The organism is Micromonospora sp. DSM 43699 (genome assembly GCF_055517075.1).
Map to the genome: position 1 here is coordinate 1 of NZ_JBTMMT010000037.1, position 57,671 is coordinate 57,671.

General features: G+C 72.9%; 40 protein-coding genes and 1 pseudogene. 30 read left to right on the forward strand and 11 right to left on the reverse strand.

Annotated elements, in window-relative coordinates:
• The first annotated feature begins 49 nt into the window (after positions 1 to 49).
• The 4 genes from mnmA (at position 50) to AC0AIB_RS18575 (ending at position 3,820) form a co-directional block, all read left to right on the forward strand.
• On the forward strand, positions 50 to 1,123 hold the full coding sequence (gene mnmA / locus AC0AIB_RS18560) for a tRNA 2-thiouridine(34) synthase MnmA (protein WP_328339343.1): 1,074 nt from the start codon (positions 50 to 52) through the stop codon (positions 1,121 to 1,123).
• Positions 1,124 to 1,201: 78 nt separating this feature from the next.
• Positions 1,202 to 2,209: a methionine synthase gene (locus AC0AIB_RS18565; protein ID WP_465097138.1), complete on the forward strand. Its 1,008-nt coding sequence runs from the start codon at positions 1,202 to 1,204 to the stop codon at positions 2,207 to 2,209.
• Between the two features lie 35 nt (positions 2,210 to 2,244).
• Entirely contained in the window at positions 2,245 to 2,613 is a 369-nt protein-coding gene (locus tag AC0AIB_RS18570; RefSeq protein ID WP_328339341.1) for a VOC family protein, read from the forward strand.
• 205 nt (positions 2,614 to 2,818) lie between these two features.
• Positions 2,819 to 3,820: an ADP-ribosylglycohydrolase family protein gene (locus AC0AIB_RS18575; RefSeq protein ID WP_465097139.1), complete on the forward strand. Its 1,002-nt coding sequence runs from the start codon at positions 2,819 to 2,821 to the stop codon at positions 3,818 to 3,820.
• Positions 3,821 to 3,840: 20 nt separating this feature from the next.
• On the opposite strand, the gene AC0AIB_RS18580 is transcribed toward AC0AIB_RS18575, so the two are convergent.
• A complete protein-coding gene (locus AC0AIB_RS18580; RefSeq protein ID WP_328339338.1) occupies positions 3,841 to 4,353 on the reverse strand; it encodes a type II toxin-antitoxin system PemK/MazF family toxin in 513 nt (170 codons plus the stop codon).
• Positions 4,354 to 4,512: 159 nt separating this feature from the next.
• Between AC0AIB_RS18580 and ligA the strand changes: the two genes are divergently transcribed.
• The 8 genes from ligA to AC0AIB_RS18620 all read left to right on the forward strand — a co-directional run bounded on the left by ligA (position 4,513) and on the right by AC0AIB_RS18620 (position 17,546).
• On the forward strand, positions 4,513 to 6,669 hold the full coding sequence (ligA, locus tag AC0AIB_RS18585; protein ID WP_465097140.1) for an NAD-dependent DNA ligase LigA: 2,157 nt from the start codon (positions 4,513 to 4,515) through the stop codon (positions 6,667 to 6,669).
• A 259-nt stretch (positions 6,670 to 6,928) separates the two neighbouring features.
• Positions 6,929 to 9,433 carry a putative bifunctional diguanylate cyclase/phosphodiesterase gene (locus AC0AIB_RS18590; protein ID WP_465097141.1) on the forward strand — a complete coding sequence of 835 codons (2,505 nt, stop codon included), beginning with the start codon at positions 6,929 to 6,931 and terminating at the stop codon, positions 9,431 to 9,433.
• A 162-nt stretch (positions 9,434 to 9,595) separates the two neighbouring features.
• Entirely contained in the window at positions 9,596 to 9,901 is a 306-nt protein-coding gene (gene gatC, locus AC0AIB_RS18595) for an Asp-tRNA(Asn)/Glu-tRNA(Gln) amidotransferase subunit GatC (RefSeq protein WP_067307096.1), read from the forward strand.
• A 127-nt stretch (positions 9,902 to 10,028) separates the two neighbouring features.
• Positions 10,029 to 11,504: an Asp-tRNA(Asn)/Glu-tRNA(Gln) amidotransferase subunit GatA gene (gatA, locus tag AC0AIB_RS18600; RefSeq protein ID WP_328339328.1), complete on the forward strand. Its 1,476-nt coding sequence runs from the start codon at positions 10,029 to 10,031 to the stop codon at positions 11,502 to 11,504.
• Positions 11,505 to 11,514: 10 nt separating this feature from the next.
• Complete coding sequence (locus tag AC0AIB_RS18605) at positions 11,515 to 12,906, forward strand: AAA family ATPase (RefSeq protein WP_465097142.1); 1,392 nt, start codon at positions 11,515 to 11,517, stop codon at positions 12,904 to 12,906.
• A gap of 23 nt (positions 12,907 to 12,929) precedes the next feature.
• Positions 12,930 to 13,535, forward strand: a complete 606-nt coding sequence (locus AC0AIB_RS18610) for a DUF4276 family protein (RefSeq protein WP_465097143.1) — start codon at positions 12,930 to 12,932, stop codon at positions 13,533 to 13,535.
• Positions 13,536 to 13,629: 94 nt separating this feature from the next.
• Positions 13,630 to 15,129, forward strand: coding sequence for an Asp-tRNA(Asn)/Glu-tRNA(Gln) amidotransferase subunit GatB (gatB, locus tag AC0AIB_RS18615; RefSeq protein WP_465097144.1), 1,500 nt, complete (start codon positions 13,630 to 13,632; stop codon positions 15,127 to 15,129).
• A gap of 59 nt (positions 15,130 to 15,188) precedes the next feature.
• A complete protein-coding gene (locus tag AC0AIB_RS18620; protein ID WP_465097145.1) occupies positions 15,189 to 17,546 on the forward strand; it encodes a transketolase-like TK C-terminal-containing protein in 2,358 nt (785 codons plus the stop codon).
• Positions 17,547 to 18,223: 677 nt separating this feature from the next.
• On the opposite strand, the gene AC0AIB_RS18625 is transcribed toward AC0AIB_RS18620, so the two are convergent.
• The 3 genes from AC0AIB_RS18625 to AC0AIB_RS18635 all read right to left on the reverse strand — a co-directional run bounded on the left by AC0AIB_RS18625 (position 18,224) and on the right by AC0AIB_RS18635 (position 23,001).
• Positions 18,224 to 19,858, reverse strand: a complete 1,635-nt coding sequence (locus tag AC0AIB_RS18625) for a metallophosphoesterase (RefSeq protein ID WP_328339322.1) — start codon at positions 19,856 to 19,858, stop codon at positions 18,224 to 18,226.
• A gap of 102 nt (positions 19,859 to 19,960) precedes the next feature.
• On the reverse strand, positions 19,961 to 21,133 hold the full coding sequence (locus AC0AIB_RS18630; protein ID WP_442930840.1) for a PQQ-dependent sugar dehydrogenase: 1,173 nt from the start codon (positions 21,131 to 21,133) through the stop codon (positions 19,961 to 19,963).
• 62 nt (positions 21,134 to 21,195) lie between these two features.
• Entirely contained in the window at positions 21,196 to 23,001 is a 1,806-nt protein-coding gene (locus AC0AIB_RS18635) for a GAF domain-containing SpoIIE family protein phosphatase (protein WP_328339318.1), read from the reverse strand.
• A 165-nt stretch (positions 23,002 to 23,166) separates the two neighbouring features.
• On the opposite strand from AC0AIB_RS18635, the gene AC0AIB_RS18640 reads away from it, so the two are divergent.
• A complete protein-coding gene (locus tag AC0AIB_RS18640; protein WP_328339315.1) occupies positions 23,167 to 24,093 on the forward strand; it encodes a 2-hydroxyacid dehydrogenase in 927 nt (308 codons plus the stop codon).
• Positions 24,094 to 24,165: 72 nt separating this feature from the next.
• Here the strand turns inward: AC0AIB_RS18640 and AC0AIB_RS18645 are convergent, their stop codons facing one another.
• Positions 24,166 to 24,540, reverse strand: a complete 375-nt coding sequence (locus AC0AIB_RS18645) for a PH domain-containing protein (RefSeq protein ID WP_328339313.1) — start codon at positions 24,538 to 24,540, stop codon at positions 24,166 to 24,168.
• A gap of 164 nt (positions 24,541 to 24,704) precedes the next feature.
• Between AC0AIB_RS18645 and AC0AIB_RS18650 the strand changes: the two genes are divergently transcribed.
• Positions 24,705 to 27,284: a putative bifunctional diguanylate cyclase/phosphodiesterase gene (locus AC0AIB_RS18650; protein WP_328339312.1), complete on the forward strand. Its 2,580-nt coding sequence runs from the start codon at positions 24,705 to 24,707 to the stop codon at positions 27,282 to 27,284.
• Positions 27,285 to 27,331: 47 nt separating this feature from the next.
• Here AC0AIB_RS18650 and AC0AIB_RS18655 read toward each other — a convergent pair whose 3' ends face one another.
• Entirely contained in the window at positions 27,332 to 28,351 is a 1,020-nt protein-coding gene (locus tag AC0AIB_RS18655; RefSeq protein WP_328339310.1) for a LacI family DNA-binding transcriptional regulator, read from the reverse strand.
• Positions 28,352 to 28,741: 390 nt separating this feature from the next.
• Here AC0AIB_RS18655 and AC0AIB_RS18660 point away from each other — a divergent pair, with 390 nt between their 5' ends.
• The 8 genes and pseudogenes from AC0AIB_RS18660 to AC0AIB_RS18695 all read left to right on the forward strand — a co-directional run bounded on the left by AC0AIB_RS18660 (position 28,742) and on the right by AC0AIB_RS18695 (position 40,108).
• Positions 28,742 to 30,022 (forward strand): ABC transporter substrate-binding protein, encoded by a 1,281-nt coding sequence (locus AC0AIB_RS18660; protein WP_465097146.1) that lies wholly within the window; start codon positions 28,742 to 28,744, stop codon positions 30,020 to 30,022.
• 44 nt (positions 30,023 to 30,066) lie between these two features.
• On the forward strand, positions 30,067 to 31,080 hold the full coding sequence (locus tag AC0AIB_RS18665; RefSeq protein WP_442930504.1) for a carbohydrate ABC transporter permease: 1,014 nt from the start codon (positions 30,067 to 30,069) through the stop codon (positions 31,078 to 31,080).
• Positions 31,081 to 31,249: 169 nt separating this feature from the next.
• The gene (locus AC0AIB_RS18670) at positions 31,250 to 32,155 is read left to right on the forward strand and encodes a carbohydrate ABC transporter permease (protein WP_328339306.1); all 906 of its coding nucleotides are present in this window, start codon (positions 31,250 to 31,252) and stop codon (positions 32,153 to 32,155) included.
• Positions 32,152 to 34,602: a glycoside hydrolase family 2 protein gene (locus AC0AIB_RS18675; RefSeq protein WP_465097147.1), complete on the forward strand. Its 2,451-nt coding sequence runs from the start codon at positions 32,152 to 32,154 to the stop codon at positions 34,600 to 34,602. The genes AC0AIB_RS18670 and AC0AIB_RS18675 overlap by 4 nt, the downstream gene beginning before the upstream one ends.
• A 92-nt stretch (positions 34,603 to 34,694) precedes the next feature.
• Complete coding sequence (locus AC0AIB_RS18680) at positions 34,695 to 36,704, forward strand: FAD-dependent oxidoreductase (RefSeq protein ID WP_465097148.1); 2,010 nt, start codon at positions 34,695 to 34,697, stop codon at positions 36,702 to 36,704.
• 191 nt (positions 36,705 to 36,895) lie between these two features.
• Positions 36,896 to 37,864 carry an acetyltransferase gene (locus AC0AIB_RS18685; protein ID WP_328339300.1) on the forward strand — a complete coding sequence of 323 codons (969 nt, stop codon included), beginning with the start codon at positions 36,896 to 36,898 and terminating at the stop codon, positions 37,862 to 37,864.
• A gap of 142 nt (positions 37,865 to 38,006) precedes the next feature.
• Positions 38,007 to 38,330 (forward strand): annotated as a pseudogene (locus AC0AIB_RS18690) (ArsR/SmtB family transcription factor); the annotation flags it as partial.
• Positions 38,331 to 38,443: 113 nt separating this feature from the next.
• On the forward strand, positions 38,444 to 40,108 hold the full coding sequence (locus AC0AIB_RS18695; protein WP_465097149.1) for a SulP family inorganic anion transporter: 1,665 nt from the start codon (positions 38,444 to 38,446) through the stop codon (positions 40,106 to 40,108).
• A gap of 88 nt (positions 40,109 to 40,196) precedes the next feature.
• On the opposite strand, the gene AC0AIB_RS18700 is transcribed toward AC0AIB_RS18695, so the two are convergent.
• Positions 40,197 to 40,670 (reverse strand): DUF2690 domain-containing protein, encoded by a 474-nt coding sequence (locus AC0AIB_RS18700; RefSeq protein WP_328339296.1) that lies wholly within the window; start codon positions 40,668 to 40,670, stop codon positions 40,197 to 40,199.
• 140 nt (positions 40,671 to 40,810) lie between these two features.
• On the opposite strand from AC0AIB_RS18700, the gene AC0AIB_RS18705 reads away from it, so the two are divergent.
• Complete coding sequence (locus AC0AIB_RS18705; protein WP_465097150.1) at positions 40,811 to 41,833, forward strand: helix-turn-helix domain-containing protein; 1,023 nt, start codon at positions 40,811 to 40,813, stop codon at positions 41,831 to 41,833.
• A gap of 24 nt (positions 41,834 to 41,857) precedes the next feature.
• Here the strand turns inward: AC0AIB_RS18705 and AC0AIB_RS18710 are convergent, their stop codons facing one another.
• From AC0AIB_RS18710 to AC0AIB_RS18720, 3 genes are all read right to left on the reverse strand, one after another.
• Entirely contained in the window at positions 41,858 to 43,255 is a 1,398-nt protein-coding gene (locus AC0AIB_RS18710; RefSeq protein ID WP_465097151.1) for a stress response protein, read from the reverse strand.
• A 290-nt stretch (positions 43,256 to 43,545) separates the two neighbouring features.
• Positions 43,546 to 43,740, reverse strand: coding sequence for a DUF397 domain-containing protein (locus tag AC0AIB_RS18715; protein ID WP_328339290.1), 195 nt, complete (start codon positions 43,738 to 43,740; stop codon positions 43,546 to 43,548).
• On the reverse strand, positions 43,733 to 44,614 hold the full coding sequence (locus tag AC0AIB_RS18720) for a helix-turn-helix domain-containing protein (protein WP_328339288.1): 882 nt from the start codon (positions 44,612 to 44,614) through the stop codon (positions 43,733 to 43,735). The genes AC0AIB_RS18715 and AC0AIB_RS18720 overlap by 8 nt, the downstream gene beginning before the upstream one ends.
• Positions 44,615 to 44,878: 264 nt before the next feature.
• Between AC0AIB_RS18720 and AC0AIB_RS18725 the strand changes: the two genes are divergently transcribed.
• A complete protein-coding gene (locus tag AC0AIB_RS18725) occupies positions 44,879 to 45,130 on the forward strand; it encodes a hypothetical protein (RefSeq protein WP_328339286.1) in 252 nt (83 codons plus the stop codon).
• 104 nt (positions 45,131 to 45,234) lie between these two features.
• Positions 45,235 to 46,986: a hypothetical protein gene (locus tag AC0AIB_RS18730; RefSeq protein WP_465097152.1), complete on the forward strand. Its 1,752-nt coding sequence runs from the start codon at positions 45,235 to 45,237 to the stop codon at positions 46,984 to 46,986.
• A gap of 124 nt (positions 46,987 to 47,110) precedes the next feature.
• Here AC0AIB_RS18730 and ilvD read toward each other — a convergent pair whose 3' ends face one another.
• Positions 47,111 to 48,958, reverse strand: a complete 1,848-nt coding sequence (gene ilvD, locus AC0AIB_RS18735; RefSeq protein ID WP_328339282.1) for a dihydroxy-acid dehydratase — start codon at positions 48,956 to 48,958, stop codon at positions 47,111 to 47,113.
• 110 nt (positions 48,959 to 49,068) lie between these two features.
• Here ilvD and AC0AIB_RS18740 point away from each other — a divergent pair, with 110 nt between their 5' ends.
• The 5 genes from AC0AIB_RS18740 to serA all read left to right on the forward strand — a co-directional run bounded on the left by AC0AIB_RS18740 (position 49,069) and on the right by serA (position 57,598).
• Positions 49,069 to 51,468: a putative bifunctional diguanylate cyclase/phosphodiesterase gene (locus tag AC0AIB_RS18740; protein ID WP_328339280.1), complete on the forward strand. Its 2,400-nt coding sequence runs from the start codon at positions 49,069 to 49,071 to the stop codon at positions 51,466 to 51,468.
• A 238-nt stretch (positions 51,469 to 51,706) separates the two neighbouring features.
• Positions 51,707 to 53,593 carry an acetolactate synthase large subunit gene (locus AC0AIB_RS18745; protein WP_328339278.1) on the forward strand — a complete coding sequence of 629 codons (1,887 nt, stop codon included), beginning with the start codon at positions 51,707 to 51,709 and terminating at the stop codon, positions 53,591 to 53,593.
• A gap of 66 nt (positions 53,594 to 53,659) precedes the next feature.
• The gene (gene ilvN, locus AC0AIB_RS18750; RefSeq protein ID WP_067307043.1) at positions 53,660 to 54,175 is read left to right on the forward strand and encodes an acetolactate synthase small subunit; all 516 of its coding nucleotides are present in this window, start codon (positions 53,660 to 53,662) and stop codon (positions 54,173 to 54,175) included.
• 73 nt (positions 54,176 to 54,248) lie between these two features.
• A complete protein-coding gene (ilvC, locus tag AC0AIB_RS18755; protein WP_328339272.1) occupies positions 54,249 to 55,262 on the forward strand; it encodes a ketol-acid reductoisomerase in 1,014 nt (337 codons plus the stop codon).
• A gap of 737 nt (positions 55,263 to 55,999) precedes the next feature.
• Positions 56,000 to 57,598: a phosphoglycerate dehydrogenase gene (gene serA / locus AC0AIB_RS18760; RefSeq protein ID WP_328339270.1), complete on the forward strand. Its 1,599-nt coding sequence runs from the start codon at positions 56,000 to 56,002 to the stop codon at positions 57,596 to 57,598.
• Positions 57,599 to 57,671 lie beyond the last annotated feature (73 nt).

Consider the following 57,671-nt stretch of genomic DNA (forward strand, 5'->3'; position numbering starts at 1 on the left):
GGGCGGGTGGGGTGGGGTGGGTACGCTCGTCGGGGGAAGGGAGCGTGGGGTGAAGGTTCTGGCGGCGATGTCGGGCGGGGTGGACTCCGCCGTCGCGGCGGCGCGGGCGGTGGCGGCCGGACACGACGTGACCGGGGTGCACCTGGCGCTGTCCCGGAATCCGCAGACCTTCCGGACCGGAGCGCGGGGGTGCTGCACGCTGGAGGACTCCCGGGACGCGCGGCGGGCCGCCGACGTGATCGGCATTCCCTTCTACGTGTGGGACATGGCCGAGCGGTTCCACGCCGACGTGGTGGACGACTTCGTCGCCGAGTACGCGGCCGGCCGTACCCCGAATCCGTGTCTGCGGTGCAACGAGAAGATCAAGTTCGCGGCGGTGCTGGACCGGGCCGTGGCCCTGGGCTTCGACGCCGTGGTCACCGGTCACCACGCCCGGCTCGGCCCCGACGGTCTGCTGCGCCGCAGCGTCGACCTCGCCAAGGACCAGTCGTACGTGCTGGCGGTGCTGACCCGCGCGCAGCTCGACCGGTCGGTGTTCCCGCTCGGCGACGCCACCAAGGCGGAGGTGCGTGCCGAGGCGGCCCGCCGTGACCTGGCGGTGGCCGAGAAGCCCGACTCGCACGACATCTGCTTCATCGCCGACGGCGACACCCGGGGCTTCCTGGCCGGGCGGCTCGGCGAGGCACCCGGCGAGGTGGTCGACGCGCTGACCGGTGCGGTGGTCGGCAGTCACACCGGCGCGTACGCCTACACGGTGGGGCAGCGGCGGGGCCTGCACCTGGACCGGCCGGCCCCGGACGGGCGACCGCGTTACGTGCTGTCCATCACCCCGAAGACCAACACGGTCACCGTCGGCCCCGCCGAGGCGCTGGAGGTCTCCCTGGTCCGCGCCACCCGTCCGGTCTGGACCGGTGGCGATTGGCCGACCGGGCCGATCGAGTGCGAGGTGCAGTTGCGGGCGCACGGGGACGTCGTACCGGCCACCGTGACGGTGGACGGCGACACGCTCACCGCCGAGCTGCGCCGACCCGTCCGCGGGGTGGCCGCCGGGCAGGCCGTCGTGGCGTACCGGCCGGACCCGGCCGGGGACGTGGTGCTCGGCTCCGCCACCATCACCGGCTGAGTCGGCGTGTTGCTCGGTTCCGCTACCGCCACCATCACCATCACCGGCTGAGTCGCCGGGGCCGGTTACCCTTCGGCCGTGACCCAACACCAGCTCTGGCCCTGGCCGGCGGGCGCGGCGACCGGCATCGGTTCGCTGCCCGGCACCGACATCGCCGAGGCGCAACGGATCGTCCTCGGTGAACTGCCCGCCCTGCCCCACCTGCCCGAGCTGCCCGCCCGGGGTCCGGGCGCGGACATGATCGGGCGCACCGGAGGGCTGCTCGTGGAGTTGCCGGTCGAGCTGTACGCCGCCCGTTGGCGGATCGCCCCCCGCCCCGGCCGGGACCTGCGTCGCGCCCGTGACCTGCTCGAACGTGACCTCGACCAGCTCGCCGAACAGGCCGAGGCGTACGCCGGGCCGGTGAAGGTGCAGGCGACGGGGCCGTTCACCATGGCCTCGGCGGTGGAGCTGCCGATCGGCGGTCGGCTGCTGCGCGACCCGGGCGCGGTACGGGAGCTGACCGCGTCCCTGGCCGAGGGGCTGCGGTTGCACGTGGCGGCGGTGGCCCGCCGGCTGCCCCGGGCATCGGTGCTGCTCCAGCTCGACGAGCCGTCGCTGCCGGCGACGCTGGCCGGCCGGATCCGCACCGAGAGCGGTCTGGGCACCTACCGGCCGGTGGACACCGCTGTCGCCCGTACCCTGCTCGGCGAGGTGATCACGGCGGCCGGGGTGCCGACCGTGGTGCACTGCTGTGCGTCGGACGTGCCGCTGGAGCTGATCCGCACCGCCGGGGCGGTCGGGGTGTCGCTGGATCTCGCCCTGGTCACCGACCTGGACCCACTGGGTGAGGCGATCGACGCCGGTCTCGGCCTGCTGGCCGGGGTGGCACCGACGCAGCCGCCGTCGGCCGGCCGGGCGCCGACCTCGGCCCAGCTCGCCGATCGGGTACGCGGACTCTGGGACCGCCTCGGTTTTCCGCGCCGCCAACTCGCCGAACAGGTGGTGGTCACCCCGGCGTGCGGGATGGCCGGGGCGACCCCGGAGTACGCCCGGGAGGTGCTCACCGCCTGTCGGGAGGCCGGTCGACGGCTGTACGAGGAGTGAGTTTCCCGTCGTACCCGGTGGGCAGGATGACGGGCATGATTGGAAAACTGCGTTCCGTCGCCATCGACTGTCCCGATCCACGCGCCCTGGCCGGCTTCTATGCCGAACTGCTCGGCCTGCCCCTGGCCGAGGGGGATTCCGAGGGCAACGAGTGGGTGGTGCTCGGCGGTCCGGTCGGGCACCAGCCCCGGCTCGCCTTCCAGCAGGCACCCGACCTGCTTCCCCCGGCCTGGCCCGATCCGGCCCGTCCGCAGCAGTTCCACCTCGACGTAACGGTCGACGACATCGAGGTGGCCGAGAAGGCGGCGCTCGCCCTGGGGGCCCGTCGGCTCCCCGGTGAGGGGGAGGGCTTCCGGGTGTACGCCGACCCGGTGGGCCACCCGTTCTGCCTCTGCTGGGACTGACGCTCCCGCTACCTCTGCTGGGACTGACGCTCCCGCTACCGGGCGGGCGTCGACCGGCGCTACTGTCGCCGGCCGGGCCGCTCTCGGCCTCCGGGGTGGGGAGGTGTGGCGCGACGCGTGTCGCCGCGCCGCTGTCCGGCCCGGTGGCGTCCGGCCCGGTGGCGTCCGGCGTGCCGGGGTGGCGGGGGCGGGGCATGATCGGGTCGTGATCGACTCCTCGCTCCGCCGCGCCTCCGGTTCGCTGTTCGGGCTCGCCTACGGCGATGCGCTGGGCAAGCCGACCGAGTTCCTCTCCGTCCCGGAGATCCACCGCCGGTACGGCCCGGGTGGGCCGCGGGAGCTGGTCGGCGATCCGGTGCTGGTCACCGACGACACCCAGATGGCGCTCGCGGTGGCGTGGGCGCTGCACGATGCGCCCACGCACACCCCGGAGGCGGTCGAACCGCTGCTCCGGCGGCGCTTCCTGGAGTGGGCCGCCAGCCCGGACAACAACCGGGCCCCGGGAATGACCTGCCTGCGGGCGTGCGGCGAGCTGGGTCGCGGGTTGGCCTGGCAGCAGGCGACGGTGATCGACTCCAAGGGGTGCGGTGCCAACATGCGGGTCACCCCGGTCGGGCTGCTCGACGTCGACCTGGACACCCTCGCCGGGCTGTCCCAGCTCCAGGCCGGCCTCACCCACGGTCATCCGACCGGGCTGGCCGCCAGCGAGCTGACCGCGTACGCGGTGCGGTTGCTGCGCGACGGCGCGGCCCCGGCGGAACTGCCCGGCCTGCTGGCGGACCGGGCCCGGGGCGAGCGGCGGACGTACCGGGACGACTGGCTCGGCGACCTGTGGCAGCGTTCCGGCGCGGACTCCCCGGCGGAGTTCATCGCCGGTGGCTGGGACGAGTGCCTGGCGACGCTGGACCGGCTCGACGCCGCGCTGCGTCGGCCCGACGACGGCGGTGACCCGTGCCGGTACACCGGTGAGGGCTGGATCGCCGAGGAGGCGTTGTCCACCGCGCTGCTCTGCGTCCTGGGGCACCCCGACGACCCGGTCGCCGCGATCGGCCGGGGGGCGACCACCGCGGGCGACTCGGACTCGATCGCCGCCCTGGCCGGCGCGTTCCTCGGTGCCGCACACGGGCTGCCCGGCTGGCCGACCGGGTGGTCCACCCGCATCGAGTACGCCGACCAGCTCGCCACCCTCGGCAAGGCCTGGGACTGACGCACCCGGCCCAGAGCGGGTCAGGCGGGGCTGCGTCGTCCGTGCAGTCGCTGGACCTGACGCCACAGGGTCGGGTCGCAGCCGCCGGCCCGGCGGGAGAACGCGTCGGCCGGGATGTGCAGCGGCTCGGCCAGGTCGAGCCAACTGTCGTGCGCGGCGTCCGGATCCCAGTGCCGGGTCGGGATCGGCACGTGGTCGTCCCGGTCGCTCTTGTCCTGGCTGGTGATCTTGAGCACCTCGCCGCCCCGGTCGTCGGCGCGTAACACCAGGCAGGGCCGGACCTTCGAGCCGGTGCCGTCGTGGAACGGCACGTCCGCCCACCAGATGTCACCCGGCCGGGGCGTACCGGCGGGGGTGCGGGGGCGGGGTGGTGCGGTCGGCCGGGCCCGGTCCCGGGGTGGGGTGCCCCGCTCCGGCCGGGTGCGCCCGCCGCCGCTCGACGGTCGGCCACCGCGTCGACGCCATTCGTTCCAGGCCCAGCCGGCGGCGACCGCCAGGACGATCAGCAGCCCCCACCACACCCACTCCGGCATCGGTACCCCGCCTCCATCCGGGCGGCCACCGTGCCGCCGAGGTGCGGCGATCGTCGCACGGCCGGGCGTCGCGCGCCCGTCGGGCGCGGTGGGAGGCACGGATTGTCCCACCGGCCGGTTACGGTGCTCCAGTAGCGTGATCACGGGGAGGTTCGCACGATGTCCGGAGGCGGCAGGGTGTCGGAAGAAGAGATCCCCCAGCAGGTCAGTGCGGCGCAGGAGGAGGCGGCCGGTGGTGAGCCGACCCCCGGGGCGCGGGAGCGGCACGCCACGCTGAGCCAGGAGCTGACCGAGCACCAGTACCGCTACTACGTCCTCGACGCGCCGACGGTTCCCGACGCCGAGTTCGACAGGCAGTTGCGCGAGCTGGAGGCGTTGGAGGCGGAGTACCCGGCCCTGCGCACCCCCGACTCGCCGACGCAGCGGGTCGGCGGCACGTTCTCCACCGACTTCACCCCCGTCACCCACGCCGAGCGGATGCTCTCGCTTGACAACGCGTTCGCCGACGAGGAGTTGGCCGCCTGGGCCGAGCGGGTCGAGCGGGACGCCGGTGGCCCGGTGCCCTACCTGTGCGAGCTCAAGGTCGACGGCCTGGCCATCAACCTGACCTACGAGAAGGGGCGGCTGGTCCGGGCCGCCACCCGGGGCGACGGGCGCACCGGCGAGGACGTCACCGCCAACGTCCGCAGCATCCGCAGCGTGCCGGCCCGGCTCACCCCGTCCGACGAGTTCCCCGACCTCCCGGAGCTGCTTGAGGTACGCGGCGAGATCTACTTCCCGGTGGCCGGCTTCGCCGACCTCAACGCCACCCTGGTCGAGCAGGGTAGGGCCCCGTTCGCCAACCCGCGTAACGCCGCCGCCGGCAGCCTGCGTCAGAAGGACCCCCGGATCACCGCGTCCCGGCCGCTGCGGCTGGTGGTGCACGGCACCGGTGCCCGCACCGGCTTCCGGCCGGCGACCCAGTCCGAGTCGTACGCGGCGCTGAGGGCATGGGGGCTGCCGACCAGTGACCGCTGGCGGGTGGTGCCCGACCTGGCCGGGGTGGCGGAATACATCGCCCACTACGCCGAGCACCGGCACGACGTCGAGCACGAGATCGACGGGGTGGTGGTGAAGGTCGACCCGGTCCCCATCCAGGGTCGGCTCGGCTCGACCAGCCGGGCACCCCGTTGGGCGATCGCCTTCAAATATCCGCCGGAGGAGGTCAACACCAGGCTGCTCGACATCGAGGTCGGCGTCGGGCGGACGGGCCGGATCACCCCGTACGCGGTGCTGGAGCCGGTGCACGTGGCCGGCTCGACGGTCGCCCAGGCCACCCTGCACAACGCCCGCGAGGTCGAGCGCAAGGGCGTACTGATCGGCGACACGGTGGTGCTGCGCAAGGCCGGCGACGTGATCCCCGAGGTGCTCGGCCCGGTGGTCGAGCTGCGTCCCGCCGATGCCCGGCCGTTCGTGATGCCCACCACCTGCCCGTCCTGTGGCACCCCGCTCGCCCCGGCCAAGGAGAGCGACATCGACATCCGCTGCCCCAACTCCCGTAGCTGCCCGGCGCAGCTGCGGGAGCGGGTCTTCCACCTCGCCGGGCGCGGCGGGTTCGACATCGAGGTGCTCGGCTACAAGGGGGCCGCCGCGCTGCTGGACGCCGAGATCATCACCGACGAGGGCGACCTGTTCTCCCTCGACACCGAGCGGCTCGCCCGCTCCCCGTTCTTCGTCAACAAGGACGGCAGCCTCGGCACCAACGCCACCAAACTGCTCGACAACCTCGCCGTGGCCCGGGAACGCGACCTGTGGCGGGTGCTGGTGGCGCTCTCCATCCGGCACGTCGGTCCCACCGCCGCGCAGGCCCTGGCCCGGCACTTCCGCTCGGTCGAGGCGATCGAGGCGGCCGCCGAGGAGGAGCTGTCCTCGGTGGACGGCGTCGGCCCGACCATCGCCGCCAGCATCAAGGAGTGGTTCGCCGTCGACTGGCACCGCGACGTGGTCCGCAAGTGGGCCGAGGCCGGCGTCCGGATGGCCGAGGAGGCGGTCGACGAGGGGCCGCGCCCGCTGGAGGGGATCACCGTGGTGGTGACCGGCACGCTGGCCGGGTTCAGCCGGGACCAGGCGGCCGAGGCGATCCAGAGCCGGGGCGGGAAGGTCACCGGCTCGGTCTCCAAGAAGACCGGCTTCGTGGTGGTGGGCGACAACCCCGGCTCCAAGGCGGACAAGGCGGCCGGGCTCAAGGTGCCGGTGCTCGACGAGGACGGCTTCCGGGTGCTGCTCGACGCCGGCCCGGAGGCGGCCCGGGAGGTGGCCCGGGTCGAGGAGAGCTGACTTCCGGCTCGGGGCATCGGACGACCGTTCGACTCACCGCGATGACCGCTGGGCGCGCAGCCCGGCCCTGCGGCAGCGGGCCCGGTGCGAGCGCCGCCCGCCCTGCTCCACCCATAGGTGAATCTTGGGGTCGTATATCAACTTAGTCACGACTACGACCGATTCGTGGCTGTCGTGCGGGTCCATCGGCCACCAGGGCGTTTCATGGGGGCAGGTGTACGACCGGCGTACACCCTGAAGGGCGTGCCCGGGAGGTGTGATGGAGACCGCCGACCCCCGCAACCGCCTTCCGGCCGAGCGGGAGACGCCGTTCCTGGGTCTCGTCGCCGGGGTGATCGGGCTGGCCGTCGTGGTGTCCGTCCTGCCGCTTGCCGACCTCGCCGAGCGACCGGGCCTGTTGCCGGCGGCGTTCTGGACGATGGCGGTCCTCGCGGTCGGCTGCGACGCCCGCCCCTTCGTGCCCTCGGCACGTCGGCAGACCGCTGCGGTCTTCCCCTCCACCTGCTTCACCTTCGCCATCCTGCTCGGCTGGGGTCTCGGTCCGGCGGTGCTCGTGCAGGCCGTCGCGGTCGCCGTCTCCGGCGTACGGCTGGGGCACGCTCCCTGGCGGACCACCTTCAACGCGGCCCAGTACACCTGCGCGCTCGCCGCCGCGTACCTGGTGCTCCGGCTCGGACCGGGCGGCCTGTTCGACGGCGGCCGGTTGGGCTGGACCGACGTCCTCGCCGTCGGCGGCGCCACGGTCACCTGGTTCGTGGTCAACTACGGTCTGGTCAGCACCGCGCTGCGGCTGCGCTTCGGCGGCCGGTGGTGGCCGGCGGTCCGGCAGGGGTTGCCGTTCGAACTGCTCTCCACCGGTTCGCTGCTGCTGCTCGCCCCGGTCCTGGTCACCGCCGCACGGGCCACCGCCGCACTGATCCCGCTGGTGCTGTTGCCGTTGTTCGCGGTCTACCGGATGGCCCACCTCTCCGACGAGCAGGAGCAACTCGCCGCCCTCGACCCGCTCACCGGTCTGCCCAATCGCAAGGCACTGCTCGCCGAGGTGGCCGAGCAGGTGCACCGGCACGCCGAGCGGGTCGCCAGGGGCGAACCCGGCGCGCAGGTGGCGCTCCTGCTGATCGACCTGGACCGGTTCAAGAACGTCAACGACGCGCTCGGCCACGCGGTCGGCGACCGGTTGCTGGTCGAGGTGGGCGCCCGCCTCGACCAGGTGGTCGACGACCGGGACCTGCTGGCCCGGCTCGGCGGCGACGAGTTCGCCATCGTGGCCGGTGGGCTCGACGGCGTGGACGAGGCCCGGGAGTTGGCCGCCCGGGTGGTCGCCGCGCTGACCGAACCGGTGTCGCTGGACGGCCTGCCGCTGGACGTGGGCGGCTCGATCGGCATCGCGCTCTTCCCCGAGCACGGCGAGGACTACGCCACCCTGATGCGCCATGCCGACGTCGCCATGTACGACGCGAAGCACCGCAACGACACCGTGGCCGTGTACGCCGCCGAGTCCGACCACCACTCGGCCGAGCGGTTGGGGCTCCTGGCCGACCTGCGGCGGGTACTGGAGGCGAGACCGGCGGCCGGGCAGCTCGTGCGGGGCGGCGACGGCGCGGCACTGCCGCCCCGGCTGGCCGCCGGCCCCGGAGGCGAGCACACCCCGCCCGGCGACCCGGGCCAGGGCACCGACCCGGAATCCCGCTCCGGTGGCACGGCTGCGGGCCGGTGGTGGTTGCCCCGCCGACGGCCCCGGCCGACGCCGACGCATCCCGACGAGTTGCTGAACCGGATCCTCACCGGCGCCGACCCGGTCCGCCGCCACAGCGGAACCCCGTCGCGCCGGCCGCCGGCGATGACCTCGGTACCTGTCACCTCCTCCTCGGCCGGAGCGGACGGGAGCGGGACAACCGCTCCGACCGGGCAGGACGACACGCCGCAGGCCCGACCGGCGAAGGCCGGTGACCAGGCAGCGGAGGCCGGTGACCAGGCAGCGGAGGCCGGCGAGATCACCATGTACTACCAACCACAGGTCGCCATCGCCACCGGGGAGGTGGTCGGGGTGGAGGCGCTGTTGCGCTGGCGGCACCCGCGCCGGGGGATGGTCGACCCGGAGGAGCTGATCCGGGTCGCCGAGCAGAGCGCCGTGATGCGCCTGCTCACCTACCGGGTGATCGACGACGTGGTGGCACAGCTCGCGAAGTGGTCGGCGGCCGGGATCACCCTGCGGGCGGCGCTCAACGTCAGCGTCCGCGACCTGCACACCGAGGAGATCGTCGACCGGATCGCCGACCGGCTGACCAGTTGCGGGGTACGCCCGGAACGGCTGCAACTGGAGATCACCGAGGGGGCCCTGATGGCCGACCCCCGGCGGGTGCTCGCCACCATCACCCGGCTGCACCAGCTCGGGGTGGCCATCTCGCTCGACGACTTCGGCACCGGTTACTCGTCGTTGCAGCACCTGCGCCGGCTGCCGCTGTCCGAGGTGAAGGTCGACAGGTCGTTCGTGCTGGGGATGGCCGACGACGCCGACGACGCCGCGATCGTCAGGTCGACGATCGAGCTGGCCGGTGCGCTCGGCCTGCGGGTGGTGGCCGAGGGGGTGGAGGACGAACGGACCTGGCGGCTGCTGCACGCGGCCGGCTGTGACGCCGCGCAGGGCTGGTTCTACGCCCGTCCGATGCCCGCCGACGAACTGGCCGCCTGGCTGGCCCGCTACCGCCCCCTGAGCCCGGTCCCCAGTCCGGACGCCGAGATCCCCCGCCGGCACGCCCGCTGACCGACGGGGGTGGCCTGCCGGCCCGGGTGACGGGCGGAGGGGGAGTCGGAGGCGTCGGGGTGCGCGCAGGACAATAGACTCGCTCCGGTCACCGCGCGTCCTCCCGTCGACGGCGCGGCCGGCACACCCAGACGCAGCAGCACAGTCACGAAGGGGGCACCGATGGCCGCCATCTCCCGCGAGGAGGTCGCGCACCTCGCGCGACTGTCGCGGCTCGCCGTCACCGAGGAGGAGCTGGACACCTTCGCCGGCCAGCTGGACGTGATCCTCCAGTCGGTCGCGCAGGTCGGCGAGGTGACGGCGGCGGACATCCCGCCGACCTCCCACTCGGTGCCGCTGACCAACGTGCTCCGCGAGGACGTGGTGGTGCCCGGACTGACCCCGCAGGAGGCGCTGTCGGGCGCCCCCGACGTCGCCGAGCAGCGGTTCCGCGTACCGCGGATCCTGGACGAGGACGTGGCGTCGTGACCGGGTGTGAGGTTGACACCGGGCGCGGTGCGGCCGGGTGTGATCCGGTGACCGGGCGGGGCAAGCGAATCATCGAGCACAGTGCGCCGGGTGCCCGGAGCGCCGGTGAGCGGAGCGAGGCGACGGCATGACCGACCTGACCAGAATGACCGCGACCGACCTGGCCGGGCTGGTGGCCGCCGGGGAGACCTCCGCCGTCGAGGTGACCCGGGCCCACCTGGACCGGATCGCCGCCGTCGACGACCGGGTGCACGCGTTTCTGCACGTCGACACCGAGGGGGCGCTGGCCGCCGCCCGCGCGGTCGACGAGCGCCGGGCCGCCGGTGAGGAGCTGGGTCCGCTGGCCGGGGTGCCGGTGGCGGTGAAGGACGTGCTCACCACGAAGGGCGTGCCGACCACCGTCGGCTCGAAGATCCTGGAAGGCTGGCGCCCGCCGTACGACGCGACGATCGTGCAGCGGCTGCGCGCGGCGGGCACGGTGATGCTCGGCAAGACCAACATGGACGAGTTCGCGATGGGCTCCTCCACCGAGTACTCGGCGTACGGCCCGACCCACAACCCGTGGGACACCGACCGGATCCCGGGCGGCTCGGGCGGGGGCAGCGCCGCCGCGCTGGCCGCGTACGAGGCGCCGCTGGCCATCGGCTCCGACACGGGTGGCTCGATCCGTCAGCCCGGCGCGGTCACCGGCACCGTGGGCGCGAAGCCCACCTACGGCGGCACCTCCCGGTACGGCCTGGTCGCGTTCTCCTCCTCCCTGGACACCCCCGGCCCGTGCGCCCGGACCGTGCTCGACGCGGCCCTGCTGCACCAGGTCATCGGCGGGCACGACCCGCGCGACTCCACCTCCATCCCGCAGCCGGTGCCGGACGTGGTGGCCGCCGCGAGGCAGGGTGCGACAGGTGACCTGACCGGGGTGAAGCTCGGCATCGTCAAGGAGTTCACCGGTGAGGGTGCGGAGCCGGGCGTGATGGCCGCGTTCCGCGATTCGGTGGACACCCTGGCCAAGCTGGGCGCCGAGATCGTCGAGGTGTCCTGCCCGCACTTCCGGTACGCGCTGCCGGCGTACTACCTGATCGCGCCGAGCGAGTGCTCCTCCAACCTGGCCCGCTTCGACGGGGTCCGGTTCGGGCTGCGGGTCGGCGACGACGGCAACCGGTCGCTGGAGGAGGTCATGTCGCTGACCCGGGAGGCCGGTTTCGGCCCCGAGGTCAAGCGGCGGATCATGGTCGGCACGTACGCGCTCTCCTCGGGCTACTACGACGCCTACTACGGCCAGGCACAGAAGGTGCGTACCCTGATCACCAGGGACTTCACCACGGCGTTCACGCAGGTGGACGCGCTGATCTCGCCCACCACGCCGTTCGTGGCGTTCCCGATCGGGGCGCGCACCGCCGACCCGTACCAGATGTACCTGGCCGACCTGTTCACCATCCCGACGAACCTCTACGGCGGGCCGGGCATCTCGGTGCCGTGCGGCCTGTCCGAGGGGCTGCCCGTCGGTCTGCAGGTGATGGCCCCGACGATGGCCGACGACCGGATGTACCGGGTCGCCGCCGCGCTGGAGTCCGTGGTCGGCACGTTCACCCCACCGGCACTGTGAGGCGGGCGGGATGCTGACGCGAATCGAGATCGACGGTTTCAAGTCGTTCCGCGACTTCTCGTTGGACATCCCGCCCTTTCTCGTGATCATCGGACGGAACGCGGCGGGCAAGTCGAACCTCTTCGACGCCATCCAGTTCCTGAGCAGGTTGGCCGGTGATCCCGTCCTGGAAGCCGCCCAGCACATGCGGGGCGATGTCGCGGACCTTTTCCACAAGCACACCGACGGCACGTCGGTGGAGCTGATGTCGTTCGCGGTCGAGGTGTTGCTGGGCCGCTCGGTCACCGACGCCTTCGGTGACACCGCCGAGGTCAACCACTCGCGGCTCCGTTACGAGCTGGCCATCGAACTTCGATCGACGGGTAGCAGCGGGACGCAGCGCCCGTACGTCGTCCGTGAGTCGGTGCGGCGAATCCGGCGCGCGGGCGACACCTGGATGGAGAAGTTCACCGCGGAGCAGCGACGGCGGTTGGCGGTCTATCGAACGGGTGCCGATCCGTTGGAGACCGAGCAGGACGACCAGGGGCGGCCGGTCTTCAGCATCAGGCAGCAGGGCAACCAGGGACGGAAGCGGAAGCTCCCGGCCACGGCGGCCACTGCCACGGTGCTGTCCAGTCTGACGACCGCCACCGACTTTCCGCTGCTCTATGCGCTCAAGCGGGAGATGCAGTCGTGGCGGCTGCTGCACCTCGACCCGAGTGCCCTGCGCGCCCCGGATTCCTACGACGATCCTGACAGCCTGTCCGCCAACGGCGGACACCTTGCCAACACCCTCCGCAGGCTGGCGGACGAGACAGGCAGCCCGGACCGACCCGAGGGTGCCCTGAACGATCTCTCGGCCGACCTGGCAGCCGTCATTCCCGGCGTTGTCCGGGTGCGGTTGACCGAGGACGACGCGCGTCGGCAACGTCAGGTGGAGGTGATCACGCGGGAGGAGGCACCGTTCTCGGCCCGGGTGGCCTCGGACGGCACCCTCCGGGCGATCGCGCTGTTGGCGGCGCTCTACGATCCGCGCGGCGCGGGACTCATCTGCTTCGAGGAGCCGGAGAACGGCATCTTCCCGCAGCGCCTCGCGCAGTTCGTCAGATACCTCAGGACCCTGGTCGAAAGGGCGTTGGCAGCCGGCAACGATGGCACCGCGTTGACTCAGTTGGTGCTGAGCAGCCATTCGCCGGCGATTCTGCGGGCGCTGGAGCCCGCGCAGGCACACGTGCGCTCCGATGCGGTGTTCATGGATGTGGTGAGCCGGGTCCAGCGCGGCACGGCGCGTAGCCGGGTCAGCCGTTGGCGGTCGATCGCCGGTGCGCAGCAACTGACGATCGAGGACGCGCTGGACGTCGGCAGCGTGGTGAGCCCGCGGGAGATCGCCGAGTTCGAGGTGATGGCGGAGTTGGACACCTGATGCGGTACCTCACCTCCGCGCTGGTGTCCGAGGGCGTCACCGACGACCAGTTCCTGCCGAGGCTGCTGGCCAGGGCACTTACTGAGATCTGCCAATCGGAGTTCGAGGACGCGGTCGAGGTCGCCGACGTCCAGCCCCTGCGCGACCGGAAGGGTCCGTGCTCGACGGCGGATGTGATCAGGCTCGTCGAGCAGAATCCCGCCAGCTTCTCGCTCATCTTCTTCCACCACGACCAGGGTGCCAGCGCAGACCGGGTCGCCGCCGAGTGGCTGCGTCCGCTGCGGCAGCTGTGGGGAGATCGCGCAGAGCAACTGATCGCCGTGGTGCCGGTCCGCGAGACGGAGGCCTGGCTGTTGACCGACGGCGACGCGCTGCGCACCGCGCTCGGCGTCCGGTGGACGGATGCGGAGATGGGGCTGCCCGCGCAGCCGAGACGCGTGGAGCGCATCGCCGACCCCAAGAAGGTGCTCAACGACATCATGGGCCGGGTCAGTCGTTCCACCACCGATCACTTCGGCCAGCTGGGGGAACTGGTCTCCCTGGCCAGGCTCGATGATGTTCCGGCCTACCGGCAGTGGTGGTCCGACACGCTGGACGCGCTGACGCGGCTGGGCTACCGGCGAGCCTGACCAACGGCGAGGGGGATCGAAACCCGGGGGTGGGGCGGCTAGGCAACCCCATTAGGCTGGACGGGTTCTGTCCGGATCGCGCCTGGAGCGTCTCATGACCACGACACTGCCCGCGTACGACGAGGTCGTTGCGCGTTACGAGCCGGTGATCGGCCTGGAGACCCACGTCGAGCTGGGCACGAACACCAAGATGTTCTGCGGCTGCCCGACCGACTTCGGCGGCGAGCCCAACACCCGGGTCTGCCCGGTCTGCCTCGGCCTGCCCGGCTCGTTGCCGGTGGCCAACAAGGCGGCCATCGAGGCGACCATCCGGATCGGCCTGGCGCTGAACTGCTCCATCGCCGAGTGGTGCCGGTTCGCCCGGAAGAACTACTTCTACCCGGACATGCCGAAGGACTTCCAGATCAGCCAGTACGACGAGCCGCTGTGCGCCGACGGCTACCTGGACGTCGAGGTCGACGGCGAGCTGGTGCGGATCGGCATCGAGCGGGTGCACCTGGAGGAGGACACCGGCAAGACGCTGCACGTCGGCGGGGCCACCGGCCGGATCCACGGCGCGACCGAGTCGCTTGTCGACTACAACCGGGCCGGCATTCCGCTGGTGGAGATCGTCACGAAGCCGGTCCCCGGCATCGGTGCGCTCGCCCCCGAGGTGGCGAAGGCGTACGTCACCGAGCTGCGGGACGTGCTGCGCTCGTTGGGTGTCTCCGACGTACGGATGGAGGAGGGGTCGCTGCGTTGCGACGTCAACACCTCCCTCAACCTGCCCGGTCAGGAGTGGGGCACCCGCACCGAGACCAAGAACGTCAACTCGTTGCGGTCGGTGGAGCGGGCGGTCCGTTCGGAGATCCTGCGGCAGGCGTCGGTGCTCGACGCGGGGGGCCGGATCACCCAGGAGACCCGGCACTTCCACGAGGACACCGGGGACACCACGCCGGGCCGGTCCAAGGAGACCGCCACCGACTACAGGTACTTCCCGGAGCCGGACCTGGTGCCGCTCGCCCCGGACACCGCCTGGGTGGCCGAGCTGAAGGCGGCCCTGCCGGAGCTGCCCCGGCTGCACCGTCGCCGGCTCCAGGAGCAGTGGGGCCTGTCCGACCTCGACATGCAGTCGGTGCTCAACGCCGGCGCGGTCGAGCTGATCGAGGCGACCGTGGCCGCCGGCACCACCCCGGCGGCGGCCCGCAAGTGGTGGCTGGGCGAGCTGTCCCGCCGGGCCAACGAGACAGGTGTGGAGCTGGCCGACATCGGGGCCACCCCGGCGCAGGTCGCCGAGCTCCAGGGGCTTGTCGACGCGGGCAAGCTCAACGACAAGCTGGCCCGTACGGTGCTGGAGGGTGTGGTCGACGGTGAGGGTTCGCCTACCGAGATCATGACCAGCCGGGGCCTGGAGGTGGTCTCCGACACCGGCGCGCTCACCGCCGCCGTGGACGAGGCGATCGCCGCCAACCCGGGCATCGCCGACAAGATCCGCAGCGGCAAGGTCGCCGCCGCCGGTGCGCTGGTCGGCGCGGTGATGAAGGCCACCCGTGGCCAGGCCGACGCCAAGACCCTCCGTGACCTGATCCTGGAGCGCCTCGGCGTCCAGGGCTGACACCAGCGCGACACACCCCCGCCCGAGGGCGTCAACGGCGACGCCCGGATGGAGTGACCGTGAACGAGCACGACCTCGACGTCCTCGACGAGATCCAGCAACGGGTGCTGTGGCTCGCCACCCGGATCGTGGACGCGGCCAACCACGACCGGGACACCGGCGACGGGGTGAAGGTCGGTGGGCACCAGGCGTCCAGCGCCTCCCTGGTCACCGCGATGACCGCGCTCTGGTTCGCCCACCTGGACGCCGAGGACCGGGTGGCGGTCAAGCCGCACGCCTCCCCGGTGTTCCACGCGATCCAGTACCTGCTGGGCAACCTGGACCGGTCCTACCTGCCGACGCTGCGGGCGCGGGGCGGCCTGCAGTCGTACCCGTCGCGGACCAAGGACCCGGACGAGGTCGACTTCTCCACCGGTTCGGTCGGGTTGGGGGCGGCGGCGCCGTTGTTCGCGGCGGTGACCCGCCGCTATGTCGACGCCCACTTCGGTGCCCGCCCGCACTCCCGGTTCGTCGCGTTGATCGGCGACGCCGAGCTGGACGAGGGGAACATCTGGGAGGCGGTCGCCGACCCGGCCACCACCGGCCTGGGCAACGTGATGTGGCTCGTCGACTTCAACAGGCAGTCGCTGGACCGGGTGGTGCCCGGCATCCGGATCGACCAGTGGCGGGGGCAGTTCGAGGCCGCCGGTTGGCACGTCGTGGAGGTCAAGTACGGCCGCCGGTTGGCGCAGGCATACGCCCGGCCGGGCGGTGCGGCACTGCGCGACTGGATCGACCGGATGCCGAACGAGCAGTACCAGTCGCTGTTCGGGCTGACCGGGCCGGTGCTGCGGAAGCAGTTCCTGGACGGTGCGCCGGCCGGCATCGACGAGTTCATCGCCGACCTCACCGACGAGGAGTTGGCCCCGCTCGTCACCGACCTGGGCGGGCACGACCTGCAGGCGATGCTCGACGCGTACGCCCAGTGCGACGCGGTGACCGACCGGCCCAGCGTCGTCTTCGCGTACACCGTGAAGGGGTGGGGGTTGCCGCTCGCCGGCAATCCGCGCAACCATTCGGCGCTGCTCTCCACCGCGCAGGTCGACGCGCTGCGCACGGCGCACGGCCTGACCAGCGCGACCGAGTGGGACCGGCTCGACCCGGCGAGCCCGGCCGGCATCCGGGCCGGCGCGCGCCGCGAGGCGCTGGCCCGCGCGCCCCGCCACCGGTCGCTGGGAGTCACCGTCCCCGAGACCACCGGGGTACGCACGAACAAGCCGATCTCCACCCAGGAGGCCTTCGGCCGGGTGCTGGTGGAACTGGCCCGGGACCCACAGGTGGCGCCCTACCTGGTCACCACCGCGCCGGACGTGGCCACCTCCACCAACCTCGCCGGGTTCCTCAACAAGACCGGGGTGTTCGCCCCGACCGAGCGGCGTTCCTGGTCGGAGGACCGGATGCTGCGTTGGACGGAGAGCCCCACCGGGCAGCACATCGAGCTGGGCATCTCCGAGATGAACCTGTTCCTGCTGCTGGGTCAGCTCGGCCTGTCCTGGGACCTGTCCGGGCAGCCGCTGCTGCCGGTCGGCACGGTCTACGACCCGTTCGTGCTGCGCGGGCTGGACGCGTTCCTCTACGGCACCTACTCGGGTTCCCGGTTCGTGGTGGCCGGCACCCCGTCGGGCATCACCCTGGCCCCGGAGGGCGGTGCCCACCAGTCGACCATCACCGCCTCCGTCGGCCTGGAACTGCCCGGCGTGACCTTCTGCGAACCGGCGTACGCGACCAGCCTCGACTGGCTGCTCTGCGACGCGTTCGGCCAGATCGCGCAGGGTGCCGCGCCGGCTGCCACCGCCGCGCCGGCCGAGGACGGGGCGTACTACTTCCGGCTGAGCACCCGCCCGCTGGACCAGGCGCCGTTCGAGGCGGCCCAGGCCCGCCTCGGCGACGCGGTGCTGCGCCGGCAGGTGGTCGCCGGGGCGTACCGGCTGGTGGACGCGCACCAGGCGTACCCGCATCTGGTGGACGCGCCGGTGGTGACCCTGGCCGCCTCGGGGGCGGTGCTGCCGGAGGCGCTCGCTGCCGCCGCCGAGCTGGCCGAGGAGGGCATCGCCGCGCACGTGGTCGACGTGACCAGCCTGGACCGGCTGTACCGGGCCTGGCAGCGCACCCTGCGCCAGGGCGTGCGCACCGCGACCGTGCCGAGCGTCCCCGGTGCGTTGCGGGCGGCTTTCGGGGACCGTGCCCCGCTGGTGACCGTGCACGATGCCGCCTCGCACGCGATGGCCTGGCTCGGCTCGGCGCTCGGAGTGCCGGCGGTGCCGCTCGGGGTGGACGAGTTCGGCCAGTCCGGCAGCGTCCGCGAGCTGTACGAACTGCACGACCTGCTCCCCGGCAGCATCGTCAACGCCGCCCTGGCCGCCCTGTCCCTACGCTGACCCACCCCCACCCCCACCCGCCACCCGCGCCCCGCCCCTGTCCCCGTTCCCTTTCCCGCGCTGAGCTTCGTCGCGCGTCCTTCGGCCCTGGGCCGGGTGTGCCGCGTCGACGGCCCAGGCCGAGGCCCAGTCCCAGGGCGCGTCCAGGTTTCCGGCCCGGTGTTCTCTCGCAACCCCTCGGTCCCGCGTTCTCGTGCGGCCAACGACGCAGGGCCGGAGTTTCTGCCCTCGATCCCAGCCACCCCGACATAGATGCCGTCTCTGCATTGGTAACGCTCCGTGTAGGAAACGGCCTGCGTTATCGCAAATTACCCTGCGTGCTCGCTCGGGGGGTCCACCCGTCCCCGGTTTGCATCCTTTGCTCTGCTGCCATCTAAGCGACAGAGCGCTGAGCAGCGCCTATCTTGATCCCTCGTTTACGCGATGGGCTTCGACGTCACTACAATCTGTCACTGTCGCTCTCAGGGCAGCAGAGCAAAGTGGCCGAGTGGAGATAGGTGGGGCCGGTCCGAGCGTCGCTCTGAGTGACTGAGTGGGTGGTTTTCAGGCGGGCGGGCGCAGTCCGCCCGTCCGCCGACACCGCCCGATCCGACCCGTCAGGCCTGAGTCGACTCGCCGGGCCCGCCCGCCGGGCCGGCCTGGCCCACCGGAGGGCCAAGATTCTGGGTAGTGGTGGGTCAGCGGGTCGGGCCGGGCGACGGCGACGTGGGGGGCGGGCCCGTCCCGGAGGTGGACGGGGACTCCGTTGCGCCCCGCGTCGGGGTCGGGGTGACGGGAACGTCGGCGCCCTTCGCTGGTTCCCGGATCACGTGACGTTCCAGGTTCACCTGGGCCTGACCGGTGCCGCCGACGGTGATGTCGTCGTACGCCTGGAGCAGTTTCTGCTGGTCGAAGTAGAGCACCGTCATCGACAGCGGGGTGGGCTTCTCGCCCTCCAGGCCGCGCAGCCCGGCGCCGCCGGTGGAGCCCTCCACCATCAACTGGGTGGGTTGCTGGCCGGCCACCTGCGGCAGCTTCGACACCTGCCGGGAGTGGGTGTGCCCGGCCAGCACCAGCGGGCAGGTGCCGGAGAGCGGCCCGGCCGAGGCCGGGTCGTGCACCAGCGCGACGTTCACCTGGCGCGGCGAGCTGCGGACCGTGGCGGCGAGCGTCTCGCCGGCCCCGATGACCTGGTCGGCGACCTGCGCGGTGAGGCCGCTGCCGGCGGGTGACGTCTCCTTGTCCGGGGTGAACCGGGGGTCACCGATGCCGGCGATGGTCAGCCCGGCCACGGTGGTGGTCGAGTTGTTCAGTACGACCGCGTTCGGTTGGCGGGCCACCGCCGCGGCAGTCCTGGGCGAGTCGTGGTTGCCCCGGATATAGACGTACGGCTTCTTGAGCAGGCCGATCGAGCCGACGTAGGACGCCTCGGGCTCGCTGCCCCAGTCGGTCAGGTCGCCGGTGTCGATCACCACGTCGATGCCGAACTGCTCGACCACGGTGCGGATCAGCTGCCAGCCGGTCGGGTTGAGGTGCATGTCGGAGACGTGCAGCACCCGGGTGGTGCCCGGCGCCGGTTCGTACACCGGCAGCGCCGAGACCGTGGTGTAGAGCTGACTGACGTTGCCCACCAACCGTTGCAACTGCTCGGCGTAGCGGCTGTAGTCGTTGGCGATCCGGCGCGCGTCACCGACGATCGCGGGGGCGTTGACGAGCAGTCCCTCGTACCGGGGCTCCTCGATGGCCTGCGGGCGCAGGGTGCCCGCCGCCAGCCCCAGGCTGCCGGCGGTCACCACCAGGGCCAGCCCGCCGGCCCACGCGGTACGCCGGGTGTCCCGGAAGACCAGCGCGGCCAGCAGCAGGGTGACCAGCACCGCACCGCCGAGGGTACGCAGCCCGAGCCGGAGCACCCCGTTGCGGACGTCCGTCACCGCCGACTGGCTGGCCCGGCTGATGCTCGCCGGGTCGTCGATCAACGCTTCGGTCTTGCGCTGGTCCAGCGCGCCGAGGCCGACCGTCAGGTGGGTCGGGCCCTGGTGGCTGTCGAGCTGCAGCGCGCCCAGCGGGGGGATGTCGACAGTGGTCCCGCCCCGGACCGCCGGAGCCAGGGTCAGATCGGCGCGGAACGGGCCGATGTCGGTGCTGACCCGGCCGGCGGCGAACACCCCGATGACCGTTCCGGTCAGGGCGACCAGCAGCACCGCCAGCACCACGCCGACCCGCCGGGCCTGCCCCGACCGGCCGGCCGGCCACCAGGTGCGCCGGCGCCGCTCACGCCGGGTGGGGGTGTCCGTTTCCCCGGGCCCGCGCTGCTCGTTCTCCTGACCGTCCATGCTGAGATTGTGACCTGCCCAGTGAAAGATCTTGGCAAACCCGCCCGACGGGCGGCCGATCCGCCCGGTACCTGCCCCGCTGTCCGGCCTGCCGGCGTGTCGTCAGCTCCGGCCGGCACCGCCGTCGGCGAAGACCAGCCGCAGCAGCCGGTCGTCCTCCGGCACCGGCTGGCCGCGCCCGTCGTGGTTGGAGGTGGAGACCCAGAGCGAACCGTCCGGGGCGGCGGCGATCGCCCGCAACCGACCGTACTTCCCGGTGAGGAGTTCCCGGGGCGCACCGAGCACGGTGCCGCCGTCGGTCAGCTCCACCAGCCAGAGCCGCTCGCCGCGCAGGCAGGCGGTGGCCAGTGACCGGCCCGTCGCCGCCAGCCCCGCACAGGACGCCTCCGAGGTGCCCCACTGCGCGATCGGGTCGACGAACCGCTTGTCACCGGCCTGCCCCTCCACCGTCGGCCAACCGTAGTTCGCGCCCTTGTCGATCCGGTTGAGCTCGTCCCAGGTGTTCTGGCCGAACTCGGTGGCGTACATCCGCTTTCCGGAATCCCAGGCCATGCCCTGCACGTTGCGGTGCCCCAGCGACCAGACCGGCGAGTTCGGGAACGGGTTGCCCGCCGCCGGTTTGCCGTCCGGGGTGATCCGCAGGATCTTGCCGGCCAGGTTGGCGCGGTCCTGGGCGGCGTCGCGGTTGCCGGCGTCGCCGGTACTCACGTAGAGCTGCCCGTCCGGGCCGAAGGCGAGCCCGCCGCCGTTGTGGTTGCCGGCCTTGGGGATGCCGGTCAGGATCGGCGTGGGGGTGCCGCCCAGCGTCAACCGGGCCACCCGGTTGTCCTGCGCGGTGGTGTAGTAGACGAAGACCGACCGGTCCTGCGCGTACGCCGGTGAGACGGCGATGCCGAGCAGCCCCGCCTCACCGGACGCGGCCACCTCCGGCACGGTCTGCACCGGGGCGACGGTCAGCCCCTGCGCCCCCGACTCCGGCCCGACCTTGAGGATCCGGCCGCTGTCCCGCTCGGTGACCAGCGCCGCCCCGTCCGGCAGGAAGGCGATCGCCCACGGTACCCGTAGACCCTTCGCCAGCACCGTGGCCACCACCTGCTGCTCCGGGGTGCCCGCCGACGCAGACGGGGTCGGCAGGTTGGGGGGCTCACCGGCCGGGTCGGGCTCCGGCGGGCCGAGACTGCACCCGGTCAGCAGCAGCGCGACGCCGGAGGTCGCCAGGGCCGCGCGGACCCGGGCGGTGCGGGGGTACGGGAGTCGGGCGGTCACCCGCCCCAGCCTAGCCCGCGAATCCGGACCCGCCGGGCCGGCGGCGGACGGGCCACCGGTCGGTGGACGCCTCAGCGGGCCCGTACGGCCAACAACGCCACGTCGTCCTCGCGCCGCTGTTCGGTGCCGAGCAGCAGGTCGCACAGGTCGGCGGCGGGCCGGGCACCGGCGGCGGCGACCCGTTCGCACAACTGCGCCATGCCCTCGTCGATCGGCTGGTCCCGCCGTTCCACCAGCCCGTCGGTGTAGAGCAGCAGGGTGTCCCCGGGAGCGAGCAGCACCTCCGCCCCGGTCCGCGGGACCGGGCGGGTGAACCCCAGCAGCGGCTCCCGGCGGCCGCCGAGCAGTCGTACGCCGCCGTCGGCGGTGACCAGCAGCGGCGCGGGATGGCCGGCGTTGCACCAGGTGACCGCGACCCCGCCCGGGGCCGGCCGCAGTCGGGCCAGCACCGCCGTGGCGGCGGTCGGGATGTGCAGCCCCGAGATGGTGGCGTCCAACCGCCGCATCAACTCGTCGACCGGGTCGCTGCGACCGTACGCGTTGCCCCGCACCAGGTTGCGGAGCTGCCCCATCGTCGCGGCGGCCTCGATGTCGTGGCCGGCGACGTCCCCGATCGCGGCGATCAGGTCGCCGTCGGGCTGGACGAAGGCGTCGTACCAGTCGCCGCCCACCTCCACCCGGTCGGCGGCCGGCTGGTAGCGGGCCACCAGCTCGACCCACGGGCTCTGCGGCAACTGCGGGAGCATGCTGTGCTGCAACACCTCGGCGACGTGCCGCTGCTCGCCGTAGATCCACCCGTTGCCGACCGCCTGCCCGGCGCGACGGCCGATCTCCAGTGCGGTACCCAGGTCGTCGTCGTCGAAGGCCCGCCGACCCGGCCCGTTGACCAGGGTCACCGCGCCCATCACCGCGCCCCGGCCGGGGGCCGGCACCGGCACGGTCAGGTGCGAGGCGAAGCCCAGCCGTTCGGCGAGGGTCACCAGCTCCGGGGCGTCGCTGGCCTGCCGGATGTCGGCCAGGTCGGCGACGCCGCGCAGCACCGGCTGGCCGGTCCGCAGCACCGTCCGGGTGATCGAGGCCGGGCCGAGCCGGTGGAGCGCGAGCTCGCCGAGCCGGGCCACCTCGGCGGCGCGGGCCGGATCACGGTGCACGGCGGTGACCCGTCGGGGGGTGCCTGCCCGGTCGACCAGGGTCACCGTGGCCCAGTCGGCAAGCAACGGCACCACCGCGTCGGCCAGCCGTCCCACCGCCGTCTCCACGTCGAGTGTCCCGGCCAGGGTCTCGCTCAGCGAGGCGAGCAGGTTGAGCCGGTCGTGTGCCTGCTCGACCAGGCGGCGGGCCTCCTCGGCCGCATCCAGCGCGATCCGCAGCCGCAGCTCCGAGGAGCAGGCCGCCGCCAGGTCGGCCAGGGTGCGTAGCTGGGCCTTCGTCCAGGCCCGGGGTTTGCTGTCGATCGCGCACAGCGAGCCGAGCACCCGGCCGTCCAGGTCGGTCAGCGGCATCCCGGCGTACGCGATGACGCCCAGTTCCGGCACGGCCAGGTTGTCCCGTACCCGGGGATAGAGCCGGGCGTCCGGCAGCACCAGCGGGATCTCGGTGTCGATCACGTGTTGGCAGAACGAGTGGCTCAGCGGGGTCTGCCGGCGGGCGGCCCACGGGTCGGGCAACCCGACCGCGCCGGGGAAGAACTGTCGGGTCTCGCTGACCAGGGAGACCAGCGCCACCGGCACGTCGAGCAGGTCGCTGACCAGCCGGGCGAACCTGTCGAACGCCTCGTCCGGCGCGGCGCCCAGACCGGTGTCGGTAAGCGACCGCAGCCGGGCCGGGTCGGCCAGTGCGGGGATGTCGACGGCCGGCCGTTCGGTGCGTTCGGTCATCGACCACCTGTCTGCCGTGATGGGGGACGCCGTTCGACGTCCGACCCTCGGTTATACCTGCCCCGGCCGATCCGCGCCTGTGGACGTGGGCGACGTCGCCCGGTGCGGCGTCGGTCGGCCGGCCCGTCTGCACGGGCCGCCGTCGGAGGGCTATCGTCGGCACGCGTGAAGGTATGGATTCCGCATTCCGCCGGTGTCGAGCTGCTCGGGCCGGTGCCGTGCGGTGTCACCGTACAGCCGTGGACCGATCCGGCGAATCCCCCCGGCGACCCGGCGGACGTCCGGTTCTGGGTGCCGCCGTTCCTGGCCGGCACGGACACCACGACGATGCTGGACCGGCTGCCCGACCTGGCGGTGGTGCAGCTCCTCTCCGCGGGGGCGGACGCCTGGACCGGTCGGGTGCCTGCCGGGGTCACCCTGTGCGACGCCCGGGGGGTGCACGACGCCGGCACCGCCGAGTGGGTGGTCACCGCGATCCTCGCCCAGTTGCGCGGCTTCCCGGCGCTGGCCCGCGCCCAGGCCCGGCGGGAGTGGGCGTACGACCAGGTCGCGCCGACCGACGAGCTGACCGGCAAGCGGGTGCTGATCGTGGGAGCCGGCTCGATCGGCGCGGCGGTACGGGACCGGCTGGCCCCGTTCGACGTCACCTTCACCCTGGTCGCCCGCAGCGCCCGGCCGGCCGAAGGGGTCCACGCGGTGGCCGAGTTGCCGCGGTTGTTGCCCGAGGCCGACGTGGTGGTGCTGTTGGTGCCGTTGACCGACGCCACCCGGGGGTTGGTGGACGCCGACTTCCTGGCCGCCATGCCGGACGGGGCGCTGCTGGTCAACGCCGCCCGTGGCCCGGTGGCGGACACCTCGGCGCTGGTCGCGGAGCTGACCTCGGGCCGGCTGCGGGCGGCGCTGGACGTGACCGAACCGGAGCCGTTGCCCGCCGACCATCCGCTCTGGGAGCTGCCGAACGTGCTGCTCACCCCGCACGTCGCCGGCTCGGTGCGCGGGCTGCTGCCCCGGGCGTACCGGCTGGTGGGGGAGCAGGTGCGCCGGTTCGCCGCCGGGACGCCGCTCGTCAACCGGGTGGTGGACGGCTACTGACAGCGCCGCTGTGGGCGGGCCGGCGCACAGCTCGGATGGTGGGGCTCCGGACCGGTGGGGCGGCTGCCCGGCTCAGTGGGTGTCGGGCCGGGTCTGCCCGGTGATCGAGACCAGTCGGGGCAGGTCCGCGCCGCGGACGGCGGGAAGGGGCAGCTGATGCCCGTCGGCGAGCCGGACGACGGCCCGGCCGCGTGGGTCGGCGGCCAACTCGACGACCTGTTCCCAGGGCACCCGTCGGCTTCCGGCCAGCGCTCGCAGCCGCAGCTCGCGCGGGTCGGCGTCGGTGCCGGAGCGCCAGGCCCAGACCGCGACGACAAGCGGGATCAGCAGTACGGGCAGCAGGTACCACCGGGCGGCGGCCAGGGGCAGCGCGCCGACGGTGGCGATCACGGCCGCGACCAGGATGGCCTGGTTGTGCCGGAAGCGGATGGTGTCGGCGCTACTCACCCCCCGATGATCCCACCTGCGGCCGGGCCGACCGGCACCCGGGGCTGCCGCCGCGAATAGGTGACGCGGGTCACGGCAGAGGGGCATAACCGGGGGGATTGCGGCTCGTTGAAACGCTAACCCCTTCTGCACCGGCCCGTGTCCCCCTCACGAAGGCGACCGCCGTGACCGTCGCTCCCCTCCTCCGCCGCCCACCGTCCGCCCCGATCGTGTTCTCGCTGCTCGCCGCGCTGCTGATCGGTGCCGGCCTGGCAGATGTCCTCCCGCCGCTGGCGGCCACCGCGCTCGCCGGCGCCGGCGGCTGCGCGCTGGCCATCCGTCGACTGTTCCGACTGACCACCACGGGTGGCCCGGACCGGCGGGCCCGGCACCGCCGCCGGGCCGCCGCCCTGCTCAACGCCGCGGTGACGGTGGCCGGGCTGACCGTGGCGGTGTTACCGCTGACGCCGACGGTACGGCGGGTCGAGGTCGCGGCGGTCGGGCTCGGCGTGGCCACCCTGGCGTACGCGGTCGGTCTGCTCCTGCTGCCCGGCCACTCCCGGCTGACTCCCCGGGCCCGGTTGCGCCGTGGGGTGGACGTGCTCGGCCTGGGCACCGCGCTGCTCTTCGCCGGCTGGGTGCTGGTCCCGCCCGGTCCGGTGCCGCCGGTGGTCCGGGTGGTCACCGTGGTCGGCGCGGGTGGTCTGGCCGGGTTGCTGGTGAGCGCGTTGGCCGACGGGCGTCGTCGTCCCGGGGCGGCCCGCTGTCGGGTCGGGGCGGCGGCCGTCCTGCTCGGGCTGGCCGACCTGGTGGCACTGCTGGCCTACCGGGCCCCCGGGGCGGCGCTGCTGACCGCGGTGCCGTTGCTGGCCGGCGGGGCGCTGCTGACCGCCACCGCGATGGCCCGGGTCTCGGCGGGTGACCCGGCCGGTCTGTCCGGTCCACCGCCGGCCTGGCCACGGGTGACCGCCCCCGCGGTGGTGGCCACCGTGGCGGCGGTCGGCCACCTGGTGTTCGTGGGCGGCTTCACCCGGACCGCCGTCCTGCTGGGGCTGGCGGTGATCCCGCCGTTGGTGGGCCGGGAGTTGATCTCCGCGACCGACAACCGACGGTGGGCGGGCCTGCTGGCCGCCCGGGAGGCGTATTTCCGGACGTTGGTCTCGGGTGGTCGCGACCTGACCCTGGTGCTGGACGACGGGTTGCGGGTCCACTGGCTGTCGGAGGCCGGCGAGCGCTGGTTCGGGCTGCGCCAGGACGAGGTGTGCGGGCTGGCGCTGGCCGACCTGTTGCACCCGGACGACGCCCCGGTCGTCCTGGCCCGGCTGGCCGCGCAGCCCGACGACGGTGTTCCGCCGCTGCTGGTGGCCAGGATGCGGGCCGGTGACGGTGGCTGGCGCGAGATCGAGTCGACGGTGAGCGACCAGCGGGACGTGCCGGAGGTTGCCGCGGTGGTGCTGCACGTGCGGGACGTCGGGGAACGCCGCCGGTGGGAACGTGAGCTGCGTCGGATCGCGGCCACCGACCCGCTCACCGGGCTGGCCACCCGGCGGGAGCTGTTGCGGGTGCTCGACGAGCGGTGCGGCACGCCCGGTGCCCTGCTCGTGCTCGACGTGCACGGCCTCGACCTGTCGCCGGACGGGCCCGCTCCCGCGGGGGCCGACGCCGTCCTGACCACCACCCTCCGCCGGCTGCGTGACGTGGTCGGTCCCCGGGACCTGGTGGCCCGGCTGTCCGGCACGGAGTTCGCGGTGGTCACCGATGCCGCCTCGGTGCCGGCGTACGCGTTGGGCGGACGACTGCTCGCCGCGTTGACCGAGCCGTGTCCGGTGTCGACGGGGATGGTGCGGTTACGGGTCGGCGTGGGCCTGGCCGAGCTGGCCGGCGCGGGGCCGCCGGACGTGCTGCGCCAGGCCGAACTGGCGCGTCGCCGGGCCGTCCAGCTCGGCCGGAACCGGGTCGAGTTCTACGACGCCTGCCTGGAGGAGCAACTGGTCCGCCGGCTGGACCTGGAACGGGAACTTCCCGGCGCGCTGGCCCGGGGCGAGTTGGACCTGGTCTACCAGCCGGTGCTGGCGTTGGCCGACCGGCGCCCCGCCGGCATCGAGGCGTTGTTGCGGTGGCGCAGCCCGGTCCTGGGCACCGTGCTGCCGGCCGAGTTGTTACCCGTCGCCGAGGATCTCGGCCTGCTGGGTGAGCTGGGTAGGTGGGTGCTGGACCGGGCCTGCCGGCAGCTCGCCGACTGGTCGTACGGGGGCCGGGAACTGTGGCTGGCGGTCAACGTCACCCTGGCCGAGCTGTTGGCGCCGGATCTGGTGCCCCGGGTGGCGGCGGTGTTGGCCGGGCACAACGTCCCGGCGGAACGGCTGGTGCTGGAGATCGCCGCGTCGAGGCTCGGCACCGATCTGCCGACGGTGGTGACCCGGCTTGCCGGGTTGCGGTCGATGGGGGTGCGCACCGCGCTCGACGACTTCCGGGCGGAGCACGCCTCCCTGGCCCAGCTCCGCCGGCTGCCGATCGACCTGTTGAAGGTGCAGCCGCAGCCGGCCGTGCCGGCCGACGGTGCCCGTCCGCTGATCGACGTGGTGGTGGGCCTGGGGGAGCGGCTGGGGGTGACGGTGGTGATGGCGGAGCTGGAGTCCGAGCCGGACGTCGACCGGGCTACCCGGGCCGGCTGCCGGTACGGCCAGGGTTACGCGCTGGCGCGGCCGGCCACCGCCGAACGGGTCGAGGCGTACTTCGCGGAGTTCCCGACCACAGCCCGGTGAGATCGACCGCCCCGGTGAGATCGGGTAGGCGGCTTTCCTGAACCGGTTCACCTCGCCCGGGGCGGTGCGGTGCTGCCGCGCGGGGTCAGGTGCGCCGTCTCGTCCTGGAGCCCGTCGACCGGCTCGCCGGCGATGACGGCGAGCAGTTGGCGGGCGGCGTGCGCGCCGTAGGCGGGGATGTCCCGGCTGAGCGCTGTCAGCGGCGGGTGGACCAGCTGGCACAGCGGGGAGTCGTCCCAGGCCACGATGGACAGGTCGGCGGGCACGCCGAGCCCCATCTCCTGGGCCACGGAGAGCCCGGCGATCGCCATCACGTCGTTGTCGTAGATCAGCGCGGTGGGGCGCTGGGCGGAGCTGAGCAACCGTCGGGTGGCCCGGGCGCCCTCCTCGCCGGTGTAGTCGGACCACACGGTCGCCGCCTCGGTGAGCCCGAGCCGACCGCACACCTCGGTGAAGGCGTCGGTCCGGATGCCGGTGTGCAGCAGCGAGGGCAGACCACCGACCCGGGCGATCTTGCGGTGGCCGAGCGCGACCAGGTATTCCACCGTCTCGGCCAGCGCCGCCGCCTCGTCGGACCAGACGCTGGCCAACGTGCCGGTGTGCCCCGGCCCGCCGATCACCACGGCGGGTAGTTGCAGTTCTTCCAGGGCGGGCACCCGGATGTCGTCGGTACGCAGGTCGCAGACGAGGACCCCGTCCACCCGCCGCTCGGCCCACCACCGTCGGTAGACCGCGATCTCCGCCTCCTGGTCGGCCACCACCTGGAGGGTCAGCGCGTACGAGCGGGCGGAGAGTTCGGCCTCGACGCCGCTGATCAGCTCCATGAAGAACGGCTCGATGCCGAGTATCCGGGCTGGCCGGCACAGCGCCAGGCCGACCGCGTCGGCGGTGGCGCCGGAGAGCGCGCGGGCGGCGCTGCTCGGGCTGAAGCCGATCTCGGCGGCGATCGCCAGGATCCGCTGCCGGGTGGTCTCCGAGACGCCCGGTTGCCCGTTGAGCGCGTACGAGACCGCGCCCTTGGACACTCCGGCGCGTCGGGCGACGTCGGCGATGGTCGGCCGCTTCACCGGCGGGTCTCCTCCACTCCTCGCGGCCTGGGCAGGCCGTCCACGGGGCCGGGATCGCCGGCGGTGCCCACGCTACCGGTGCCTGGTCCGGCCGGTGTCCCCGGCTGTGGTCGACCCCTGCCCGTCGTGGGCGGACGATCTGCTTGCCCGGTTAAGCGCGGCAGTCGCGTCGCGCCCGGATAGGGGCGCGCGGGGCTGCCGTGCGGGCCGACAGAGCCGCCTCATCACGACTGGTCACGCTCCCATGGGCACCCGCAGGTTACCGGTCGAGAGCGTTGTTAACCGGCCGTTGACAGTGCACGGGGTGGCCCGTACGGTGGCCTCACTTATCCGGTTCAGTCAACGTTCCTCGATGTCTGGAGCGTTCCCCATGCGTGCGCGGAGGATGAGATGACACGGTCCTGGACCCACTGGGCCCGCGCGGCGGCGGTCGGTGCCGTCAGCCTGACGATGATCGCCGCGTGCAGCGGCAAGAGCACCACCGACTCGGGCGGCAAGGGCGGCCAGGTCACCCTCAAGATCAATTTTTGGGGCGACTTCGGTCTCCAGGACCTCAAGACCCGCTACGAGGCCGACCACCCCAACGTCAAGATCCAGCTCAACTCGGGCGAGTACAACGCCCAGCACGAGGATCTCCAGAAGAAGCTGGTCGCCGGCAACGGCGCGGCGGACATCGCCGCCGTCGACGAGGGCTTCATGGTCCAGTTCCGCAGCCAGTCCGACAAGTTCGTCAACCTGCTCGACAAGGGCGCCGGCTCCTACGAGAGCAAGTACCTGCCCTGGAAGTGGAAGCAGTCGCTGTCGGCCGACGGCAAGAGCCAGATCGGCCTCGGCACCGACGTCGGTGGCCTGGCCATGTGCTACCGCACCGACCTGTTCAAGGCCGCCGGGCTGCCCACCGAGCGGGACCAGGTCTCCGCGCTCTGGCCCACCTGGGACAAGTTCATCGAGGTCGGTCAGGAGTACACCGGCAAGACCAGGAAGAAGTTCCTCGACTCCGGCACCAATTTGTTCAACCCGATCCTCGGCCAGCAACCGGTCGGCTTCTACACCGACCAGGAACAGCTCCAGATGGAGCAGGGCCCGAAGGTCGCCTTCGACTACACGATCAAGGCGATCGGGGCCGGGCTCTCGGCCAACCTGACCAGCTTCCAGGCCGACTGGGACAAGGGCTTCACCGCCGGCTCGTTCGCCGTGCTCGCCTGCCCGGCGTGGATGCTCGGCCACATCAAGGACACCGCACCCGGCACCCAGGGCAAGTGGGACATCGCCGCGGTGCCCGGTGGCGGCGGCAACTGGGGCGGCTCGTTCCTCACCATCCCCAAGCAGAGCAGGCACGTCGACGAGGCGTACCAGCTGCTGGAGTGGCTGGTCCAGCCGGAGCAGCAGATCGAGATCTTCAAGAAGGTCGGCAACCTGCCCTCACAGCCGGCGCTCTACGCCGACCCGGCGATCGCCGAGTTCAGGAACCCGTTCTTCAACGACGCGCCGGTCGGGCAGATCTTCCCGAAGATGGCGCAGGGGCTGACCCCGCAGTACCTGGGCAAGAAGAACGGCCCGACCCGGGTCGCCGTGGAGAACGTGATCACCCGGGTGCAGAACAGGACCCTGAAGCCGGACGCCGCCTGGGCGGAGGCGGTCAAGGAGGCCGAGAAGGCCGGCACGTCCTGACCGTCCGCACCTCCCGTCACGTCCCCGGCCCTGGAGGGTGTCCTGTGTCCACCACCCGTGCCGCGTCGCCGTCGAGTCACCGCAACGGGCCGGAGCACGATCCCTCCGGGGCCGGTGACCGGTCGCTCGACTGGCGCAACCGGCTGTACCGCTTCGACATGCGTTACCTGCCCTACCTGATGGTCGCGCCGTTCTTCCTGCTCTTCGGCGTCTTCGGGCTCTTCCCACTGCTGTTCAACGGGGTCGTCGCGCTACGCAACTACCGGCTCGACGACCCGACCCTGCCGTACTGGGCGGGTGTCGCGAACTTCAGCCGGCTCGCCGGCGACGAGGACTTCTGGAACGCGCTCTACAACACCTTCGGCATCTTCCTGCTCTCCTCGGTGCCGCAACTGCTGCTGGCGCTGGTGGTCGCCTCGCTGCTCAACCGCAGGCTGCGGGCGCAGACCTGGTGGCGGGTCGGGGTGCTGCTGCCGTACGTCACCCCGATCGTCGCCTCGACGATGGTGTTCAGCGCGTTCTTCTCCCGCAGTTTCGGGATGGCCAACTGGTTGCTCGCCGAGGTGGGCATCGGCGGGACCGGGGACGCCGCGATCGACTGGCGGGCCGACAAGCCGCACGCCTGGATCGCCATCGCCACCATGGTCAACTGGAAGTGGATCGGCTACAACGCCCTGCTCTACCTGGCCGCCATGCAGTCCATCCCACGCGACGTCTACGAGGCGGCGGCGATCGACGGGGCCGGCCCGTGGCGGCAGCTCTGGCGGATCACCGTGCCGATGATCCAGCCGGTCATCGTCTTCACCGTGGTGCTCTCCACCATAGGCGGGCTGCAACTGTTCACCGAGCCGATGCTGTTCGACCTGAACGCGCAGGCCGCCACCGGCGGGCCGAACGGCGAGTGGCAGACCATCGCCCAGCTCATCTACAAGGTCGGCTGGAAGGACCTCAACCTCGGCTACGCCGCCGCGATGTCCTGGGCGCTGTTCCTGATCATCCTGCTGGTCACCGGCCTCAACACCCTGCTCACCAACCGCCTGTCGGGAGGTCATCGGTGAGCGCGAGGAACGCAGCGCAGCGGAGTACCGCAGTCGCGAGCGAAAGGTCATCGGTGAGCGCGAGGAACGTAGCGCAGCGGAGTACCGCAGTCGCGAGCGAAAGGTCATCGGTGAGCGCGAGGAACGTAGCGCAGCGGAGTACCGCAGTCGCGAGCGAAAGGGGACACCGATGACCGTCGTCGCCCCGCCACGGCCCACCGGACCGACCCGCCGACGGCACCGGCCCGCCCTTCCGGGCCGCGCGCCGCAGGACACCCCGGCCGGCCTCGGCACGTACCTGCTGCTGTCGTTGACCTTTCTGTTCGCCGCCTTCCCGCTCTACTGGATGTTCGTCATCGCCACCAGCGACGACGAGGCGCTGGCCAAGCTGCCACCGGCGGTGGTGCCTGGTAACCGGTTCCTGGCCAACCTGGAGGAGGTCTTCTCCCTCCAGGACGTCTACTTCGCCGCCTCCCTGATCAACAGCTTCATCGTGTCGACAGTGGTGACCGCCTCGGTGCTCTTCTTCTGCTCGCTGGCCGGGTTCGCCTTCGCCAAGCTGCGGTTCCGGGGCAGCAACATGCTGATGCTCCTCGTGGTGCTCACCCTCACCGTTCCCAACCAGCTCGGCATCGTCGCGCTCTACATCGTGATGGGAAAGCTCGGCTGGAACGGCACCCTGCTGGCGGTGATCGCGCCCGGCCTGGTCACCGCGTTCGGGGTGTTCTACATGCGACAGTTCATCGTCAACAGCGTGCCCGACGAGCTGATCGAGTCGGCCCGGGTCGACGGGGCGACCACCATGCGGATCTACCGCAGCATCGTGCTGCCGGCGATCCGTCCGGCCCTGGCCGTGCTGGGCCTGCTCACCTTCGTGGCCACCTGGAACGACTTCCAGTGGCCGCTGATCACGCTCAGCGGCACCGACTACCCGACCTCGATGGTGGCCATCTCCGATCTGGCGAGCGGTAACTACGTCATCTACCGTCGGGTGCTCGCGGGGGCGTTCATCGCCACGGTGCCGTTGCTGGTGATGCTCTTCGTCGGCGGCCGGCAGATCGTCCGGGGAATCATGGAAGGCGCGGTGAAGTCGTGAGCGAGCAGGTGTTGCACGAGGATTGGCGGTTGCGCGCGGTGTCCGGTCCGCAGGTGCCCGACGCCGTGGCCGGTCGGGCGGTGCCGGCAACCGTGCCGGGCTGCGTACACACCGACCTGCTCGCCGCCGGCCTGATCGACGACCCCTACCTCGACGACAACGAGACGGCGCTCGCCTGGATCGGCCGCACCGACTGGGAGTACGCGACCACGTTCGTCCACCGGCCCGGCGACGACGACCGGGTCGACCTGGTCTGCGCCGGGCTGGACACGGTCGCCACGATCACGCTCAACGGGGTCGAGGTCGGCCGCACCGCCAACATGCACCGGTCCTACCGCTTCGACGTGCGGTCGGCGCTGCGGCCGGGGGAGAACACCCTCGCCGTCCGGTTCGACTCGGCGTACCGCTATGCCGAGGAGCAGCGGGACCGGCTCGGCGACCGGCCCAACGCCTACCCGGAGCCGTTCCAGTTCGTCCGCAAGATGGCCTGCAACTTCGGCTGGGACTGGGGGCCGACGGTGGTGACCGCCGGGATCTGGCAGCAGATCGGGCTGCACGCCTGGTCCACTGCCCGGCTGGGCACCGTCCGTCCACTGGTTACGGTGATCGACGGCGCGGGGCGGGTGGAGCTGCAGGTCGAGGTCGAACGGGCGGCCGACGTGCCGTTGACCGTCCGGGCCGAGGTCGCCGGGGTGGTCGGCGAGACGACCGTCCCGGCCGGGCGGCGCACGGCCGCGCTGACCCTCACCGTCGCCGACCCCGAGCTGTGGTGGCCCCAGGGGTACGGCGCACAGCCGCTGCACCCGCTGACGGTGACCCTGGCGACGGCGGACGGTCACACCCTGGACACCTGGTCACACCGGATCGGGTTCCGCTCGGTACGCCTGGACACCACCCCCGACGCCCACGGCACCCCGTTCACCCTGCACGTCAACGACGTGCCGGTGCTGGTCCGGGGAGCGAACTGGATCCCCGACGACGCGTTGCCCACCCGGATCACCCGGGACCGGCTGGCCCGGCGGTTCACCCAGGCCGCCGACGCCAACGTCAACCTGCTCCGGGTCTGGGGCGGTGGCCGCTACGAGTCGGCCGACTTCTACTCCCTCGCCGACGAGCGGGGGCTGCTCGTCCAACAGGACTTCCTGTTCGCCTGCGCGGCCTACCCGGAGGAGGAGCCGTTCGGCACGGAGGTCGAGGCGGAGGCGCGGGAGCAGGTGACCCGGCTGGCCGGGCACCCGTCGTTGGTGCTCTGGACCGGTAACAACGAGAACATCTGGGGCTGGCACGACTGGGAGTGGCAGGAGCGGCTGGCCGGGCGCACCTGGGGACGGGGCTTCTATCTCGACCTGCTGCCCCGGGTGGTCGACGAGCTGGACCCGACCCGCCCGTACTGGCCGGGTAGCCCGTGGTCGGGCACCGAGGCGATCCACCCCAACGACCCGGCGCACGGCACCACGCACATCTGGGACGTCTGGAACACCGACGACTACACGAAGTACCGGGAGTACGTCCCCCGGTTCGTCGCCGAGTTCGGCTACCAGGCGCCCCCGGCGTACGCGACGCTGCGCCGGGCGCTCTCCGACGAGCCGCTGGCGCACGACTCACCGGGGATGACCCACCACCAGAAGGCCGCCGACGGGGACGCGAAGCTGCAACGCGGGCTCGACGCCCACCTGCCCGCCCCGGCCGACTTCGACGACTGGCACTACCTGACCCAGCTCAACCAGGCGCGGGCGATCCAACTGGGGGTGGAACACTTCCGCTCCCACCGGGACGTCTGCTCCGGCACCATCGTCTGGCAGCTCAACGACTGCTGGCCGGTCACCTCGTGGGCGGCCGTCGACGGCGACGGCCGCCGCAAACCCCTGTGGTACGCGCTGCGCCGGGCGTACGCCGACCGGCTGCTCACCGTCCAGCCCCGTGACGGCGGGCTGGCCCTGGTGGCGGTGAACGAGACGGGCACCCCGTGGCGGGCCCCGGTCACGGTGACCCGGTCCACCCTGCACGGCGAGCCGAGGGCGAAGACCTCGTACCGGCTCGACGTGCCGGCGTACGCGGCGGTGACGTTGCCGCTGCCGGCGGACCTGGCGGTGGCGGAGGAGGAACGCCGGGAACTGCTTGTCGCCGAGGCCGGTGACAGCGCGGAGCGGGCGCTGTGGTTCTTCGCCGAGGACCGGGACGCGCACTGGCCGGCGGCCCGCTACGAGGCGACGGTGGAGGAGGTCGAGGGTGGTCAGCGGGTCCGGGTCACCGCACAGACCGTGCTGCGCGACCTGACCCTCTTCCCGGACCGCCTCGACCCGGCCGCCGAGGTCGACGCGGCCCTTGTCACAGTGCTGCCGGGGGAGTCGGTCACGTTCACGGTGACCGGTGGTGCGCCGCTGGACCCGGCGGAGCTGACCAGCCGCCCGGTGCTGCGCTGCGTCAACGACCTGGTCGACGGCTGACCCGCCCCTTGACAACCCCCGTCCGATCAACGAAAGTCGATGCATACCGGTGCGGCGGCGCGCTCCTTCCCCTCCTGCGAAGGGCAGCCGCGATGTCGCCTGCGCTCACCCGCCGTCACCTGTTCCGCCTCGGCGGGGCCACCCTCGTCGTCGCCGCCGGCACCGGTCTCGGCCTGCCCGCCCTCGCCGCCGGCACCGTCACCGTCGACCTGGTGATCTACGGCGCGACCTCGGCCGGCATCATGGCTGCCGTGCAGATGCGCCGGCTCGGCGGCACCGCCGTGATCGTCGAACCGGGCAGCCACGTCGGCGGGCTCACCACTGGCGGACTCGGCTACACCGACAGCGGCACCAGCGCCGCCATCGGCGGCCTCGCCGGGGAGTTCTACCGCCGGGTGTACGCCCGCTACCAGGGCACCCCGGTCACCCCCGACTCGCCGATGCGGCTGGTCTTCGAGCCGCACGTGGCCGCCGAGGTCTTCGACGACCTGCTCACCGAGTACGCGGTCCCGGTCTACCTGAACGCGCCGCTGGCCACGGTCGCGCGGACCGGCGACCGGATCACCGGGCTGGTCACCGACAACGGGCAGCTCTTCGCCGGGCCGATGTTCGTCGACGCGACGTACGAGGGTGATCTGATGGCCGCCGCCGGGGTGTCGTACGCGGTCGGCCGGGAGGCCAACACCGCGTACGGCGAGACGGTCAACGGGGTGCAGTTGCGCGGGGAGCACCAGTTCACCCGGCCGGTCGACCCGTACGTGGTGCCGGGCAGCCCGGCCAGCGGTCTGCTCCCCGGCATCTCCGCCGCCCCGGTCGCGCCGAACGGCACCGGCGACGACCGGATCCAGGCGTACAACTTCCGGATGTGCCTGACCCAGGCCGCCGGCCGGGTCCCGTTCCCGCAGCCGGCCGGCTACGACCCGGCCGACTACGAACTGCTGCTGCGGTACGTGCAGGCCGGCTACACCGGGCCGTTCTTCACCACGCAGAGCGTCGGCGGCGGGAAGACCGACTCGAACAACACCGGGGCGTTCTCCACCGACTTCATCGGCGCGAACTACGCCTTCCCGACGGCCGGCCGGGCGCAGCGGGCGAGCCTGGTCGCCGACCACCGGACCTACCAGCAGGGCCTGCTGTGGTTCCTGGCCAACGACCCCCGGCTGCCGGCGACTGTCCGGGCGGGGGTCGCCGGCTGGGGCCTGGCCGCCGACGAGTTCACCGCCACCGGCAACTGGCCCCCACAGCTCTACGTCCGCGAGGCCCGCCGGATGGTCTCGGCGTACGTGATGACCGAGCGGGACTGCCGGGGCAGCGTACGGGCCGCCGACTCGATCGGGTTGGCCAGCTACACGATGGACTCGCACAACTGCCAGCGGGTGGTGGTGAACGGGCTGGTGAAGAACGAGGGCGACGTGCAGGTCGGGGTGCCCGGCCCGTACCCGATCAGCTACCGGTCGATCGTGCCCACTGCCGCGCAGTGCGCCAACCTGTTCGTGCCGGTGTGCCTGTCGGCCACCCACATCGCGTACGGGTCGATCCGGATGGAACCGGTCTTCATGATCCTCGCCCAGTCCGCCGCGACGGCGGCGAAGCTGGCGCTCGACGCGGGGGTGCCGGTGCAGCAGGTCGACGTCGCCGCCCTCCAGGCCCGGTTGCGCGCCGACGGGCAGCTCCTCACCTGGCCGCCCACCGCCGACGGCGAGATCGTGGTGGACAACCGGGCGGCCGGGGTCGCCCGGTCCGGTGTCTGGGTGGGCAGCACCGCGATCGGCGGCTACTGGGGGTCGGACTACGAGCACGACGGCAACACCGGCAAGGGCGTCAACCGGCTGCGGTTCACCCCGTCCCTGCCGATGGCCGGGAGCTGGGTGGTCCAGGTGCGCTGGACCGCCGACCCGAACCGGGCCAGCAACGTCCCGGTCGACGTGGTGCACGACGGTGGGGTGACCACCCGGGTGGTCGACCAGCGCACCTCGGGCGGGCAGTGGGTGTCGTTGGGGACCTACCGGTTCCCGGCGGGTACGGCCGGCAGCGTGCTGATCCGCACCGAGGGCACCGACGGCTACGTCGTCGCCGACGCGGCCCGCTTCGTACCGGCCTGACCGTGCGGCCGCCGATCCGTCCACGGCAGCAGCGGGAGCGGTGTTGCGGCGGTGCTGCGGAGTCGAGTACGTTCTGCGGCACGCCGTCGAGCCGGGAGGAGGTCAGAACGATGTCCGATGTTCTGCGCCCCCTCCGCGTCCCGGCGTCCACGCGGGTCTGACCGGGGCGTTCGCCTTCCGGAGGATTCCCCATGACCGACCTGGTCATCCGCCCGCTCGTCGCGGGCGAGGAAGATCTGTTCGACTCCATGCCCGACCCGCTGCCCCAACTGCGCAAGATCGGTTACGCCGACGGCGTCGCCGGAGGTGGCTACCGTCCCGAACGCACCTGGGTCGCCCTCCGGGGCGGTCGGGTGGTCGGCCGGGCCGCGTGGCTCCTGCCGCCCGGAGCCGCCGGCGCACCCTGGCTGGAACGCTTCGACCTGACCGCCGAGCCGGAGGTGGGTGCCGCACTGCTGCGTACGGCCCACGAGGCGCTCGGCGGCCCGCACCGGTACTACGCCGGCCTGCCCGCGCACTGGCGGCGTCGGCCGGAGGTGCTCGCCGTGGTCCGGGCGCCGCTGGCGGCGGCCCGGCTCGCCGGGCTGGTCGAGCGCGGTGAGCGGCTCCGGTGCTCGTGGGCGGGCACACCGCTGCCGGCCGGCTCCGGGCGCTACACCTTCCGCCCGGCCACCGACGCCGGGGAGATCGACGCCCTCGTCGCCCGGATCGCCGAGCCGGACGTGCTGACCGGCCGCGAGATCGCGCAGGCGGTGGCCGGGGTGGACCTGGCCAGAGACCCACTGGCCTGGTTGACCGGCCCGGCCGCGAACTGGCGGATCGCCGTGGCCGCCGGGGAGCCGGTGGGGCTTGCCGGGCCGACCGGGGACGCCTGTTTCCCGCTGCTCGGCTACCTCGGTGTGCTGGACGGGGCGGTGCGCGGCGAGTTGCTGGCCGACTCGGTCGCGGCGCTGGCCGCCGACGGTGCCCGGGAGGTGGTGGCCGACGTGGACGCCCACCGGGTGACGGTGGTCGCGGAGCTGGAACGCACCGGTTTCCGGCAGTTGCGCTCGCGGCTGCTCTTCGAGCCCGCCGACGGTGCGCCGACTGCCTCGACCCGCGACCAGGGCGAGGCCGCGCCGACCTTCGCGGCCCCGACCCGTCGACCCGGCTCCGACTGACCCGCGCGGTGTGCCCCCGGCAGGTATGCCGGGGGCACACCGCCCGATTCGGGTAGCGAAGCGAGAGTCACGAACCATGCGACTGGTGAGTTGAAGAGTTTTGCAAGTGGTAAAGTCTTCATGACTTGATCGGGAGGGTGCCATGTCGGTTCCGCTTTACCAGGCCAAGGCGGAGCTGTTCCGCACCCTCGGGCACCCGGTGCGGATCCGGGTGCTCGAACTGCTCCAGGACGGCCCGAAGCCGGTCCGTGACCTGCTCGCCGTGATCGAGGTCGAGCCGTCCAACCTCTCCCAACAGCTCGCCGTGCTGCGCCGGGCCGGCATGGTCACCTCGTACCGGGACGGCCCGCTGGTCATGTACTCGCTGAGCACCCCCGACGTGGCCGACCTGCTGGCCGCCGGCCGACGCATCCTCGGCACCGTCCTCACCGACCGCGACGCCCTCCTCGACGAACTCCGCGCCGCCCCCGATCCGGCCGCCAGCACTGCACCCACCGTCGGTGGTCCGCCCGGCACCGGCGGGGCCGGGCGCACGCCTCGTACCCCCGCCACGAACGGCTCGCCGACCCGGCCGGGCCGGTGAGCGCCGCCGCCGTCGCCGACCGGTTCCTCGGCCTGCTGCCCGACCGCGCCGACTGGCAGGCGGTACGCCGTTCACCCCGGCGGGACCTGGTCGCCGGGCTGACCGTGGCGGTGGTGGCCCTGCCGCTCGCCCTCGCCTTCGGCGTCACCTCCGGGCTGGGGGCCGGGGCCGGGCTGGTCACCGCGGTGGTCGCCGGGGCGGTGGCGGCCGTCTTCGGCGGCTCCCACCTCCAGGTCTCCGGCCCCACCGGGGCGATGACGGTGGTGCTGGTGCCGGTGGTGCAGCAGTTCGGCCCGACCGGGGTGCTGATGGTCGGCGCGCTGGCCGGGCTGCTGCTGATCGCCCTCGCCCTGGCCCGCCTCGGCCGCTACGTCCGCTACCTGCCCACCCCCGTCATCGAGGGCTTCACCGCCGGCATCGCCGTGGTCATCGCCCTGCAACAGCTACCCGCCGCGCTCGGCGTGACCGATGCGCACGGCGACCGGGTCTGGGCCGTCGCCGCCGACGCGGTCGCCCGGTTCGTCGTACACCCCCGGCCGGCGGCGCTGGCGGTGGCCCTCGCGGTGGCGGCGCTGATGCTGCTCGGTGCGCGCTGGCGGCCCGGCGTACCGTTCTCGCTGCTCGGGGTGGCCGCCGCCACCGTGCTCGCCGAAGCCGTCCCGGTCGACCTGGTCCGGATCGGCGCCCTGCCGCAGGGGCTGCCCGCGCCGTCGCTGGGCTTCCTCGACCCCGGCGCGGTCGGCGTGCTGCTGCCGTCGGCGCTGGCGGTGGCCGCGCTCGCCGCGCTGGAGAGCCTGCTGTCGGCCACCGTCGCCGACGGGATGACGGTCGGCCAACGGCACGACCCGGACCGGGAACTGTTCGGTCAGGGCCTGGCCAACCTCGCCGCACCGCTGTTCGGCGGCATCCCGGCCACCGCCGCGATCGCCCGCACGGCGGTCAACGTCCGCGCCGGGGCGGCCTCGAAACTGGCAGCGCTCACCCACGCGGTGGCGCTCGCCGCGATCGTGCTCGCCGCCGCCCCGCTGGTCGGCCGGATTCCGCTCGCCGCGCTCGCCGGGGTGCTGCTCGCCACCACGGTACGGATGGTCGAGGCCGGTTCGCTCTGGGCGCTGGCCCGCGCCACCCGGGGCGACGCGCTGGTGCTGGTGCTCACCTTCGCCGTCACCGTGGCCTGGGACCTGGTCACCGCCGTGGCCGTCGGGGTGGCCGTGGCGGTGGTGATCGCGCTGCGCGCGGTGGCCCGCAGCGCCCGGCTGGAACAGGTCCCGCTCGACCGGGGTGAGCACAGCGCCGAGGAGCACGCCCTGCTGGCCGAGCACATCGTGGCCTACCGGCTGGACGGCCCGCTGTTCTTCGCCGCCGCGCACACCTTCCTGCTGGAACTCTCCGACGTGGCCGACGTCCGGGTGGTCATCCTGCGGATGTCCCGGGTGTCGGCGCTGGATGCCACCGGCGCGCACGTGCTCGGCGACGCGATCCGGCGGCTGCGCGGCCGGGGGATCACCGTGCTGCTCTCCGGCATCACTCCCGACCACGACCAGGTGCTCGCGACCCTCGGGGTGGCCGACGAACTGCGCCGCGAGGGGCTGGTCTTCGCCGACACCCCGGCGGCCATCGCCCACGCCCGGGAACTGCTGCGCGGCACCGTCACCACCTGACGCCGGCCGGCCGGCGCGCGCGGCGGTGGGCGGCCTCGTCGCCCACCGCCGCCCCGTCGTCGCTCCGGCCGCCCCGGAGCCGCTCCGGTCAGGCGCAGAGCGGCGTGCTGGTGTACGTGGTGCCGCCGTAGACGACCTCGCCGACCGCGCAGATCGTCGAGTTGTCGCCGTAGAGCTGGTCGCCGTAGTACTGGGCGCCGGTGCCGCCGTACCACGGGGTCGACTTGCGCGGGCTGTCCCGGTAGGCGGTGACCTTGACGGCGCTCGGGGTCACCCGGTTGTTGATCCGGCCCCAGTTGGTGCCGCAGGTGGGGCTGTACCGCAGCTCCACCACGGCCAACGTGGTTGCGCCCTTCACGATGTACGCCGGCTGGCTGGTCGCGTTGCGGGCGTCGGCCGAGCAGCCGGTGTTGCTCGGGTCGGTGCCGTCGCAGCCGGTGGTGGTGCAGCCGACGGCGCTCGCCGGGCTCGCCACGAGCAGGCTCGCGGCGACCAGGGTGCCGGCGGCCACGCTGGCCAACGTCCGGTGGACAGCCCTCGACGTTCGGGGTGCGGCGGTCATCGTTCCTCCGGTGTGGATGGTCGACTTCCGGAGGCGGAAGTCGTCTTCCCATCTCTACCTTCCGTCGACGGTCGTCTCTACGCTGTGTGGCGTTGGACAATCAATAGCCGGCGCTGGTCAATCAATCCGAGGAGTCACGGATGGCCCGGACGGAGCGGCCTCTCGATCCCGACGCCGACGCGGTGCAGGCGTTCGCTGCCGACCTGCGCAGCCTGCGGGAGCGGGCCGGCCGGCCCACCTACCAGGCGTTGGCCCGGCGGGCCCACCGGTCGTCCAGCTCGTTGTCGGAGGCGGCCGGCGGCCGGAAACTCCCCACCCTGGACACCACCCTGGCGTACGTCCGGGCGCTCGGCGGCGACGAGTCGGCCTGGGCCGATCGCTGGCGTCAGGTCGCCGCGAGCGTGCCCGGGGCGACGACCGACCTGCCCGACCCCGTTCCGCCCGCTACCGGCTCTCCGCCTGTCGCCGGTCCCTCGCCCGGTGTCGAGCCGCCACCCGTTGCCGGCCACTCGCCCGGTGCCGAGCGCCTGCCGGCGATTGCCGCTGCGGCGGCCGGCGGGGCGGAACCGTCGCCCCCGGTGCGGGCCGGCCGCTCCCACCGCCGGCTGCTGCTCCCCGCCGCCGGTGCCGGCCTGCTCGTGGTGCTCGCCGTCGGCCTGGCCTCGGCCGGCTGGCGCGCCGTCGACCGGCCGCAGCCCCCGTCCTCTCCGCTCACCGGACCGGCCGACGCCACCGACCCGGCACCCGCCAAGCTGGTGCACGACGGGGCGGACCCGAAGGACGCCGGCTGCGCGGCCGATCCCGCCGTCGCCACAGTGGACAGCGCGGCGGTGCTGGTGGACGAACGGGTGATCGGCATGGTGGAACTGCGCTACTCGCCCACCTGCGGGGCGAGCTGGCCCCGGTTCATGCCGGCCCCGGCGGGCACCCCGACGGTGCCCCGGCCGGCCCGGGTGGTGCTCACCGTGACCGACGGCGACACCCCGGCCCGCAGCCGCGACTTCACCATCGACTACGCAGGCATCTCGGCCTACGGCAACCTGCTCACCAGCACCCGTACCTGCGTCTGGGCGCAGGTACGGATCGCCGGGGCGGGGTGGGTGTCGCCGCCGGCCCGGACCGGCTGCTACCGGGGCGCCACCCAGGTCCGCCCGATCCCCTGAGTCCGTCACCGGCACCCGTCCCGGTCACTCCTTCGACTGGCTGACGCCCGCACCGTGCGCTGACCCGGTGGGCGGGGTGTCGAACTCCGGGCTGTCCTGGGACGAGATGGCGGTGGAGACCAGACTGGCGGCCACCGGCTGCACGGGGGTCACCTCGTCGGGCATCCGGAGCCGTGGGGGCGCGGGCATCCACGGCTTCAGGTTCTGGATGATCTGCTCGTAGAAGTCGTCGATCGCCTTCAGCACGGAGTCGATGAACGCACCCCGTCCGCTGCCGCGCTTGGTGCCCGCCGTGGTGCTCTGGGCGACCCGGAAGGCGCGCAGTTCACGGGACGGATCGGTGATCAGCGTGGTGGGCTCATCGCGGACCCGGCGCAGGAGGTCCGTGGCTCCGCCGCCCCGGGCATGCATGGCGAACGCCTCGATCCGTACGGTGTCCGGCGCGTCCTTCAGTTGGCGGACCAACCAGTTCACCCTCGTCGTCGGCCGACCGGAGCGGGGGGCGTCCACGTCGACATGGCAGACGATCCGCCCGGCCCGCAGGTCGGCCGTGACCTGAAGCGCGCCGACCGCACCGGGAATCCTGATGCTGCCGGTCAGGGCTCCGGTGCTGACGAGCTGGTTCACCAGCGACTGGGTGCGACCGGCCGGCTCGGCGAGATCCCGGCGACTCAGCGTCGGGGTGACCTCGGTGCCCAACTGCCGGCCGAGACGCAGGCAGGCGTAGCGGATCAGCGCGTCGAAGCGACCGGCCACCTCCGCCGCGCCGCTGTCGTTGGCCCGTAGGGTTCCGGCGGACACCCCGTCGCGCACCTGCACCCACGCCGGCCCCATGTCGCTGAACTCCAGCGCACCGGAGCGGGGGTGCTCCAGGTACCTGATCAGCTCGCCGAGGACCCACGCCTGATCCGGGTCGGCGACGCCGCGGTACTCCTTCTGGATCACCGCCTGGGTCAGGATCTCCGACCAGGGCAGGTGGTACAGGGCGACCTTGCGCAGCTTGCGGCGGTCGACGGCGGTCGGGTGCTGACCCGGCACGGGCGCGATCTCGTTGGAGATCGTGACGAGGGCGTCGAAGCCCTGTTCCCGGGCGATGTCGAGGTACGCCTCCAACTGCTCGGTCCGCAGCGTGTTGCCGCCGGTCTTCACCTCGACCAGGGCGGTCCACTGGCGCTGCCCCCGGGTGACGCGGATCAGTCCGTCGGGGAAGAGTTGCTGGGTGCCGAGCTTGAAGGGCACCTCGATGAAGGTCTGCACCGTTCCGGCCGGCGCACCGAGGGACTGGGTCAGGACGCGGCCGAACTCCCGTACCGCGCTCATCACCGCCAGCAGGGCGGAGGTCGCCCGGCGTTCCTGTTCCTCTGCGCCGTTGATGCCTGAGGTGGGGATCAGGCGGGCGGCGAGCCAGGTCTCCTCGGACATGCGATGACTCCTCGTGCAGGCGGTGGTACGAGAAGTTACTCGGCGAACCGGGGAGAAACCGGCGCGACTGTTGGCGCGAACGAACCGAAGAAGCTGCCGGGTCGGACGTCAGCCGATCCGCCCGGCCGGCTGCGACAGTCAGACGGAGCTGTCGACATCATCGCTTTGGTCCAATGACGACACTTCTGTCCGGTAGCCGACTGCGGTCGGCCAGCCGAGCAGGTGGGAATCCCGATCCACTGACGGCAGGCGGGTGCGGCGGCTTCGATGCCCGCCGCACCCGCCTGCCGTCAGTGCGTGCGCCTGACCTGGCCGGTGAAGGTGGCCCAGGCGGCCGGGGTGAAAGTGAGGGCGGGGCCGGCCGGGTCCTTGCTGTCGCGCACGGCGACGATGCCGGGCAGGTTGTCGGCGACCTCGACGCAGTCGCCACCGTTGCTGCCGCTGCGGGTGCTCTTGCGCCAGTGGGCACCGGTCAGGTCAGCCATGGTGGACCTCCGTGACGATCTTGTTGATCAGGTGCCTTGATTGTCCTTCATCGAGGGCGAGCTGATCCAGGCTCGTCCACACCTTCTCGTAGGCGGCGAACTCGTCCGGCCGGTCGAGGTAGAGCGCCCCGGTCCAGGACTCGCTGTAGACCACCGGAGGGTCCGGTGTCGCCCGGTTGCCGAGGGGAAACTCCAGCATGACGAAGGTTCCGGCCTCGACGCCCCGGTGCAGGCCGACCGAGAGCGGCAGGACCCGGATGCTGACCCGGCCTCGCTCGCCGACGTCGAGCAGGTGGTGCAGTTGTTCGGCCATCGTCGGGCGGTCGCCCACGATCCGCAGCAGCGCCCCCTCGGAGATGACGGCCTCCACCCGGGGCGCCACCGGCAGCCGGCGGGTCAGCAGGGACTGCCGCTGAAGCCGCACCTGGACCAGTTGCTCGCGCTCGTCCTCGGTCACCTCCGCGCGGTGCTGGTAGACGGCGAGCGCATAGCCGCGCGTCTGGAACAGCCCTGGAATCAACGCTTCGTCGTATCGCCGGATGTGCGAAGCGGCGGATTCGAGGCCGACGTACAGCTCGAACCAGTCGGGAATGGCGTCGCCGTACGCGTGCCACCAACCCTTCGCCTTCGTCTCGCCGGCCAGCGCGACCAGCGCCCGGGTCGGCTCGTTCTTCGCCCGGTACAGCTCGCACATGGCGCGCACGTCGACGCTGCGCGCAGAGCCGAGCCCGCTCTCGATGCGCCACACCTTCTGCCGGCTGCACTCCAGCGCCTCGGCGGCGGCGTCCAGCGTGATCCCGGCCTCGGTGCGCAGGTCACGCAGTGCCCTGCCGAGCCGGCGACGGGGCACAGTCGATCCCATGTCCTCGGCCATCCGGCCTCCTTTCCCCGTTGCGTTTTGCAACATCTCGACGCTCCGTTCTGGAACGTCGAATGTTGCCGACGATTAGCGGAACAGTGTGCGGGGACATCCATTGAGATAGCGCCTCCGACCTTACAAGATGGCGTTGTCAAAGGCGATGGTCGTGGAATTTCCACGGCCCATTAATTGCCGCATCGAATGGTCGTCGAGGAGGTGCGCCGTGCGCGCGATTCCCCATCAGGTCCGCCCGGCCGGCACCCATCTGGCGGCCCGCCGGTGAGCGGGCGCTGGGTGGCGCACCTGCCGTTCACCGCCGCCGACCTGCCCGCCGCCCACCGGTTCGCTGCGGCGCTGGCCCGGTCGGTGACGTTCCTGTCGCAGGTGGACGCCGGTGAGACGACCGTATCGGCCGAGGACGAGCAGGGCGTACGCCGTCGGGTCTTCTGCGACCTGCCGCTGGCCGGGGGGCCGCGCTGCGTGCGCCGCGTCGACCACGACGGGCCCTGCACGGCCCGGCCGCCCCGGTGACCGGCGCGCCCAGCGTCGCCTGCCCGGACTGCGACGGCACTTCCACAGCTGCCTGCCACCGCTGCGGGCGGCGGGGGCGGCGACGCGCACAGCTCGTGCTGACCGTGGCCAACCTCGACACCGGTGCGGTCGCGTCCCACGAGGTGCTGCCCGCCGGCCCCGCCCCCCATCCCCGGCCGGCGGGCGGCTGGGCGGTCGACCTGACTCCCCGGGTACGCGAGCTGGCCGTCGAAGCCGGCGTCGCCGCCCCCGTGGACCCGATGGTCGTACCGATGCCGACGGCCTGGCGGCCCGACCTGCCGGCGGTCGAGCGGCAGGAGTTGGCGGCGCGGGCCCTCGCGGTGGCGGCCCGGCCGGCGTGGCGGGTGTGGGTGGGCCGGTCGACCGCCCCGCCCCCGGTCGACCCGGCGCAGCGGCTGGGCCGGCTGTGCGCGCTGGCCGACCTGCTCCTGCTCGACCTGGTCCTGGAGGCCCGCCGGCACGGCGACACCCTGCGCTGGGCCGTCCGGTACGAGGTGCCCGGCTCCCCGGTGCCCGGCCTGCCAACGGAGCCGGGCTTCGCCGACCTGACGGCGGCCCTCGCCGGCACCGACGTGGCCGGCGCGCTGACCGGGCTCGGCGAGCGCGGCCGGGACGCCCCCGCCCGGCTGCTCCGCCCCGACCCGCTCCGGTCGCTGATCCCGGCGGCGGCGAACGTGGCGCGGGTCGCCCGGCGGGTGCGCGCCGACTGCGCGGGCCGGGCGGGCGGCGGCCGGCTGCCCGGCGCGCAGGCCGTGTGGCGGGACGGCCGCTGGTGGCACACCGGCCTGCGTCCCGGCGAGCCCGCACCCGACCTGGTCGGGCAGCCCACCGGCCTGCGTCGCAGCCGGTCGCACCGGCCCCACGGCATACCCCGTAGCCGGACGCCCCTGCGCCGGGCCGTCGAGCCGCCGGACCCGCCGTGGCTCGGTGAGCCGGTGCCGGCGCGGCCCTGCCCGGCCTGCCGCCCCGCCATGCGCCGGGTGGCCTCCGCGCTGCCCTGCGCCACCTGCGCCGGCACCGGCCGGGTGCACCAGGCCGCCCTGGTCACCCTGACCGACCTGCGGGGCCGGGTGGTACACCTCGCGTGGCGGGCCGGGGTGGCAGAGCCCGTGTCGGCGGTCAGTGTCAGCCCCGGCGGCCGGTCGGTGGTCCGGCTCCCCGACCGCTACCGGCTGGGTGCCTGGGCGGCCGTGTTCGGCGTGAGCCCGGAGGACCTCGCCGAGGCCGACGGCGGCCACACCCTCCCGCCGGACGTGCGCGACGGCTACGTCGCCCTGCCGTGGGCCGGCGCGGACCCGGTGGGGGAGCAGGTGGCCGCCGTCGGCCCGGCGCTGCCCGCCGCGCGCCTGCTGGTCACCGCCGTTCGCCCCGACGCACCGCCGCTGGCCGAGCTACTCCGGCTCGCCTGCGGCCTGGACCTGGCGCTGATCGTGAACGTGCTGGACCTACGGCGGCACCCGGTCGCGCCGATACGGGCGCACGGGGTGCTCTGGTCGGTCGACCTGCGCCCGCCGGACGCCCCGGTGCGCCCCGACGACCTGCCGGACCGGCCCAGCCTCGCGGCGGCCGTGGCGCACTGCATGGAGTGTCTCGACGTCACCTTGCCGGAGACCGTGCCGGCCGATCCCCGGATGTCCGTCCCGGTGCCACGGTCGGCGTCCCGCCCGCTGCCGCCCGACCCGGTGCCGGGGCTGCGGCGGCTGGCCGCCCGGCACGCCGGCCGCCCGCTCAGCGTCCGGTTCACCCGGACCGGCAGCGCCGTCCACCGCCACGACGACGACGGCGCCCACCTGATCGCCGAGGGCGACGACCTGCCCGATCGCCGATTGACGTGACATACGGGGGAACCTAGGTGGTCGTTGATCCACTCGTCGGGGGCGAGATAGCGGTGTCCCGGTCGTGGGATACCGCTAACCCCGCCGACCTGGAGACGATCACCTCACCCGGCCGGCCCCCCGGTCACTCGGGGACGCGGCGGTACGCGCCGTCGCTGGCCGAGGTCGCCATCGAGGCGTACGCGCGCAGGGCGGCGGACACCGGGCGCTGCCGGTCGAGCGGGGTGTACGGCCGGTCCCGCTTCTCCTGCGCCACCCGGCGGGCTTCGAGCACGTCGTCCGGCACGTTCAGCTCGATCGACCGGGCCGGGATGTCGATGACGATCTCGTCGCCCGGCTCGACCAGCGCGATCAGCCCGCCGGAGGCCGCCTCGGGGGAGGCGTGCCCGATGGACAGCCCGGAGGTGCCGCCGGAGAACCGGCCGTCGGTGAGCAGCGCACAGGACCGGCCCAGCCCGCGCCCCTTGAGGAACGAGGTGGGGTAGAGCATCTCCTGCATGCCGGGGCCGCCCTTCGGGCCCTCGTAGCGGATCACCACGACGTCGCCGGCGACGATCTCCTTGGCGAGGATCGCCGAGACCGCGTCGTCCTGCGACTCGTAGACCTTGGCCGGGCCCCGGAAGGTCAGGCACTCCTCGGGCACCCCGGCGGTCTTGACCACGCAGCCCTCGGGCGCGAGGTTGCCGTGCAGGATGGCCAGCCCACCATCTTCGGTGTAGGCGTGCGCGCGGTCCCGCACGCAGCCCTCGGCGGCGTCGGTGTCCAGGGTGGACCAGCGGTTGGTGGTCGAGAACGGCTCGGTGGTACGCACCCCGCCGGGCGCGGCGTGGAACAGCTCGACCGCTTCCGGCTTCGGTGAGCCGCCCCGGACGTCCCAGTCGGTGAGCCACTGGGCCAGCGAGGGGGAGTGCACCGCGTGCACGTCGCGGTGCAGCAGGCCGGCGCGGTCCAGCTCACCGAGGATGGCCGGGATGCCGCCGGCCCGGTGCACGTCCTCCATGTGGTAGTTCGGCGAGTTCGGGGCGACCTTGGCCAGGCAGGGCACCCGGCGGGAGACGGCGTCGATGTCGGCGACGGTGAAGTCCAGCTCGGCCTCGCGGGCGGCGGCGAGCAGGTGCAGGATCGTGTTGGTCGACCCGCCCATCGCCACGTCGAGGGCGACCGCGTTGTCGAACGCCTTGCGGTTGGCGACGGTGCGGGGCAGCACGGAGGCGTCGTCGGCGTCGTACCAACGCTTGGCGATCTCGACGACGGTGCGGCCGGCCTCGACGAAGAGCGACCGGCGCGCGGCGTGGGTGGCAAGCGTCGAGCCGTTGCCGGGCAGCGCCAGGCCGATCGCCTCGGTGAGGCAGTTCATCGAGTTGGCGGTGAACATGCCGGAGCAGGAGCCGCAGGTCGGGCAGGCGGAACGCTCGATCTCGCCGAGCTGGTCGTCGGTGACCGCCTCGTTGGAGGAGGCGATCATCGCGTCGATCAGGTCGATCTTGGAGTGCACCACGCCCTCGATCGCCACCGTCTTGCCGGCCTCCATCGGGCCGCCGGAGACGAAGACGGTCGGGATGTTCAGCCGCAACGCGGCCAGCAGCATCCCCGGGGTGATCTTGTCGCAGTTGGAGATGCAGACCAGGGCGTCCGCGCAGTGCGCGTTGACCATGTATTCCACCGCGTCGGCGATCAGCTCCCGGCTGGGCAGCGAGTAGAGCATCCCGCCGTGGCCCATGGCGATGCCGTCGTCCACGGCGATGGTGTTGAACTCGCGCCCCACCCCGCCGGCCTCGGCCACCGCGTCCGCGACCAGGCCACCCATGTCCTTGAGGTGGACGTGGCCGGGGACGAACTGGGTGAAACTGTTCGCGATGGCGACGATCGGCTTGCCGAAGTCGTCGTCGGTCATCCCGGTGGCCCGCCAGAGGGCCCGGGCGCCGGCCATCGTCCGACCGTGGGTGGAGGTCCTCGACCGCAGCTCAGGCATGGGTACCAGTCTTACACCGTCCGGCGGGTAGCCCCCACCGCGCACGCCGTGTCCCAACAGTTGCACACCCGGTACCCCGTGGCCGGTACCGATCCGGCACAGTTGGGGTCGTGCGTTTACCCCCGGGCATGGTCGCCGTGGCGGTGTTGAGCGGCCTGCTCGCCGCCGCCGCCACCGCACTGCTGGCCGACTCGGCGCGGCGGCGCGGCGGTCCGCACCGCCAGGCGCACCTGCTGTTCGCCCTGGCCGCCGCCGTCGCCCTGGTCACCATGGTCGCCGGGACCGTCGCGCTGCTCGGCGCGAGCGAGCACGGGGCGCACCAGCGTGGTCAGCGGATGGGCTGGGCGTCGCTGATCTCGATCGGCACCGCGCTGAGCGGGCTGACGTTCTGCGCCGGGCTGCTCCGACTGCCCGGGGCGATGGTGGCCCGGGCAGCCGCCGCGCGGCTGCTGCTCGACGGGCTGGTCGTGGCCACCGCGATCTGGTTCGTCGGCTGGGTGCTCTTCTCGGAACCCACCCGGCTGCTCGGGGTGGAGACGCCGAGCGCCTGCCCGGCCATCCTGCTCGCCTCGGTCACCGCGGCGCTCACCGCCGGCCTCACCGGGATCGTGGTGGCACGCGCCGACGGCCCCCGGGCCCGGCTGGCCGTGCTGGGTGTCGGCATCACCGCCACCGCCACCGGTGGCCTCGGGGTGGCCGCCGGGGTCTGCCAGGGTGACTCGGCGATGGCGATGGCCGGTATGGCGCTGCTCGCCGTGGGCCTGCTCGCCGGGGCGCTCGCCGTGCACCGGGTGGACGCTCCCGGCCAGGTCGACATCGACCTGATCCGGCGCGACGGCGAGTACGCCTTCATCCCGATGTTCGCGATGGCCGCCTCGGCGATGTACCACCTCGCGCAGGGCGGCCGGTTCGACGCGCTGGGCATCGTCGCCGGCAGCCTGGAGGGGTTCGCGCTGGTCACCCGGCAGTACCTCACCCTCAACGACGTCCGCCGCTATGCCGCCCGGCTGGCCGAGCGGGAGGCGCACTTCCGGGAACTGGCGCACACCGATCCGCTGACCGCCCTGGCCAACCGGCGTGGCCTGCTGCGGGAGATGCAGCGTTGCGCCTCCGAGGGGGCCGACTGCGTACTGCTCGGGCTCGACCTGGACGGCTTCAAGAACGTCAACGACATGCGCGGCCACGACGTCGGTGACATGGTGCTGGCCGAGGTGGGCCGGCGGCTGCGGAGCAACCTGCGCCCCGGTGACCTGGCCGCCCGGCTCGGTGGGGACGAGTTCGCGGTGCTGATGCGGGGCCGTCCGGCCGAGGCGGACGTGGTGGCCGAACGGCTGCTGGGGGTGCTCGGTCGGCCGTACGACCAGGCCGGTGGGGCGGTCTTCCTGTCGGTCAGCATCGGGGTGGCCGGGCAGGGTGGCGACTCGGACGTGGTCGGCCTGCTGCGCCACGCCGACCTTGCCCTGCGCTACGCCAAGCAGCGCGGCAAGAACCGGATCGAGCGCTACGACGGCAGCTACGACCAACTGCTGACCCGGCGGACCCGGTTGGAGCACGAGATGCGCGGCGCGATCGAGCGCGGGGAACTGCGGCTGGCGTTCCAGCCGGTGGCCTCGCTGCCCTCGGTCCGGCCGGTGGGCGCCGAGGCGCTGCTCCGCTGGCACCACCCCGAGCTGGGCAACATCCGGCCGGACGAGTTCATCCCGCTGGCCGAGGAGTGCGGGATGATCGCCAAGCTGGGGGCCTGGGTGCTGCACCAGGCGTGCTGGCAGTTGTCCCGTTGGCTCGCCGACGGCCACGACGTCTGGGTGTCGGTCAACGTCTCCCCGCGCGAGCTGCACGCCCCGGAGTACGTGGTGCAGGTGGCCGAGGCGTTGCGCGCCCACCACGTACCGCCGCAGCGGCTGGTGCTGGAGGTCACCGAGCACGCCGTCGCGACCGACCTGGACGAGCTGATCCGCCGGCTGACAGCCCTGCGGCTGACCGGCGTACGGATCGCGCTGGACGACTTCGGCGCGGGCTACTCGTCGCTGGGTCAGCTGCGTCGGCTGCCTATCGACATCCTCAAGATCGACCACAGTCTGGTCGCCGAGCACGAGCCGGTCCGCCCGGTGGGCCGGGACGGACCGGCCTTCGCCCCGATGGTCGACATCGTCATGCGGCTGGGCCACCAGCTCGGCATGGAGGTGATCGCCGAGGGGGTCACCACCCCGACGGAGCTGGCCGCGGTGGTCGCCGCCGGTTGCCGGTTCGGCCAGGGCGCGCTCTTCGGCTGGGGGGTGCCGGCCGAGCACCTGGAGGCGATGCTGGAGGCGGCCACCTCGCCGGGGGCCCGACCGGCCTCCGCCCCGCCGGCCCCGCCCGCCGCGCCGCCCCGACCGGCCCCGTCGCCGCTGCTGCCCCGACTGCGGTCCCACCCGCCGGTGCCCGCCCCTCCTCCCGCCCGGGAGGAGTCCGCGCAGGCAGGGCCGGTCGACGAGGCCCCCACGGGGGACGGGGTCCCCCGTTCGTGAACCAACATGTGGGATCAGTTGACTCATCGCGTGAGATGCGTCAGGCTTGGCCCATGTCGTCGAACCGGTCGCTGCGAGTACTTACCTGAGCGCACTCTCCCGCTGTCGAGAGTGCGCTGGCCCCGTGCATCTGCACGAGGGCCGTTTTTGTTGCCGTCGGAACCCCGGGGCGCGTGATCGCCTCTGTCGCACCTGTCGTAGCAGCTCCACCCAACTCCAGCCGAAGGCCTGAACCGCCATGACGAGACCCACGCCAGAGACCCTCGCCCACTCCGCCCGGCGGGCCCGCACGGTCACCGAACCGACCGTCGACGCCGACCCCGCCACCCCGTCGCGAGCCACCGCCGCTGCCGCCACCCCGGCCGTACGGCCGTCCGGGCCGGTCCCGGTCTCCGGCGCCGGTTCGCTTGTGCGGTCCCTCGAGGCGCTCGGCGTCGACGTCGTCTTCGGCATCCCCGGCGGGGCGATCCTGCCCGCCTACGACCCGCTCTACGACTCCTCGGTGCGGCACATCCTGGTCCGGCACGAGCAGGGCGCGGGTCACGCCGCCACCGGGTACGCGCAGGCCACCGGCCGGGTCGGTGTCTGCATGGCCACCTCCGGGCCGGGCGCGACGAACCTGGTCACCCCGATCGCCGACGCCTACATGGACTCCGTCCCGATCGTCGCGATCACCGGCCAGGTGGCCCGCCCGTCGATCGGCACCGACGCCTTCCAGGAGGCGGACATCCAGGGCATCACCCTGCCGATCACCAAGCACAACTTCCTGGTGCAGACCGCCGAGGAGATCCCGCAGGTGCTCGCCGAGGCGTTCCACCTGGCCTCGACCGGTCGTCCCGGGCCGGTGCTGGTGGACATCCCCAAGGACATCCTCCAGGCCGCGACCACCTTCTCCTGGCCACCCACCCTGGACCTCCCCGGCTACCGGCCGACCCTGCACCCGCACGGCAAGCAGATCCGGGAGGCGGCCCGGCTGATGGGCGGTGCCCGCCGGCCGGTGCTCTACGTCGGTGGCGGGGTGCTCAAGGCAGGCGCCACCGAGTCGCTGCGCCAGCTCGCCGAGCTGACCGGCATCCCGGTGGTGACCACCCTGATGGCGCTCGGCGCGTTCCCCGACTCGCACCGTCAGCACCTGGGCATGCCCGGCATGCACGGCACCGTCGCCGCGGTCTACGGCCTGCAGAAGGCCGACCTGATCGTGGCGCTGGGGGCCCGGTTCGACGACCGGGTGACAGGCAAGCTGGATTCGTTCGCCCCGGACGCCACGGTGGTGCACGCCGACATCGACCCGGCCGAGATCGGCAAGAACCGGCACGCCGACGTCCCGATCGTGGGTGACGCCAAGCACGTCATCGACGAGCTGATCGTGGCGGTGACGGCCGAGCAGAAGGCCGGCCACCGGGCCGACCTGGGTGACTGGTGGACCCAGCTCGACGACCTGCGCGACCGGTACCCGCTGGGCTACGACGAGCCCGCCGACGGCACCCTCTCCCCGCAGTACGTGATCAAGCGGCTGGGCGAGATCGCCGGCCCGGACGCGATCTACGTGGCGGGGGTCGGCCAGCACCAGATGTGGGCCAGCCAGTTCATCTCGTACGAGAAGCCGGGCACCTGGCTCAACTCCGGCGGCCTCGGCACCATGGGGTACGCCGTCCCGGCGGCGATGGGCGCCAAGGTCGGTCGGCCGGACACGGTGGTCTGGGCGGTGGACGGCGACGGCTGCTTCCAGATGACCAACCAGGAGCTGGCCACCTGCGCGCTGGAGGGTATCCCGGTCAAGATCGCCGTGATCAACAACGGCAACCTGGGCATGGTCCGGCAGTGGCAGACCCTGTTCTACGAGGGGCGCTACTCCAACACCGAGCTGGGCACCCACAAGCACCGCATCCCGGATTTCGTCAAGCTGGCCGAGGCGCTCGGCTGCATCGGACTGCGCTGCGAGAACGCCGGCGACGTCGACAAGACGATCGAGGCGGCGATGGCCATCACCGACGCCCCCGTCGTGATCGACTTCGTGGTCGGCAAGGACGCGATGGTCTGGCCCATGGTCGCCGCCGGCACCAGCAACGACGAGATCATGTTCGCCCGGGGCGTCCGCCCGACGTTCGACGAGGACGACCTCTGACATGAGTGCCCGATTCCCGGTGACCGTGCGCTGGCACGGCCCGACCGAGCGAAGCGAGACGGTGGCATGACCCTGCACACCCTGTCCGTGCTGGTGGAGAACAAGCCGGGTGTCCTGGCCCGGGTCTCCGGCCTGTTCTCCCGGCGCGGGTTCAACATCGACAGCCTGGCCGTCGGCGAGACCGAGAACCCCGACGTCTCCCGGATCACCATCGTGGTCAACGCCGACTCGTCGCCGCTGGAACAGGTCACCAAGCAGCTCAACAAGCTGGTCAACGTACTCAAGATCGTTGAACTGGACCCGCAGGTCTCGGTGGCGCGGGAGCTGCTGCTGGTCAAGGTCCGCGCGGACCGTACCGCCCGCGCGCAGGTGCTGGAGACGGTCGCCCTGTTCCGGGCCCGGGTGGTCGACGTCGCGCCGGACACCCTCACCGTCGAGGCCACCGGCACCCCCGACAAGCTCGACGCGCTGCTGCGCGACCTGGAGCCGTTCGGGATCAAGGAAATGGTCCAGTCCGGCACGGTGGCGATCGGGCGCGGCTCGCGATCGATCACCGCCGGCCCCGCGCTGCGCGCCGCCTGACCGCGCGCCGCCCACCCGCCACCGCACACAGTCCACGACGGTCCGACGAGACCGCCGTACGAAAGGGAAGTCAATGAGCGTTGAGGTGTACTACGACGACGACGCCGACCTGGGCCTGATCCAGGGTCGTAAGGTCGCCGTGATCGGGTACGGCAGCCAGGGCCACGCGCACGCGTTGTCGCTGCGCGACTCCGGTGTCGACGTGGTGATCGGTCTGCCGGCCGGATCCAAGAGCCGGCCGAAGGCCGAGGAGCAGGGCCTGCGGGTGCTCACCCCGGCCGAGGCGTCGGCCGAGGCCGACGTGATCATGATCCTGGCGCCGGACACCGCCCAGCGGACCATCTACACCGAGTCGATCGCCCCCAACCTCGCCCCCGGCAAGGCCATCTTCTTCGGTCACGGCTTCAACATCCGGTACGGGCTGATCACCCCGCCGGCCGACGTGGACGTGGCGATGGTCGCCCCGAAGGGCCCCGGCCACCTGGTCCGCCGCCAGTACGTCGACGGCAAGGGCGTGCCCTGCCTGGTCGCCGTCGAGCAGGACGCCAGCGGCAACGCCTTCCCGCTCGCCCTGGCGTACGCCAAGGGCATCGGCGGCACCCGGGCCGGCGCCATCAAGACCACCTTCACCGAGGAGACCGAGACCGACCTCTTCGGTGAGCAGGCGGTGCTCTGCGGCGGCGCGGCGGCCCTGGTGCAGACCGGGTTCGAGGTGCTCACCGAGGCCGGCTACGCCCCCGAGGTGGCCTACTTCGAGTGCCTGCACGAGCTGAAGCTCATCGTCGACCTGATGTACGAGGGCGGCATCGCCCGGATGCGCTACAGCATCTCCGACACCGCCGAGTACGGCGACCTGTCCCGTGGTCCGCGGGTCGTCGACTCCCGGGTCAAGGACGAGATGCGCAAGATCCTCGGCGAGATCCAGTCCGGCGAGTTCGCCCGCGAGTGGGTGGCCGAGGACGACGCCGGCCGGCCGAACTTCGCCAAGTGGCGGGCCGAGGGTGCGGCGCACCCGATCGAGGAGACCGGCCAGAAGCTGCGCTCCATGATGAGCTGGGTGGACCGCCCGCTCACCGAGACCGCCTGACCGGCGGCGCGCTGAGAGCCGACTGGCCGGCGGCGCGCTGAGAGGCTGCTCGACCGGCGGCACCCGATGGGAGACCGGTTGGCTGGCGGCGCGCGCTGAGCCTCTGCGGTCCTGCGTGGTCGCCGATTGCGCCGGGCGTGTCGCGGCAGGCCGATGTCATGGAGTTAAGCGGTATGCCTGGCAGGCATAAATATGACTGCCAGGCATACCGCTTTCTGGATAACTCACTCCGGGGCGACTCGACCGGCCCGCCCCGCCGCCCCGCTTGCCGCCCCGCCGCCCCGCTTGCCGCCCCGCCGCCCCGCTTGCCGCCCCGCCGCCCCGCTCGCCGCCGCCCCGCTCGCCGCCGCGCCGCGCCGCCTGCTGCCGCGCCGCCCCGCCTGCTGCCGCGGGTGGTCGCCGAGGCGATGGTGGCGCTGCTGCCCGCCGGGCCTCACCCGGTTCCGTCGTGCGTCGTGCCGGGCTCACCTGGCGGGATGGGGTGATCGATGCCTCATCGGGCCGATCGGCCCGTTGCCGCGCGCTCCCGGGCCGGATGAACGGCGGATGACAGGCGTGCGACAACGCTGTGTGAGGGCCCTCACCCCTCAGTCCGGGACATGCTGGCCTGGGTGGCCCCTACGATCCTTGGTGAGGTGCGTGACCGGCACCTGACGGCCACTGGCCCGGATCGGCGCAGGGCGCATCGCGGCGCCCGGTCGCCCCGGCCCAACCTAATACGACGTCTACGAGGACCGATGAATCCTGTCGTACTGATCGCCGAAGAACTCGCCCCCGCCGCCATCGAGGTGCTCGCGCACGACTTCGACGTACGCCACGTCGACGGCACCGACCGCCCGGCCCTGCTCTCCGCGCTGGCGGAGGCCGACGCGGTGATCGTGCGCAGTGCCACGCAGATCGACGCCGAGGCGATCTCCGCCGCGCCGCGCCTGAAGGTGGTCGCCCGGGCCGGCGTCGGGCTGGACAACGTCGAGGTCCCGGCCGCCACGGCGCGGGGGGTCATGGTCGTCAACGCCCCCACCTCCAACATCGTCTCCGCCGCCGAGCAGGCCGTCGCGCTGCTGCTCGCCGTCGCGCGGAACACCGCAAGCGCCAGCGCCGCGCTCAAGGCCGGCGAGTGGAAGCGGTCCAAGTACACCGGCGTCGAGTTGCAGGGCAAGACCGTCGGCGTGGTCGGCCTCGGCCGGATCGGCGTGCTGTTCGCGCAGCGCATCGCCGCCTTCGGCACCCGGCTGATCGCGTACGACCCCTACATCCAGCCGGCCCGCGCCGCCCAGCTCGGCGTCCGCCTGGTGGGCCTGGAGGAGTTGCTGCGGGAGGCCGACTTCATCTCCATCCACCTGCCGAAGACCCCGGAGACGGTCGGCCTGATCGGCGAGAAGGAGCTGGCGATCGTCAAGCCGGGCGTCCGGATCGTCAACGCCGCCCGGGGCGGCCTGGTCGACGAGCAGGCGCTGGCCGACGCGATCGCCGAGGGGCGGGTCGCCGGTGCCGGCGTCGACGTGTACGCCAAGGAGCCGTGCACCTCGTCGCCGCTGTTCGCCTTCGACAACGTGGTGGCCACCCCGCACCTGGGCGCCTCCACCCACGAGGCGCAGGACAAGGCCGGTCTGGCCGTCGCCAAGAGCGTCAAGCTGGCGTTGCAGGGCGAGTTCGTGCCGGACGCGGTGAACGTGCAGGCCGGCGGCGTCGTCGCCGAGGACGTCCGGCCGCTGCTGCCGCTGACCGAGAAGCTGGGCCGGGCGTTCACCGCCGTTGCCGGCGGGGTGGCCGCCAGCGTCACCGTCGAGGTGCGCGGCGAGATCGTCAACCACGACGTGTCGGTGCTCAAGCTCGCCGCCACCAAGGGGCTGTTCAGCTCGGTGGTCGAGGAGCAGGTCACCTACGTCAACGCGCCGCACCTGGCCGCCGAGCGGGGCGTCGAGGTGGCCCTGGTGACCCAGGCCGAGACGGTCGACCACCCGAACCTGGTCACCGTGCGGGGCGCGCTGCCCGACGGCCGTACCGTCAGCGTCTCCGGCACGGTCGCCCACACCGGTGCCCGCGACGTCCTCAAGCTGACCGAGGTGGACGGTTTCGACGTGGAGATCGGCGCGGAGGGCATCCTGCTCTTCCTGCGCTACGCCGACCGGCCGGGCGTGGTCGGCACCGTCGGCACGCTGCTCGGCGAGGCCGGCATCAACATCGCCGCCATGCAGGTGGCCCGCCGCGAGGCCGGCGGCGAGACCCTGATGACCCTCACCGTCGACCAGGCGCTCGGGGCGGACCTGCTCACCTCGGCGGCCGACTCGATCGGCGCGACCGCCGCCAGCGCGGCGGACCTGCGCGACGAGTAGTCCCACCGGCACAGCCTCGGAAGGGCCCGACCGTCACGGTCGGGCCCTTCCGTCGTCCACACCCGACGGGGAG

Bases quoted from the DNA above. Each gene is read 5' to 3' on its own strand.
- AC0AIB_RS18570 (WP_328339341.1), top strand. From the start codon at position 2,245: ATGATTGGAAAACTGCGTTCCGTCGCCATCGACTGTCCCGATCCACGC.
- AC0AIB_RS18580 (WP_328339338.1), bottom strand. From the start codon at position 4,353: ATGCCGGAGTGGGTGTGGTGGGGGCTGCTGATCGTCCTGGCGGTCGCC.
- ligA (WP_465097140.1), top strand. From the start codon at position 4,513: ATGTCCGGAGGCGGCAGGGTGTCGGAAGAAGAGATCCCCCAGCAGGTC.
- AC0AIB_RS18590 (WP_465097141.1), top strand. From the start codon at position 6,929: ATGGAGACCGCCGACCCCCGCAACCGCCTTCCGGCCGAGCGGGAGACG.
- gatC (WP_067307096.1), top strand. From the start codon at position 9,596: ATGGCCGCCATCTCCCGCGAGGAGGTCGCGCACCTCGCGCGACTGTCG.
- gatA (WP_328339328.1), top strand. From the start codon at position 10,029: ATGACCGACCTGACCAGAATGACCGCGACCGACCTGGCCGGGCTGGTG.
- AC0AIB_RS18605 (WP_465097142.1), top strand. From the start codon at position 11,515: ATGCTGACGCGAATCGAGATCGACGGTTTCAAGTCGTTCCGCGACTTC.
- gatB (WP_465097144.1), top strand. From the start codon at position 13,630: ATGACCACGACACTGCCCGCGTACGACGAGGTCGTTGCGCGTTACGAG.
- AC0AIB_RS18625 (WP_328339322.1), bottom strand. From the start codon at position 19,858: ATGGACGGTCAGGAGAACGAGCAGCGCGGGCCCGGGGAAACGGACACC.
- AC0AIB_RS18635 (WP_328339318.1), bottom strand. From the start codon at position 23,001: ATGACCGAACGCACCGAACGGCCGGCCGTCGACATCCCCGCACTGGCC.
- AC0AIB_RS18660 (WP_465097146.1), top strand. From the start codon at position 28,742: ATGACACGGTCCTGGACCCACTGGGCCCGCGCGGCGGCGGTCGGTGCC.
- AC0AIB_RS18670 (WP_328339306.1), top strand. From the start codon at position 31,250: ATGACCGTCGTCGCCCCGCCACGGCCCACCGGACCGACCCGCCGACGG.
- AC0AIB_RS18680 (WP_465097148.1), top strand. From the start codon at position 34,695: ATGTCGCCTGCGCTCACCCGCCGTCACCTGTTCCGCCTCGGCGGGGCC.
- AC0AIB_RS18685 (WP_328339300.1), top strand. From the start codon at position 36,896: ATGACCGACCTGGTCATCCGCCCGCTCGTCGCGGGCGAGGAAGATCTG.
- AC0AIB_RS18700 (WP_328339296.1), bottom strand. From the start codon at position 40,670: ATGACCGCCGCACCCCGAACGTCGAGGGCTGTCCACCGGACGTTGGCC.
- AC0AIB_RS18705 (WP_465097150.1), top strand. From the start codon at position 40,811: ATGGCCCGGACGGAGCGGCCTCTCGATCCCGACGCCGACGCGGTGCAG.
- AC0AIB_RS18710 (WP_465097151.1), bottom strand. From the start codon at position 43,255: ATGTCCGAGGAGACCTGGCTCGCCGCCCGCCTGATCCCCACCTCAGGC.
- AC0AIB_RS18715 (WP_328339290.1), bottom strand. From the start codon at position 43,740: ATGGCTGACCTGACCGGTGCCCACTGGCGCAAGAGCACCCGCAGCGGC.
- AC0AIB_RS18720 (WP_328339288.1), bottom strand. From the start codon at position 44,614: ATGGCCGAGGACATGGGATCGACTGTGCCCCGTCGCCGGCTCGGCAGG.
- ilvD (WP_328339282.1), bottom strand. From the start codon at position 48,958: ATGCCTGAGCTGCGGTCGAGGACCTCCACCCACGGTCGGACGATGGCC.
- AC0AIB_RS18745 (WP_328339278.1), top strand. From the start codon at position 51,707: ATGACGAGACCCACGCCAGAGACCCTCGCCCACTCCGCCCGGCGGGCC.
- ilvN (WP_067307043.1), top strand. From the start codon at position 53,660: ATGACCCTGCACACCCTGTCCGTGCTGGTGGAGAACAAGCCGGGTGTC.
- ilvC (WP_328339272.1), top strand. From the start codon at position 54,249: ATGAGCGTTGAGGTGTACTACGACGACGACGCCGACCTGGGCCTGATC.
- serA (WP_328339270.1), top strand. From the start codon at position 56,000: ATGAATCCTGTCGTACTGATCGCCGAAGAACTCGCCCCCGCCGCCATC.